48 protein-coding genes (1 of these 48 cut by a window edge) are annotated in these 46,209 nt (G+C 73.2%); 31 read left to right on the top strand and 17 right to left on the bottom strand.

The window, feature by feature from the left end:
* Positions 1–161: 161 nt before the first annotated feature.
* A complete protein-coding gene (locus AB0I29_RS22775) occupies positions 162–1,505 on the bottom strand; it encodes a folylpolyglutamate synthase/dihydrofolate synthase family protein (protein ID WP_357486047.1) in 1,344 nt (447 codons plus the stop codon).
* An 81-nt stretch (positions 1,506–1,586) separates the two neighbouring features.
* Here AB0I29_RS22775 and AB0I29_RS22770 point away from each other — a divergent pair, with 81 nt between their 5' ends.
* The 3 genes from AB0I29_RS22770 to AB0I29_RS22760 all read left to right on the top strand — a co-directional run bounded on the left by AB0I29_RS22770 (position 1,587) and on the right by AB0I29_RS22760 (position 6,180).
* Positions 1,587–3,470 (top strand): hypothetical protein, encoded by a 1,884-nt coding sequence (locus tag AB0I29_RS22770; RefSeq protein WP_357486045.1) that lies wholly within the window; start codon positions 1,587–1,589, stop codon positions 3,468–3,470.
* Positions 3,471–3,532: 62 nt separating this feature from the next.
* Complete coding sequence (locus AB0I29_RS22765) at positions 3,533–4,729, top strand: hypothetical protein (protein ID WP_357486043.1); 1,197 nt, start codon at positions 3,533–3,535, stop codon at positions 4,727–4,729.
* Between the two features lie 200 nt (positions 4,730–4,929).
* Positions 4,930–6,180 (top strand): hypothetical protein, encoded by a 1,251-nt coding sequence (locus tag AB0I29_RS22760; RefSeq protein WP_357486041.1) that lies wholly within the window; start codon positions 4,930–4,932, stop codon positions 6,178–6,180.
* Between the two features lie 39 nt (positions 6,181–6,219).
* Here the strand turns inward: AB0I29_RS22760 and ileS are convergent, their stop codons facing one another.
* Positions 6,220–9,528 (bottom strand): isoleucine--tRNA ligase, encoded by a 3,309-nt coding sequence (gene ileS, locus AB0I29_RS22755; protein WP_357486039.1) that lies wholly within the window; start codon positions 9,526–9,528, stop codon positions 6,220–6,222.
* A gap of 327 nt (positions 9,529–9,855) precedes the next feature.
* On the opposite strand from ileS, the gene AB0I29_RS22750 reads away from it, so the two are divergent.
* From AB0I29_RS22750 to AB0I29_RS22740, 3 genes are all read left to right on the top strand, one after another.
* Entirely contained in the window at positions 9,856–10,470 is a 615-nt protein-coding gene (locus AB0I29_RS22750; RefSeq protein ID WP_285105163.1) for a SigE family RNA polymerase sigma factor, read from the top strand.
* Entirely contained in the window at positions 10,467–11,261 is a 795-nt protein-coding gene (locus AB0I29_RS22745) for a hypothetical protein (RefSeq protein WP_285105164.1), read from the top strand. Before AB0I29_RS22750 ends, AB0I29_RS22745 begins: the two co-directional genes overlap by 4 nt.
* Positions 11,262–11,400: 139 nt before the next feature.
* A complete protein-coding gene (locus AB0I29_RS22740) occupies positions 11,401–12,462 on the top strand; it encodes a type IV toxin-antitoxin system AbiEi family antitoxin domain-containing protein (RefSeq protein WP_357486036.1) in 1,062 nt (353 codons plus the stop codon).
* On the opposite strand, the gene AB0I29_RS22735 is transcribed toward AB0I29_RS22740, so the two are convergent.
* On the bottom strand, positions 12,459–13,868 hold the full coding sequence (locus tag AB0I29_RS22735; RefSeq protein WP_357486034.1) for an MFS transporter: 1,410 nt from the start codon (positions 13,866–13,868) through the stop codon (positions 12,459–12,461). The genes AB0I29_RS22740 and AB0I29_RS22735 overlap by 4 nt on opposite strands.
* Before the next feature lie 225 nt (positions 13,869–14,093).
* Between AB0I29_RS22735 and AB0I29_RS22730 the strand changes: the two genes are divergently transcribed.
* The gene (locus AB0I29_RS22730; RefSeq protein WP_357486032.1) at positions 14,094–14,741 is read left to right on the top strand and encodes an NAD(P)H-dependent oxidoreductase; all 648 of its coding nucleotides are present in this window, start codon (positions 14,094–14,096) and stop codon (positions 14,739–14,741) included.
* Positions 14,742–14,823: 82 nt separating this feature from the next.
* Positions 14,824–15,276 carry a MarR family winged helix-turn-helix transcriptional regulator gene (locus tag AB0I29_RS22725; RefSeq protein WP_285105170.1) on the top strand — a complete coding sequence of 151 codons (453 nt, stop codon included), beginning with the start codon at positions 14,824–14,826 and terminating at the stop codon, positions 15,274–15,276.
* A gap of 3 nt (positions 15,277–15,279) precedes the next feature.
* Here AB0I29_RS22725 and AB0I29_RS22720 read toward each other — a convergent pair whose 3' ends face one another.
* Both AB0I29_RS22720 and AB0I29_RS22715 read right to left on the bottom strand, forming a co-directional pair.
* Positions 15,280–16,881: a molybdopterin-dependent oxidoreductase gene (locus AB0I29_RS22720; protein ID WP_285105172.1), complete on the bottom strand. Its 1,602-nt coding sequence runs from the start codon at positions 16,879–16,881 to the stop codon at positions 15,280–15,282.
* A 104-nt stretch (positions 16,882–16,985) separates the two neighbouring features.
* On the bottom strand, positions 16,986–17,789 hold the full coding sequence (locus tag AB0I29_RS22715; protein WP_357486029.1) for an SDR family oxidoreductase: 804 nt from the start codon (positions 17,787–17,789) through the stop codon (positions 16,986–16,988).
* Positions 17,790–18,083: 294 nt separating this feature from the next.
* Here AB0I29_RS22715 and AB0I29_RS22710 point away from each other — a divergent pair, with 294 nt between their 5' ends.
* The 11 genes from AB0I29_RS22710 to AB0I29_RS22660 all read left to right on the top strand — a co-directional run bounded on the left by AB0I29_RS22710 (position 18,084) and on the right by AB0I29_RS22660 (position 27,296).
* On the top strand, positions 18,084–19,121 hold the full coding sequence (locus AB0I29_RS22710) for a putative F420-0 ABC transporter substrate-binding protein (protein ID WP_357486027.1): 1,038 nt from the start codon (positions 18,084–18,086) through the stop codon (positions 19,119–19,121).
* Positions 19,122–19,177: 56 nt separating this feature from the next.
* Positions 19,178–20,209 carry a putative F420-0 ABC transporter permease subunit gene (locus AB0I29_RS22705; RefSeq protein WP_357486052.1) on the top strand — a complete coding sequence of 344 codons (1,032 nt, stop codon included), beginning with the start codon at positions 19,178–19,180 and terminating at the stop codon, positions 20,207–20,209.
* An 80-nt stretch (positions 20,210–20,289) separates the two neighbouring features.
* Positions 20,290–21,075 (top strand): ATP-binding cassette domain-containing protein, encoded by a 786-nt coding sequence (locus AB0I29_RS22700; protein ID WP_357486050.1) that lies wholly within the window; start codon positions 20,290–20,292, stop codon positions 21,073–21,075.
* 58 nt (positions 21,076–21,133) lie between these two features.
* On the top strand, positions 21,134–21,529 hold the full coding sequence (locus AB0I29_RS22695; RefSeq protein ID WP_285105177.1) for a nitroreductase family deazaflavin-dependent oxidoreductase: 396 nt from the start codon (positions 21,134–21,136) through the stop codon (positions 21,527–21,529).
* Between the two features lie 91 nt (positions 21,530–21,620).
* Positions 21,621–22,103, top strand: coding sequence for a GNAT family N-acetyltransferase (locus AB0I29_RS22690; RefSeq protein ID WP_285105179.1), 483 nt, complete (start codon positions 21,621–21,623; stop codon positions 22,101–22,103).
* A gap of 19 nt (positions 22,104–22,122) precedes the next feature.
* A complete protein-coding gene (locus tag AB0I29_RS22685; RefSeq protein ID WP_285105181.1) occupies positions 22,123–22,611 on the top strand; it encodes a GNAT family N-acetyltransferase in 489 nt (162 codons plus the stop codon).
* A gap of 96 nt (positions 22,612–22,707) precedes the next feature.
* Complete coding sequence (locus tag AB0I29_RS22680) at positions 22,708–23,718, top strand: GNAT family N-acetyltransferase (RefSeq protein WP_357486024.1); 1,011 nt, start codon at positions 22,708–22,710, stop codon at positions 23,716–23,718.
* Positions 23,718–24,239, top strand: coding sequence for an alpha/beta fold hydrolase (locus tag AB0I29_RS22675; RefSeq protein ID WP_285105185.1), 522 nt, complete (start codon positions 23,718–23,720; stop codon positions 24,237–24,239). Before AB0I29_RS22680 ends, AB0I29_RS22675 begins: the two co-directional genes overlap by 1 nt.
* A gap of 117 nt (positions 24,240–24,356) precedes the next feature.
* Positions 24,357–25,961 (top strand): hypothetical protein, encoded by a 1,605-nt coding sequence (locus tag AB0I29_RS22670; protein ID WP_357486022.1) that lies wholly within the window; start codon positions 24,357–24,359, stop codon positions 25,959–25,961.
* Between the two features lie 109 nt (positions 25,962–26,070).
* Positions 26,071–26,712 (top strand): ATP-dependent Clp protease proteolytic subunit, encoded by a 642-nt coding sequence (locus AB0I29_RS22665; protein WP_357486020.1) that lies wholly within the window; start codon positions 26,071–26,073, stop codon positions 26,710–26,712.
* Complete coding sequence (locus AB0I29_RS22660; RefSeq protein WP_285105191.1) at positions 26,709–27,296, top strand: ATP-dependent Clp protease proteolytic subunit; 588 nt, start codon at positions 26,709–26,711, stop codon at positions 27,294–27,296. The genes AB0I29_RS22665 and AB0I29_RS22660 overlap by 4 nt, the downstream gene beginning before the upstream one ends.
* 66 nt (positions 27,297–27,362) lie before the next feature.
* Here the strand turns inward: AB0I29_RS22660 and AB0I29_RS22655 are convergent, their stop codons facing one another.
* A complete protein-coding gene (locus tag AB0I29_RS22655) occupies positions 27,363–27,737 on the bottom strand; it encodes a helix-turn-helix transcriptional regulator (RefSeq protein ID WP_357486017.1) in 375 nt (124 codons plus the stop codon).
* A 99-nt stretch (positions 27,738–27,836) separates the two neighbouring features.
* Here AB0I29_RS22655 and AB0I29_RS22650 point away from each other — a divergent pair, with 99 nt between their 5' ends.
* Positions 27,837–28,424, top strand: coding sequence for an HhH-GPD-type base excision DNA repair protein (locus AB0I29_RS22650; RefSeq protein WP_285105195.1), 588 nt, complete (start codon positions 27,837–27,839; stop codon positions 28,422–28,424).
* Positions 28,425–28,469: 45 nt separating this feature from the next.
* On the opposite strand, the gene AB0I29_RS22645 is transcribed toward AB0I29_RS22650, so the two are convergent.
* A complete protein-coding gene (locus tag AB0I29_RS22645; RefSeq protein ID WP_285105197.1) occupies positions 28,470–29,546 on the bottom strand; it encodes a pentapeptide repeat-containing protein in 1,077 nt (358 codons plus the stop codon).
* Positions 29,547–29,736: 190 nt separating this feature from the next.
* Here AB0I29_RS22645 and AB0I29_RS22640 point away from each other — a divergent pair, with 190 nt between their 5' ends.
* From AB0I29_RS22640 to AB0I29_RS22625, 4 genes are all read left to right on the top strand, one after another.
* Positions 29,737–30,384, top strand: coding sequence for a TetR/AcrR family transcriptional regulator (locus AB0I29_RS22640; RefSeq protein ID WP_285105198.1), 648 nt, complete (start codon positions 29,737–29,739; stop codon positions 30,382–30,384).
* A 32-nt stretch (positions 30,385–30,416) separates the two neighbouring features.
* The gene (locus AB0I29_RS22635) at positions 30,417–31,703 is read left to right on the top strand and encodes a glycosyltransferase (RefSeq protein WP_357486014.1); all 1,287 of its coding nucleotides are present in this window, start codon (positions 30,417–30,419) and stop codon (positions 31,701–31,703) included.
* A gap of 236 nt (positions 31,704–31,939) precedes the next feature.
* Positions 31,940–32,320, top strand: a complete 381-nt coding sequence (locus tag AB0I29_RS22630; protein WP_285105201.1) for a helix-turn-helix domain-containing protein — start codon at positions 31,940–31,942, stop codon at positions 32,318–32,320.
* A 53-nt stretch (positions 32,321–32,373) separates the two neighbouring features.
* Entirely contained in the window at positions 32,374–32,583 is a 210-nt protein-coding gene (locus AB0I29_RS22625) for a hypothetical protein (protein ID WP_357486011.1), read from the top strand.
* Between the two features lie 68 nt (positions 32,584–32,651).
* Here the strand turns inward: AB0I29_RS22625 and AB0I29_RS22620 are convergent, their stop codons facing one another.
* From AB0I29_RS22620 to AB0I29_RS22610, 3 genes are read right to left on the bottom strand one after another with little or no spacing between them, the layout of a single operon-like run.
* The gene (locus tag AB0I29_RS22620; RefSeq protein ID WP_357486009.1) at positions 32,652–33,545 is read right to left on the bottom strand and encodes a putative RNA methyltransferase; all 894 of its coding nucleotides are present in this window, start codon (positions 33,543–33,545) and stop codon (positions 32,652–32,654) included.
* 40 nt (positions 33,546–33,585) lie between these two features.
* Positions 33,586–34,641, bottom strand: coding sequence for a diaminopropionate ammonia-lyase (locus tag AB0I29_RS22615; protein WP_357486007.1), 1,056 nt, complete (start codon positions 34,639–34,641; stop codon positions 33,586–33,588).
* A 41-nt stretch (positions 34,642–34,682) separates the two neighbouring features.
* Positions 34,683–35,138 (bottom strand): anthrone oxygenase family protein, encoded by a 456-nt coding sequence (locus AB0I29_RS22610; protein ID WP_285105208.1) that lies wholly within the window; start codon positions 35,136–35,138, stop codon positions 34,683–34,685.
* A 181-nt stretch (positions 35,139–35,319) separates the two neighbouring features.
* On the opposite strand from AB0I29_RS22610, the gene AB0I29_RS22605 reads away from it, so the two are divergent.
* The 3 genes from AB0I29_RS22605 to AB0I29_RS22595 all read left to right on the top strand — a co-directional run bounded on the left by AB0I29_RS22605 (position 35,320) and on the right by AB0I29_RS22595 (position 37,787).
* A complete protein-coding gene (locus AB0I29_RS22605; protein ID WP_285105210.1) occupies positions 35,320–35,943 on the top strand; it encodes a DUF4126 domain-containing protein in 624 nt (207 codons plus the stop codon).
* The gene (locus tag AB0I29_RS22600) at positions 35,927–37,030 is read left to right on the top strand and encodes a winged helix DNA-binding domain-containing protein (protein ID WP_357486004.1); all 1,104 of its coding nucleotides are present in this window, start codon (positions 35,927–35,929) and stop codon (positions 37,028–37,030) included. Before AB0I29_RS22605 ends, AB0I29_RS22600 begins: the two co-directional genes overlap by 17 nt.
* Before the next feature lie 73 nt (positions 37,031–37,103).
* The gene (locus AB0I29_RS22595) at positions 37,104–37,787 is read left to right on the top strand and encodes an SIMPL domain-containing protein (protein ID WP_357486002.1); all 684 of its coding nucleotides are present in this window, start codon (positions 37,104–37,106) and stop codon (positions 37,785–37,787) included.
* Here AB0I29_RS22595 and AB0I29_RS22590 read toward each other — a convergent pair.
* Positions 37,757–38,857, bottom strand: a complete 1,101-nt coding sequence (locus AB0I29_RS22590) for a P1 family peptidase (RefSeq protein WP_357486000.1) — start codon at positions 38,855–38,857, stop codon at positions 37,757–37,759. The two genes, AB0I29_RS22595 and AB0I29_RS22590, sit on opposite strands and share 31 nt — an antisense overlap.
* Before the next feature lie 178 nt (positions 38,858–39,035).
* Between AB0I29_RS22590 and AB0I29_RS22585 the strand changes: the two genes are divergently transcribed.
* Positions 39,036–39,485 carry a TIGR03668 family PPOX class F420-dependent oxidoreductase gene (locus tag AB0I29_RS22585; RefSeq protein WP_357485998.1) on the top strand — a complete coding sequence of 150 codons (450 nt, stop codon included), beginning with the start codon at positions 39,036–39,038 and terminating at the stop codon, positions 39,483–39,485.
* Between the two features lie 118 nt (positions 39,486–39,603).
* On the opposite strand, the gene AB0I29_RS22580 is transcribed toward AB0I29_RS22585, so the two are convergent.
* Positions 39,604–39,981 carry a VOC family protein gene (locus AB0I29_RS22580; protein ID WP_285105218.1) on the bottom strand — a complete coding sequence of 126 codons (378 nt, stop codon included), beginning with the start codon at positions 39,979–39,981 and terminating at the stop codon, positions 39,604–39,606.
* Positions 39,982–40,073: 92 nt separating this feature from the next.
* On the opposite strand from AB0I29_RS22580, the gene AB0I29_RS22575 reads away from it, so the two are divergent.
* Positions 40,074–40,796: a TetR/AcrR family transcriptional regulator C-terminal domain-containing protein gene (locus AB0I29_RS22575; protein ID WP_357485995.1), complete on the top strand. Its 723-nt coding sequence runs from the start codon at positions 40,074–40,076 to the stop codon at positions 40,794–40,796.
* Positions 40,797–40,848: 52 nt separating this feature from the next.
* Here AB0I29_RS22575 and AB0I29_RS22570 read toward each other — a convergent pair whose 3' ends face one another.
* The 5 genes from AB0I29_RS22570 to AB0I29_RS22550 form a co-directional block, all read right to left on the bottom strand.
* Positions 40,849–41,433: a 1-acyl-sn-glycerol-3-phosphate acyltransferase gene (locus AB0I29_RS22570; RefSeq protein ID WP_357485993.1), complete on the bottom strand. Its 585-nt coding sequence runs from the start codon at positions 41,431–41,433 to the stop codon at positions 40,849–40,851.
* A gap of 115 nt (positions 41,434–41,548) precedes the next feature.
* Positions 41,549–42,805 carry an FAD-dependent monooxygenase gene (locus tag AB0I29_RS22565; protein WP_285105223.1) on the bottom strand — a complete coding sequence of 419 codons (1,257 nt, stop codon included), beginning with the start codon at positions 42,803–42,805 and terminating at the stop codon, positions 41,549–41,551.
* A 51-nt stretch (positions 42,806–42,856) separates the two neighbouring features.
* Positions 42,857–43,207 carry a DUF1232 domain-containing protein gene (locus AB0I29_RS22560; protein ID WP_285105225.1) on the bottom strand — a complete coding sequence of 117 codons (351 nt, stop codon included), beginning with the start codon at positions 43,205–43,207 and terminating at the stop codon, positions 42,857–42,859.
* 80 nt (positions 43,208–43,287) lie between these two features.
* Positions 43,288–43,959, bottom strand: a complete 672-nt coding sequence (locus tag AB0I29_RS22555; RefSeq protein WP_285105227.1) for a YdcF family protein — start codon at positions 43,957–43,959, stop codon at positions 43,288–43,290.
* Between the two features lie 201 nt (positions 43,960–44,160).
* Positions 44,161–44,448, bottom strand: coding sequence for a helix-turn-helix transcriptional regulator (locus tag AB0I29_RS22550; protein ID WP_357485989.1), 288 nt, complete (start codon positions 44,446–44,448; stop codon positions 44,161–44,163).
* Between the two features lie 206 nt (positions 44,449–44,654).
* Between AB0I29_RS22550 and AB0I29_RS22545 the strand changes: the two genes are divergently transcribed.
* Both AB0I29_RS22545 and AB0I29_RS22540 read left to right on the top strand, forming a co-directional pair.
* Positions 44,655–46,172 carry a DUF3375 domain-containing protein gene (locus AB0I29_RS22545; RefSeq protein ID WP_357485987.1) on the top strand — a complete coding sequence of 506 codons (1,518 nt, stop codon included), beginning with the start codon at positions 44,655–44,657 and terminating at the stop codon, positions 46,170–46,172.
* Positions 46,169–46,209, top strand: the 5' end (the start) of a protein-coding gene (locus tag AB0I29_RS22540; protein ID WP_285105232.1) for a DUF4194 domain-containing protein. The gene runs 679 nt beyond the window's last position; the window shows 41 of its 720 coding nt (coding positions 1–41); its start codon is at positions 46,169–46,171; its stop codon lies beyond the right edge, outside the window. The genes AB0I29_RS22545 and AB0I29_RS22540 overlap by 4 nt, the downstream gene beginning before the upstream one ends.

Raw genomic sequence — 46,209 nt, 5'->3', positions numbered from 1 at the left:
GGCCCCGCCACCCCGCCCGTGGGTTTACTTTTACCCCCCCGCGCCCCGGTGTCGAACGGGCCCGGGGGGCCGGGGGGTGTTGCCCCGCGGGTTGCCCCCCCCCCCCGGCACCGGTTCTCGGACGCGGCCGGCGTCCGTGCCGAGGCGCGGCCGCCGCGTGCTCAGACGCGGCCGACCAGCATGCGGGCGTCCGCGACGGTGACCACGGAACCGGTCACGAGCACGCCCGTGCCGGCGGCGGCGCCCGCCCTCTCGTCGGCCTCCGCCAGGTCGGCCGCGACCTGGAGCGCCTCGTCGAGCCGGTCGGCCACGTGCACGCGGTCCTCGCCGAAGACCTCACGGGCCACCTCGGCGAGGTCCTCCGGCTCGGCGGACCGGTCCGAGGAGTTCCGGGTGACCACGATCTCAGCGATCGTCGGCTCCAGGACGGACAGGAAACCCTCCGAGTCCTTGTCCGCCATGACCGCGACGACGGCCACGACCCGCTCCAGGTTGAACGACTCCCCGAGCGCCTCCACCAGGGCCTCGGCGCCGGCGGGGTTGTGCGCGACGTCGACCAGCACCGTGGGGCTGGAGCGCACCAGCTCGAGGCGACCCGGCGCGTCGACGTCGGCGAACGCCGCCTCGACGACCTCCGCGCCGAGCGCCCGACCACCGCTGAGCAGCGCCTCCGTGGCCGCGAGCGCCAGCAGGGCGTTGTGGGCCTGGTGCGCCCCGTGCAGGGGCAGGAAGATCTCGGTGTAGACACCGGCGGGGGTGCGCAGGTCGACGAGCTGGCCGCCGACGGCGATGCGCCGGTCGGCGACGGCGAGGTCGATGCCCTCGCGGATCAGGTGGGCGTTGACGGTCCGGGCGCGCGCCAGGATGGGCTCGAGAGCGGCGTCGGGCTGCTCCGCGATGACGGCGACGGCGTCCTTCTTGATGATGCCCGACTTCTCGGTGGCGATCTCCTCGATCGTGGAGCCGAGCCACCGCTCGTGGTCCATCGCGACGGGCGTGATGACGGCGACCTCGCCGTCGACCACGTTCGTGGAGTCCCAGGTGCCGCCCATGCCGACCTCGATGATCGCGACGTCGACGGGCGCGTCGGCGAACGCGGCGAAGGCCATGACGGTGAGCACCTCGAAGAAGCTCAGGCGCGGCCCGCCCTTCTCCTGGGACTCGCGGTCGGCGACGCCGATGTAGGGCGCGACGTCCTCGAACACCTCGACGAACCGCTCGGGCGTGAGCGGCTCGCCGTCCACGGCGATGCGCTCGGTGACGCTGGTGAGGTGCGGGGACGTGAACCGGCCGGTGCGCAGCCCGTGCTCGCGCACGAGGCGCTCGACCATGCGGGCCGTGGAGGACTTGCCGTTGGTCCCCGTGATGTGGACGGTCCGGTAGGCGCGGTGCGGGTCGCCGAGCAGCTCCAGGACCCGCTCGACGCGGGCCATGGTGGGGTCGATGTCGAATTCAGGGGCTCGTGCCGCGATCTCGCGGCGTACTGCTTCAAAGGCTTCGTCCACGTGACGAGGATAGGGTTCCGGGAACAACGTTGCCGATCTCGTGCGGGGGCTCAGCAGGTGTCGGACGGGCAGCATGGATCGATGGCGGACGACGACCTCACGGCCCGTTGGCTCGGTTTCGAGCAGATCTTCAGCCAGGACCGGTACGAGGGCGGGGTGCCGCCCTGGCCCTCGTCGATCTCGGACAGTGTGTCGGAACCGACACCGGGACTGCTGGAGATCGCGGGGACGACCCGACCGGACGTCGTGGTCACCGCACCGCACGCGACGAACCACGAGCGTGACGGCGCGACGAAGGTGGCCGACCGGGGTACGGGCGGCCTCGCCCTCCTGCTCGCCCAGCTGACGGGCTGCACGGCCCTGGTGGCGCTGAGCACGGCCGGTGACGCGAACTTCGACGAGGAGCATCCGCTCAAGGCGCGGCTGGCCGAGCTGCGGCCGACAGTCGTCATCGACCTGCACGGCATGCGGAGCCGTCCGGCGTCGGAGGTCGACCTCGGGACCGGCACCGGCCTGGCGCCCGCCGACATGGTCGCCGCTCTCATCAGCAGCAGCCTTCGTGTCACGACCAACGAGATCTTCGACGCCATGCGGCCGACCACGGTCACCTCCTTCGCCCAGGCACGGGGCATCGCGTCGGTCCAGGTGGAGATCGGGGCCCACCTGCGCCCGCCGTCCGGTGAGCCGCGGTCACTCGCTCGTCTCGTCGATGCCCTGGTGGGCGCGATCGAACGTCCGGTCCTCCCCGTGAGCTCGGGTCTGGCACCGGTGCCTGTCCGTATCGCGTCCGGGCTGCCAACCGCCGTCGTGCATCCCGACCTCTTGCGCGGAACCGACGGTCCGCTCCCCGTCACGGTCACGGCCGGCGACCGCGTCACGGCCGCGTGGGCGTGGAGCGCGGCGGCGGACGGTGTGCCCGCGGAGGCACGAGACCTCTCCCCCGGTCAGCTCGGTGTGAGCCGCCGACTGGGAGCCGCACTGGGCGGCGCCTCGTCGGTCTCCGTACGGGTCCCACCGGTGACACCGCTCCGAACGGTCGCGGCACTGGTCGACGACATGCCCGGCGTCGACGAGGTACAGGTCAACCGGTCGGACGTCCGCCCCGGCATCTACCTGCTGACGCAGCGAGGAGTCACCGCCTGGGTGCGCGCCGTCGCGCGCGAGCACGTGCAGCCGGGCACAGTCAGGCTCGCGTACCAGCTCCGTCTCCTCACGGCGTCGGACGGCGACGCCACGGACCGAGACGTCCTCCTGGTCGCAGCCGCGCCGGAGGTGATCACCCAGGACCTGCCCGCCGGACGGCTGCGGCGGATCCGTGACGCGGTCGACCGGACCCTGGAATGCCTGTGGCGGGCCCTGTTCCGCGCTCCCGAGTTCTCCGCCCGAGTCGTTCAGGCCCACGCGGGCGACGACGGTGCGTCGATCGTCGCCCTGCACCCGGCGGTGTTCGATCGCATCGGCATCGCATCGGGTCAGCAGGTGCTCGTCCGGTGGGGCGGTCGCGAGGCGGTCGCCCTCGCGGTCACCGACCATGATCCGCCGGTCGCCGGGGCACAGTCGGCATCGATCAGGAGGGTGCAGCGCGTCAACCGACTGTGGCCGGACCTGCCTGACGGAATGTCACCGCACGTGACGATGCGCCTGTCGACCCGTCTGCGGGAGCAGCTCGGTGCCCCGGTGGCCACCGTGGTCACCGTGCGTCGGCGCATGCGGCCGGTGCTGGTGCAGAACCTCAACTCTCTGGTGGTCCCCCTGGCGAGCCTCGTGCTGGCCGGTGCCGCGCTGCCCGATCCCCACTGGCCCACCCTGGGCCTCGGAACGGCTCTGATGTCGGTGTTCGCGTTGGCACGGTTGCGGATACCGGAGCCCCGGAGCCGCGCGCGGGTCGACGAGGGCTGGGTGGAGGAGATGGCCGAGCCGACCGGTCCCGCGGTGGGTCGCGGCGATGAGAGGGTAGGCGAGTGACCGCCCAGCACCTTCCCGGAGACGGCCCTTTCTTCGAGGAGTGGAGGGACAAGGAACCCGGAGTGCGCCGGTCGCTGGACCGCGCGCGGGCCGTCGGCGCGGCGCTGGGCACGTGGGACGGCACGCCGCCCGTGCTCACGGTGGTGGGGTCCAAGGGCAAGGGCACGACGGCGGTACATGCCGCCGCGACGTTGTCCGCCGCGGTCGCGGGAGATCGCCTGGCCCACGTGGGTCTGGTCTCCTCGCCAGGCCTGCGGACCAACCGGGAGCGCATGCGGGTCGACGGCCGGGCCATCTCGCCCGAGGACTACGAGGATCTCGCGCAGGCACTGGCCCGCGCCCGGGACTCGGTCCCGTCGACCCACGACGGGTACCTGTCGCCTACCGGGGCGTTCACGATCGCGGGCGCGGCCTGGGCCGCAGAGCGGGGCTCCGACGTGCTCGTGCTGGAAGAGGGGCTGGGCGGACGGTCCGACGAGGTGAGCCTGTTCGATCCGCACGTGGTCGCGGTGACCAGGGTGTTCTACGAGCACGGCGATCTGCTCGGCCCCACGCTGGGCGACGTGGCGCGTGACCTGCTCGGCGTCGTGGGCCCCGCGACCCGGACGATCGTGACGGTCGCGCAGGACGCCGAGGTGACGGCGATCGTGGAGGAGACCGCCGCGAGATTCGGCACCTCGCTCGTGACGGTGACGGCGGACTCGCTGACGTCCTCCGCCGGGCTGCCGCCGATCACCCGGCTGAACGCTGCCCTCGGGGAGGCTGCGGCGCGCGCCATGGCTGCCGCTCTGGGCTGGCCGGTGGACGACGCGACGGCGGGCGCCGCCCTCGCGAGCGTTCGTGTTCCAGGACGGATGAGCCGGCACGTGCTCGACGGGGTGCAGGTCATGGCCGACGGCGCCATCTCGCCCGAGGGCGTCGCCGCCGCCGTCGCGGACTACCTCGCCTGGCATGGTCGGCTGGACACCGCGGTCGCCAGCTTCCCCGACACGAAGGACGTCGAGGCCTGTTTCGCCGAGCTGCGCGGGTTCGACCGCGTGATCCCGGCCCGGGCCGACGACTACCTGAAGTTCTCTCGGGCCGAGGACCTGCACGGCGAGGTGCTGGACGCGCACACAGCCATCAGGCAGGGGCTGGAGACCGCCCGCACGGGAGCAGGTGGATGCCTGCTGATCGGCACGCAGTCGTACATGGGTCTCGTGCTGGACGCTCTGGACGTCGAGACGGACACCGCGTTCGACACCCCGCGGAGCAGCTGACCGGCTGACCTGCGTTCAGCAGGACGTCCAGGACCGCCTGGGCCTGCGAGACGGTCGCGTGCCGCCTGCTGAACGCAGGTCAGCCCGGCGATCGCACCGGGCGAACCACACGCCTGTGTTGCGGCATTTCACCCTGTCGAGAACGATGACATCGCGGCGTCGGACGTGATGCGCAAGGTTCGTCGAGGGGGAACCACAGCATGGGACGAAAGAGCACGGTGCACCGCACGATCGTCGTCGGGGTCGCGGCAGCGGCGCTCGCCGCGTCGGCGGTGGTCTCGGTTCCGGCGACGGCCGGCGGTCTCGGCCAGGGAGCGGAGCAGGCCGCCCTGGAGCGCGTCGCCCTCGAGTCCGCCGTGGACCACACCGCGCACGCCGCCACGGCGCTGGCCGGCACTCCCGGCTATGCCGGTGTCGCGGTCGACTACGACGCCGCGCGGGTGACCGTCTCGTGGAAGGGCGACGTGCCGACGTCGGTCGGCGCGCTGGAGGAGCAGGTCCCCGCGGGGGTGACCGTCGACGTCGCGCGGGCCGAGCTGAGCGAGGCGGACCTGCACGGCGCGAGCACCCGGCTGCTGGACAGCCAGCGGGCGGCGCACGGCCCGGACGCCGTGGTCGCGGCGATGCCGGCCGGTGACTACGCCGGTCTGGTCGTCGAGGTCAGCCGGGACTCGGCCGCCGCCCGGACGGCCGGCCTGGCCGAGAACCTGGCCGCCGCCGCCGGCGTCCCCGTCCGGGTCGAGCTCGTCGACGACGGCGTCCAGCCCACCGCCGTCAGCCGCCGCAACGACGCCGCGCCGTGGAGCGCCGGCAGCGCGATGGCCACCAGCAGCGGCTCCGACTACTGCACCACCGGCTTCTCGATCGTCACCGCCGCCGGCAACCACAAGATCGTCAGCGCGGCGCACTGCAACGCGGGGATCGGCTCCCTGGTGCGCGACGGCGAGGGCCAGCAGCTGGGCAAGGTCACCAACCGCGCCCTCGAGATCGACGCCGAGCTCATCGACCCGGTCGGCGAGCCCGAGACGTCGGGCTCGGTGTTCGGCGGGCCCTGGAACGCGTCGAGCGTCAACGCGCGCTACAGGTTCCCCGTCGTCGGGGTGCAGCAGCCCGCCGTGGGCCAGAACATCTGCTCCTCGGGGGCTGTCACGGGTGAGCACTGCGGGGCCGAGGTCCGCGCCGTCGACGTCGCGTGGAGCTGCGGCAAGAAGACCTGCCACGGCTTCCGGGCCAGCCGGGACGACGGCGGCGTGGTCGTGGGCGGCGGCGACAGCGGCGGGCCGATGTACGCCGTCATCGACGGCAAGGCGTACGCCCGCGGCATGATCGACGGCGGCTCCAACCGCCGCAGCTGCGGCAGCACCTCGGTGACCACGCAGTGCTTCTCGTACGTCTACGGCATCCCCTTGGTGGACATCCTCGACAAGTGGGACGCCCGCATCGACAGCTGACGCCGCCCGCGGTCCGCGGGCGGCGTCAGACGAGCGGGATCAGGCCTTGGCGACCGCCACCGCGCGCTCCGGCCCGGCGCTCACGGTGAGCGACTCCGCCAGCGTCTCGCGGGAGACCAGGTCGCGGTGCGCCTCGACGGCGGCGACCCACTCGGCGGGGACCGTGAGGCCCAGCGTGATGCGGTCGGCGACCTGCAGGCCCGCGGCCTTGCGCGCGTCCTGCACGTCCCGCACCACGTCGCGGGCGTAACCCTCCGCCAGCAGCGCGTCGTCGAGCTCGAGGTCGAGCACCACGAACCCGCCGCCGACAAGCACGCTCGCCGCCGTGGTGGGCTCGGCTGCGTCGGCCCCGGCGGTGTCGCCGGCGACGACGGTCGTCAGCTCGTACTCGCTCTCGAGCAGCTCGACGTCGCCGTCCGCCGTCGCGACCACCACGGCGCCCGAACCGGACACGGACCAGGCCCCGGACTTCGCCGCCTTGATCACGGCCTGCACGCCCCGGCCCAGGCGCGGCCCGGCCGCGCGCGCGTTGACCGCGAGCCGCTCGGTGACGCCGAACGACGCCGCGACCTCGGGCGAGAACGCGACGAGGCGCACCTCCTTGACGTTCAGCTCCGTCTCCAGCAGCCCGGTGAACGGCGCGACGCCGTCCGGGTCCGCGACGGCGACGACGAGCGACCGCAGCGGCTGCCGCACGCGCAGCTTGTTCGCCTTGCGCAGCGCCAGCGTCTGCGACACCACGGCCCGCGCGGACTCGACGGCGGCGACGAGCGCGTCGTCGGCCACCAGGACCTCGCCCTCGCGCGAGCCGGGCGCCAGCGACGGCCAGTCCGTCAGGTGCACGGAACGCTCGCCGGTCAGGCCGCGCCAGACCTCCTCCGTGAGCAGCGGCGCGAGCGGCGCCATGACCCGGCACAGCACCTCGAGCGCCGTCGACAGGGTGTCGAACGCGTCGGCGTCCTCGGCCCAGAACCGGTCGCGCTGCGTGCGCACGTACCAGTTGGTCAGCGCGTCCAGGTACTGGCGCACCGAGTCGCAGGCACCCGCGATGTCGTACGCGTCGAGCTGCTCGGTCACGTCGGCGAGCAGGCCACGTGTGCGCGCGAGCAGGTAGCGGTCCATGACGGGCAGGCCGGCCACGCGCTCCGGCGTCAGCGGCTGGGCGGAGTAGCCCGCGCCGCCCCGCGCGGCGTTGGCGTACAGCGTGAAGAAGTAGTACGTGCTCCACAGCGGCAGCAGCACCTGGCGGACGGCGTCGCGGATGCCGTCCTCCGTGACGATGAGGTTGCCGCCGCGCAGGATCGGCGAGGCCATGAGGAACCAACGCATCGCGTCGGAGCCGTCGCGGTCGAAGACCTCGTTGACGTCCGGGTAGTTCTTCAGCGACTTGCTCATCTTGCGGCCGTCGGAGCCCAGCACGATGCCGTGCGAGACCGCCGTCTTGAACGCGGGCCGGTCGAACAGCGCCGTGGACAGCACGTGCATCATGTAGAACCAGCCGCGTGTCTGGCCGATGTACTCCACGATGAAGTCGCCAGGGAAGTGGTGCTCGAACCAGTCCGCGTTCTCGAACGGGTAGTGCACCTGGCCGTACGGCATGGAGCCGGAGTCGAACCAGACGTCCAGCACGTCCTCGACGCGGCGCATCGTGGACTGCCCCGTCGGGTCGTCCGGGTTGGGCCGGGTCAGGTCGTCGACGAACGGCCGGTGCAGGTTCGGCTGGCCGTCCTGGTCCAGCGGCAGCCGCCCGAAGTCCTTCTCCAGGTCCTCGAACGACCCGTAGACGTCGATCCGCGGGTACGCCGGGTTGTCCGACTTCCAGACCGGCACGGGCGAGCCCCAGAACCGGTTGCGCGTGATCGACCAGTCGCGGGCGTTCTCCAGCCACTTGCCGAACTGGCCGTCCTTGATGTGGTCGGGCACCCAGGTGATCTCCTGGTTCAGCTCGCCCATGCGGTCCTTGAACTTCGTCACCTCGACGAACCACGAGGACACGCCCATGTAGATCAGCGGGTTGCGGCAGCGCCAGCAGTGCGGGTAGGAGTGCGCGTACTGCTCGCGGCGCAGCAGCACGGTGCCCGGCGTCGTCCGCCCGGCCTCGTCGTCGCCCGCGCCACGCGTGCGCGCCTTGAGGTGGTCGATGATCGGGGCGTTCGCCGCGAAGACCTGCAGGCCCGCGTACTCCTCGACCGGGTAGATGAACGCGCCGTCGGCACCGACGGGGATCACCGGCTCCACGCCCTCGCGGTCGCTGACCTGCTTGTCCTCCTCACCGAACGCGCCGGCGTTGTGCACCAGGCCGGTGCCGTCGGTCGTGGTGACGAAGTCGGCCTCGACCACGCGGTGCGCACCCGGGTGGCCCTCGAAGTAGGCGAACGGCGGCGCGTAGGCCGCGCCCAGCAGGTCGCTCCCCTTGAGGCGCCCGACGACGGTCGGCTCCTCGGCACCTTCGTCCGTGAGCTCCCGGGCGTACGCCGCCACGCGCGCGTCGGCCAGCACGTACCGCTGCGGCGTACCGGTGAACGACGACTCGACGATCGCGTAGTCGACGTCCGGCCCCACCATGACCAGCAGGTTGGACGGCAGGGTCCACGGCGTCGTGGTCCAGATGAGCAGGTGGTCGTCCACGCGCAGCGCGTCCGCGGCGGACGGCACCTCGGTCACGCGGAAGCCGACCGTGACGGCCGGGTCCTGCCGCTGCTGATAGACGTCGTCGTCCATGCGCAGCTCGTGGTTGCTCAGCGGCGTCTGGTCGTTCCAGCAGTAGGGCAGCACGCGGAAGCCCTCGTAGATCAGGCCCTTGTCGAACAGCGACTTGAAGGCCCAGATGACGCTCTCCATGAACGTCGGGTTCAGGGTCTTGTAGTCGTTCTCGAAGTCCACCCAGCGCGCCTGGCGCGTCACGTACGTGCGCCACTCGTCGGTGTACTTGAGCACGCTGGAGCGGCAGGCCTCGTTGAACTTGTCGATGCCCAGCTCGACGATCTCTTCCTTGGTCTTGATACCGAGCTGGCTCATGGCCTCCAGCTCCGCCGGCAGACCGTGCGTGTCCCAGCCGAAGCGGCGCTCGACGCGCTGCCCGCGCATCGTGCGGTAGCGCGGCACGACGTCCTTCGCGTAGCCGGTCAGCAGGTGGCCGTAGTGCGGCAGGCCGTTGGCGAACGGCGGGCCGTCGTAGAAGACGAACTCGTTGCTGCCGTTCTCGCCGGCCGGGCGGGCGTCGACCGACGCGCGGAAGGTGTCGTCCTGCTCCCAGTACGCGAGGATGTCGCGCTCGAGGTCCGGCAGGCTCGGTGATGCGGGGACGGCGCCCTCGGCGTCGCTGGGACGGTGCAGCGGATAGGCCATGATTCTTCTGGCTCCTGGCGGGTACTCGGTTCGGCAGCAGGTGGACTTCTGTGGTGCTCTGCTGCGAGGACGCCGCACCTGGGTGCGCCGCGGTACCACCCCGCTTGCCGTCCGCTGGCGCGGCCGGCCGCTCGTTGACGGCTGTGACGGGCCTACCCGTCCGGTTCTACTGGGGTTCCCCGCTGCCTGACGGCGGTGGGTGACCTGTTCTTCCGGAGGCTCACCGGTGATGGCCGGGTCGATGCCTGTGGGGCAATCGTACCGAACCCCGGCAACCGGAAAGATCCCGCGTGCAACCTGATCGGACCCGGGACACGTCCAGGGGGCATGAGCACAATCAGCGAAGCGACCGGTCCGCCGGTCCGCACGTCCCGGCCGGCCGAGCCGGTGGCGAGCCCGGACGCCACGTCCGGATTCTCGGTGGTCCGCACCGGCGCGTCCGCCGAGGAGCAGTTCCGGCTCTTCGCCGTCGAGCACACCGCGGCGCTGCACCGCATCGCCTACCTGCTGTGCGGTGACGACCACCGCGCGCACGACCTCACCCAGATCGCCTTGGAGCGCACCTACCGCCGCTGGTCCCGGATCGACGGCAACCCGTTCGCCTACGCCCGGAAGGTGCTGGCCACCGCCCGCATCGACGGGTGGCGGCGCACCCGCCGCGAGGTGCTCCAGCCGCCGGAGAACGTGGCCGTCGCGCAGGAGGCCCGGCAGGACGCCGTCGGCGACGGCGGCGCCCAGGTCGCGGAGCGGGAGCGCCTCGTGCGGGCGCTCCGGCAGCTCGGGCCGGGCCAGCGGCGGGTCGTGGTGCTCCGGCACCTGCTCGACCGGTCGGAGGCCGACGTCGCCGAGGAGCTCGGCGTCAGCGTCGGCAACGTGAAGTCCCAGGGCGCACGCGGCCTCGCCCGCCTGCGCGCACTGCTCTCGGAAGGACAGGACGCATGACCAGCAACGACCACACCCCCGAGCCGGCCGACGACGGCTGGCTGGCGCACGTGCGCGAGGTGAGCGGCGGTGTCACGCCGCCGACCCCGGGGAACCCGCACGACATGGCCCGCGTCGCCGTGCGCCGCACGCGCACCCGCCGGGCGGTCCTCGTGACCGGTGGCGGGGTGACGGCGGTGGCGGCCTTCGCGGGCGCCGCGTTCGCCCTCGGCGGCCCGACGACGGCCGGCGTGCTGCTGCCGGGCGCGGCGCCGTCGGCGTCGGCGTCGGCGGACCCGTCGTCCAGCGTCTCGGAGGAGGAGGTCCGGGACGCGGCGAAGGACGCGCTGGGGTCGGCGGCGGACGTGCCGGCCGATTGGCACACGCACGAGCTGGCGGGCCTGACCTACGCCCTGCCGCCCGAGATCGTGACCAGCGGCCCGGTCGTGGACGAGCCCGGCGTGACCTCGGACATGTGGCACAGCAGCGTGGACCCCGACGCCCCGCCGTTCCTCCGGATGGCCTACTACGACGAGGGCTCCTCGACCCCGGCGTGGCCGGGCATCGCCGACCGGACCGGCGGCGAGCCGTTCGACCTGCCGGGGGCAGAGCGCGCCGAGGCGTTCGACGTAGCCGCCGAGGTCTATGGCCTGCCCGCCGGCACCGAGGTCCCCGACGATCAGAAGGGCCCGACGATGCTGGTCCTCGAGCCGGCCACCGGCGAGGGCGCCTACGTCATCACGCTGAACCTCCCCCACGAGACGGCCGAGGCTTTCGTCGGGTCATTCCTCCCGACCCTGTCGCTCGACTGACCCCACCCTCAACCACCCGGTGTTGACCACAGCAGTTGCTGCCAGAGGGAGGGCAAATCTGGCAGCAACTGCTGTGGTCAACACCGGAGCTTGTGGATAGCAACAGTGAGCAATCGGCATCATCAGGTGTAATCGTGGGGTGCCCTCCAAGGAAGCCGTCCCGACGCAGCTTCTCGAGCTCGCGCGGCGGCAGGGCGGGCTCGTGTCCGCCGAGCAGTGCGAGGCCGCCGGCGTCGGGCCGTCGCGGCGACGGAATCTCGTCGCCGGGGGCGCTTGGCGCCGGGTGGCCCGCGGCGTCTTCGACACCGGCACCGTGCTGGCTGACCTGCACCCTTACGACATCGCCCGGTTACGCGCGGTCTGGTCGACGCTCCTGGCCAACCGGCGAGCGATCGCCGTCGGCGCCTGCGCCCTCATGCTGCACGGGGTCCAGGGGCTGCCCCGACACCTCGTCCCCGAGTCGGCGCTGCCGCGCGGCGCGGCAGGCAGGGCACGCGACGGGACCACCCTGCGGCAGTACGTGACCCGGGCCGAGACGGTCCGGATCCACGGTCGCGAGGTGGTCGAGCCGGAGCTCGCCTTGGTCCAGGCACTGCCTACCCTGAGCAGGGACGACGCCGTGGCGAGCCTCGACAGCGCCCTGCACCGGGGCCTGATCGAGCCGACGCAGCTGGTGACGATCCGCCGTCGGCTCCGACGCCGACGGAACTCGCTCAAGGTGATCCCCTGGCTCGCCCTCGCGGACGGCCGCGCCGAGTCACCGCCCGAGAGCCACGCCCGCCTGCGGCTGCACGACGCCGGGATCGCGCCCGACGACCTGCAACGGGACCTCTTCGACGCCGCGGGCCGGTTTCTCGGCAGGGCCGACATGGTCTGGTACCTGGGCGGCGGTCGCTGGCTGATCGTGGAGATCGACTCGCAGGAGTTCCACGGCACGGACCGGCAGGTGGAGCATGACGTGGTGCGCCAGAACGGGCTGCTCGGCGAGGGCCGGAACATCATCCTGCGCTTCTTCCCGACCCACCTGACCACGGGCGACATCGTCGACCGGGTCGCCGAGATCCTGACCCGCGAGACGTGGCGCCCCCACGGCCCCCTCCCGCCCCCGTTGACCACAGCGGTTCCTGCCAGCCGGTCGCCGTTCCTGGCAGCAACTGCTGTGGTCGACGACTTGGCAGGAACTGCTGTGGTCAACGGCTAGATGGCGCGCGGCGTGGCGGGATCGGCGTCAACTGCGGTGGCGGGCGGCGCCTCGCGGTAGCGGCGGCTCAGGAGGCGGTAGTACTTGCTCGACAGCGCGTAGCCCGTCAGGGCGAGGCCGAGCACCGCGACGAGCACGAACACGAGCGCGATCCCCCGGGCGTCGCCCGTGCCGAACCAGTCGCCGATCCAGCGGGCACCCGTGCCACCGTCGCGCATGAACGGGATGAAGAAGAACTGGGTGAGCGGGCTGATCAGGAACGCCGTGAGCGGCGAGGCGGCCTGCTCCACCGACTGCGCGAACCCGAACACCCGGCCCTGCCGCTCGTACGGCACGACCTTCTGCAGCACCGTCTGCTCGGAGGCCTCGACGTACGGCATGGCCATCATGTAGACCGCCAGCCCGGCCACGAGCCAGACCACCGAGGCCTGCATCGGGAAGACGACGGTGACGGCCCACAGGCCCAGGTTGACCAGCAGGATGGTGCGCACCGGGTTGGACCCGAGGCCCGTGCGGGCGATGAGCAGGCCGGCCACGATCATCAGGGCGCTCAGCGCACCCCAGACCAGGCCCCACGCCTGCACGGACATCATCGACAGCCCGTACGCGTCCATGAGCGCCATGAACGCACCGCCCAGCAGGTTGTTCAGCGCGGTGAACGCGATCAGCGCCCACATCCCGGGGATGCGGCCGACCACCCGCATCGTGCCCCGCAGGTCGACCCTCCGGGGCTCGCCCTCCGCCGCGGCGTGCGACAGCGACTCGGGAACCTTGACGAAGTGCAGGTGCACGAGTGCGACCACGAGCACGCCGAGGGCGAGGACCAGGCACGTCCGCATGCCGTCGAGCGCCACGAGCAGGCCGCTGATCACCGACGTGACGAGGAACGAGATGCCCAGGACCGTGCCGACCAGACCGTTCGCGCGGTCCCGGAGGCTGTCGTCGAAGAGGGCCGTGACCACCGTCGGGAGCGCGATGGAGCGCAGGTTGCCCGCGATCACCCCGCACATGAGGAGCACGATCAGCACCCAGAGGCGGACACTGCCCGGGTCGGTCCACTCCTCGGCCGGCGTGAGCAGGTACATGGCCAGGCAGACCGCGTAGAACGCGAACGACACCAGGGCCGAGGCCTGCATCACCAGCTTCTTGCGGTGGTGGTCCACCAGACTGCCGAACCACACGCCGGTGCCGACCATCGCGACGAGGAACAGGCCGGCGATGACGCCCGTCGCGAAGACCGACCGGGTCTCCAGGAACACGAAGAACGTGACGGCGAACCACACCGTGTAGTTGATGACGCCCACGAGCAGCACGTTCACCAGCAGCTGGGCGAAGGTTCGCACGGTCGGGTCGGCCAGCCGAAGGCGCGGGGCGACGTCGGCGGCGGACTGCGGTTCGTGACTCATGGGACAACTCCAGTACCTCAACGAAGGTTGAGGTCAAGACCAGCGCTCGCACCTCATCGTTCTCCTGGTCGACGGCGCGGGCCACCGGAAGTCATCGGCGACCGCACCCGAGGCGCCACGGAGTGATCCAGATCACATGTTCTTCGGAAATACTATGTGGTTCACGAATGATTGATCCTGGAGGCCGCATCGGCCGGACACGACCCCTCCAGGAGGAACCCGACCATGGCAACACTGCTGCACATCGACGCAAGCATCCAGGGCGACAACTCGGTCAGCAGGCAGCTCACCGCACGGGCCGCGAGCGCCTGGCACGCCGCGCACCCGGACGGCACGGTGACCTACCGCGACCTCGGCGCCCACCCGGTGCCGCACTTCGACGCCGCCGCCAACGTCAGCCGCGGCCTGCCGGCCGACCAGCACACCCCCGAGCAGGCCGAGTCGTGGGCCCGCATCTCGGAGCTCGTGGGCGAGGTCGCCGCCGCCGACACGGTGCTGCTCGGCCTGCCGATCTACAACTACGGGGCGCCGAGCACGGTGAAGTCCTGGGTGGACCACCTCATGGCGCCCGGGCTGTCCATCGACCCCGAGACCGGGAAGGGCCTGCTCGGCGGGCGCGACTTCGTCGTGGTGGTCTCCCGTGGCGGCGGGTACGGCGAGGGCGCCCCGCGGCAGGGCTGGGACCACGCGACGGCGTGGCTGCCGCACGGTGTGGCGATGGTGGGGCTGGAGCCGCGCTTCATCACCACCGAGCTGACGCTCGCGGGGACCAACCCCGCGATGGCCGGGCTGGTGCCGCTGGCCGAGGAGAGCCGCCGGCAGGCCGAGGCCGCCATCGACGACCTGTGGGCGCCCGCGGTCGCCACCGCCTGAGCGCCCGCTCACGGCGTAATTCCCCACGTCGCGACCCCGTGCTCCCGTAGAGTTGCGGGGTCGCGACGACGAAGGAGATGCCGTGGAGGAGCCGCCGGTACTGGCGCAGTCGGTACGCCGATCGGGCGCGCTCATCGACTACCTGGCCCGCCACCTGCGCCGGCGCAGCGAGTCCGCGCTCGCGCCCCTCGGCCTGCGCACCCGCCACCTCGTGGCCCTGACGGTGCTCCGCGACCGGGCCGAGATCACGCAGCAGGACCTGGCCGCCGCGCTCGTGCTGGACAGCACGAACATCGTGGGGCTGCTCAACGAGCTGGAGGGCAAGCACCTGGTCGAGCGGCGGCGTTCGCCGCAGGACCGGCGCCGGCACGTGGTCTCCCTGACCGACGACGGCGTGACGCTGCTCTGCCAGGCGGAGGCCGCGCTCGCGGCCGTCGAGGACGAGGTCTTCGAGACCCTCCGGCCGGAGCAGCGCGACCAGCTCCACGGGCTGCTCGTGGCGGCGACGTCGTCGGCGTCGGCGCCGTTCTGCTGACGGTCAGCCCACCGACACCGTCACCGTGTGCCAGCCCGTCGCGCCGTCGGGGGCGGGCGGCGCCTCGGCCTCCGTCTGGACCAGGCCGTCGGCGTCCGTGGCGCGCACCGCCAGCGTGTGGTTGCCCGCGGCCAGGTCGATCGACGCGTGCCACTGGCGCCACGTGTCGGGACCCACCGTCTCGGCGAGCTCGGCGGTGACCCAGTCGCCGTCGTCGGCCCGGACCTCCACCTTGCCGATGCCCGTGTGCTGCGCCCAGGCGACGCCGGCCACGGTCACCGCGCCGGCGGGCGCGGAACCGCGCGGCACGTCGATGCGCGACTCGATCTTGATCGGTCCCAGCGCGGACCAGCCGCGCGGCGTCCAGTAGCCCTGGTCGGCGTCGAAGGTGGTGACCTCCAGCGACGTGACCCACTTGGTGGCCGACACGTACCCGTACAGGCCGGGCACCACGAGCCGCGCGGGGAAGCCGTGCTCCACGGGCAGCGGCTCGCCGTTCATGCCGATCGCGAGCAGGCTGTCGCGGTCGGGGTCCTGCAGCACCTCCAGCGGCGTGCCGGCGGTGAAGCCGTCGGTGCTCCGGGAGAGCACCATGTCGGCGCCCGCCCGCGGCTTGGCGCGCTCCAGCAGCGCGCGGATCGGGTAGCCGAGCCAGAGCGCGTTGCCGATGAGGTCGCCGCCCACGGTGTTGCTCACGCAGGCCAGCGTCACGTGGTGCTCCTCCAGCGGGAGCGCGAGGAGCTCGTCCCAGGTGATCGTGAACGGCTCCTCCACCAGGCCGTGGACCTCCAGCGACCAGTCCTCGGGGTTGACCTGCGGCACGATCAGCGCCGTGTCGATGCGGTAGAAGTCCGGGTTCGGCGTGACGTACGGGGTGAGGCCGTCGAGCTTCAGGTCAGCCCCTGCGGGCACCGGGGGCGCCGTCGTGCGGGCCGTGGGCAGGCGCAGCTTGTCGCGGACGGCGCTCACCGCCGTCGAACCCGCCGAGAGCACGCGCGAACCCACCAGCGCCAGCGCGGCCACGCCCACGGTGATGCCGGAGACGGTCAGGAAGCCGCGGCGGTCCACCCCGCCGTCCGGCGCAGCGCTGCCCGAGCCCCCGCTGCCCGACGCCGCGCGCCGGGACGGCACCGGTCGCAGCCGCGCCACGGCCGCGCGCAGCAGGAGCACCGCCGCACCGAGCCCGACGATGCTGGGCAGCGCCCACAGCGGCGTCGCGTCCGGGCGCAGCACCGCGACCATGGCCCCGACCACGCCGACGGCGCCCATCAGCAGCGCGCCGAACGGCGGCCGGCGCAGCTCCAGCCAGCCCGCGAGCGCCGCGCCCACGGCGAGGACCACGCCCATCGTCCCGAGCAGGACCGCCTTGTCGTTGGTGCCGAACCACTGCACGGCGAAGTCCTTGAGCCATCCGGGCACCGCGTCGACCACGGCGGCGCCGCCCGCGAAGAGCGTGCTCGCGCCGGGTGCGACGACGGCGGCGACGAGCTCAGCGACGGCGAGCCCCGCACCCCCGGCGAGCACGCCCGCCAGCGCGGCCCAGCCCGTGTCTCCCGGGCTGCGGTCGGCCTGCGCGGCGGCCGGGCTCTCGGTTGCCTGAGTCATGAGCTCAGCCTGGCACGGGTTCCTGTGGGGACCGAGCCCTGACGCGGATCATGACGATCCCGTAAGGACTTGCCCGCGCCGGCCAGGGGACGCGGCGGCGGCGTTCAGATCCCGGTGTTGCGCACGATCTTCGAGTTGTGCGCCTGCGCCCGGGGCCGCACCGTGACCAGGTCGATGTTGACGTGGTCGGGGCGGGACAGGGTCCAGGCGATCGTGTCGGCGATGTCGTCGGCCACCAGCGGCGTGTAGCCCTCGTAGACGGCGGCGGCCTTCGCGGCGTCGCCGCCGAACCGGACCAGCGAGAACTCCTCGGTCGCCACGGCGCCGGGGGCCACCTCGATGACGCGCACCGGCTCGCCCGCGATCTCCCAGCGCAGCGTCTGGGACAGCATGTGCTCGGCGTGCTTGGCGCCCGTGTACCCGGCGCCGCCCTCGTAGGCGCCCTGGGCGGCGGTCGAGGTCACGTTCACGACGTCGGCCACGCCCTTCGCGGCGCCCGCCTCGCGCAGGAGGGGCAGCACCGCCTTGGTCACGCGCAGCGTGCCCAGCACGTTGATCTCGTACATCTGCCGCCAGCCGTCGATGTCGGCGGCCTCCACGCGGTCCAGCCCGAGCGCGCCGCCCGCGTTGTTCACGACGGCGTCGAGCCCGCCGGTCGCGGCGAGGTGCTCCGCGAGCGCGGCGACGGCGGCGGCGTCGGTCAGGTCGACGGCGTAGACCTCGCAGCCGGTCTCCGCCGCGAGCGCCTCGAGGCGGTCCGCGCGCCGGGCCGCGGCCACGACGTCCCACCCGTCGGCGCGCAGCCGGCGGGCGGTCGCGGCCCCGATGCCCGACGACGCACCGGTCACCAGGGCACGTCGGGTCGGCTTGGTCTCGGAACCGGTCTGCGGGGCAGTGCTGTCGCTCATGGCCGCACCCTAACGTCGGCGGCCGCTCGCCGTCGGCCGGGTCCGTGTCCGTCCGCGGTGCGGACGCCGTCGGGCCAGGTGGGGCGCCCGACGGCGGTTCGACGCCGAGAGCGAAAGCGCCCGGAACGCGCAGATCGGCCGGTGTAATGTGGCGGCCGGGTCGCGGGCCACGCTTTGGCCCGCCGATGCGGCTCTCGTCGTGAGCCGCTTCCCCGCCCGGACGCGAGATGGCGCGTCGCTGCTCACCCATGGCTTCCTGGCCGTGGGCTGTTCGTCGACCCTTGGAGCCATCGCGTGAACCCCCGCCCTGCCCGTGCGCCTCGTGCGTCCCGCCCGTCCGCACGGACCGTCGCCCTGCCCGCCCTCGCCGCCGCCGCGGCGGCCCTCGCCCTCGCCGCCTGCTCGACCACCACGTCCGGCGCGGCGGACGCCGAGGGCGCGTCCCCGGCGTCGGCCGGGTTTCCGGTCACGCTCGACAACTGCGGGTTCGAGACCGAGGTCACCGCGCCGCCCGAGCGGGTGGTGACCATCAAGTCGTCGACCACGGAGATGCTGCTGGCGCTCGGCCTCGGCGACCGGATCGTCGGCTCGGCGTTCCTCGACGGGCCGGTGCCGGACTCGCTGGAGACCGTCCCCGCCGTGGACGAGCCGTTCGCCGACGAGGCCCCCGGCTCCGAGGCCACCCTGGAGCTGGAACCCGACCTGGTCTACGCCGGCTGGGAGTCCAACCTGACGGCGGAGACCGCGGGCGACCGCGAGACCCTCGCCAGGCTCGGCGTCGCCACGTACGTCTCCCCCGCCGCCTGCAAGGAGGACGGGTACATGCCGGACCCGCTCACGTTCGACACGGTGTTCGCGGAGATCGAGGAGGTCGGCTCCCTGTTCGACGCCGGCGACGCCGCGGCCGCGCTCGTCGAGGAGCAGCGGGCGGCGCTGGACGCGATCGAGCCCGACGGCCGCGGCCTGACGGCGCTGTGGTGGTCCTCGGGCGACGACACCCCGTACGTCGGCGCGGGCATCGGCGCACCCCAGATGATCATGGAGGCCGCCGGACTGACCAACGTCGCGGCCGACGTCCACGACACGTGGACGTCGCTCGGCTGGGAGAACGTGGTCGAGGCCGACCCCGACGTGATCGTGCTGGTCGACGCCGCGTGGAACCCGGCGGACGCCAAGATCGAGGCGCTGGAGTCGAACCCCGCCACCCGCGAGATGTCGGCGGTCAAGGAGGAGCGGTACGTCGTGCTGCCCTTCCCGGCGACCGAGGCCGGCGTGCGGAACGTCGACGCCGTCGCCTCGGTGGTGGACCAGCTGGCGGATCTCGACCGGTGAGCGGTTCCGTGCCGGGCGTGACCGGCCGGTCGAGCGCGCCGAGCGCCCGGCCGGGCGTGCCGGGCGTCTCCTCGCGGTCCGCAGGCTGGCTGGCGCTGCCCGTCGCGGCGCTCGTCCTCGTGCTGAGCATCGGCGTGGCGGTGACGATCGGGCCGGCGGACCTGGCCCTGTCCGAGGTGGGCCGGTCGCTCGCCACGCATCTCGGGCTCGGCGGGCCGCTCGGGCTGGAGCCGCTCTCCGCGCTGCGCGACGGCATGGTGTGGCAGCTGCGGATGCCCCGCATCCTCACCGCGGCGGCCGTCGGCGCGGGCCTGGCGGTCTGCGGCGCGGTGATGCAGTCGCTCACGCGCAACCCCCTTGCCGACCCGTACCTGCTCGGGCTCTCCTCGGGCGCGTCCCTGGGCGCCGTCCTGGTGCTGCTCGCGGGCGTCCCGCTGCTGCTCCCGGTCGCGGCGTTCGCCGGGGCGGTCGGCGCGCTCGCCCTGGCGCTCACGCTGGCCGGTGCGCTCGGCACGATCACACCGACACGCACGGTGCTGGCGGGGCTGGCGATCAGCCAGCTCTGCGCGGCGGCCGTGTCGTTCGTGATCTTCTGGTCGGCCAAGGGCGACGCGTTCCGCGAGGTGCTGTCGTGGCTGATGGGCTCGGTCGCGTCCGCGACCTGGACGTCGGTGGCGATCGCCGGCGGCGCCGTCCTGGTGCTCGGCACGCTGCTCGCGCTGACCGGGTCCGTGCTGGACGCGTTCACGTTCGGCGACACCGCGGCCGCCGCCCTGGGCGTGCCCGTGAACCGGGCCCGGTGGATCCTGCTGATCGGCGTGGCGCTGCTGACCGGGGCCCTCGTGTCGCAGAGCGGGTCCATCGGGTTCGTCGGGCTCGTCCTGCCGCACGCGGTGCGGCTGTTCACGGGCGCGCGGCACCGCCTGCTGCTGCCCCTGTCCGCGCTGGCCGGGGCGTCGTTCCTGGTCTGGGCCGACACGCTGGCCCGCACGGTGTTCGAGCCGCGCGAGCTGCCGGTCGGCATCGTCACCGCGGCGATCGGCGCCCCGGTCTTCGCGTTCCTCCTGTGGAAGGGAAACCAGCGGTGAGTGCCGGACAGCTGTGGGTCTCCAGCGCCTCCGACCACCACATACCCGACACCCGACGGTCGGGGCTTGCGGCCGAGCGGGTGTTCTGGGAGATCTCGTCGCGGGCGATCCTGGACGACGTCGGGGTGGTCGCCCCGGCGGGCGCCGTCACCGGGCTGCTCGGCCCGAACGGGTCCGGCAAGTCGACCCTGCTGCGGGTGCTGGCCGGGGTGCAGCAGGCGGGGCGGGCGCCGTCGTCCGCGACCCGGGACGAGGCCGGACCGGCCACCACGTTCGACGGCGCCGACCTGGCCGCGCTGCCCCGGCGCGAGCGCGCCCGCGTGCTCGCCCTCGTGGAGCAGGACGCGACGACCGACCTGCCGCTGACCGTGCTGGACGCCGTGCTGCTGGGCCGCATCCCCCACCGCTCGCTGCTGGCGGGCGACTCCGACGCGGACCGTGCGGCCGCACGGTCGGCCCTCGACGCCGCGGGCGCCAAGGAGCTCGCGGACCGCGAGGTCGGCACGCTGTCGGGCGGCGAGCGCCAGCGGGTGCACATGGCCCGCGCCCTGGCGCAGCAGCCCCGCCTGCTGCTGCTCGACGAGCCGACCAACCATCTGGACATCTCCGCGCAGCTGCACGCCATGCGGGTGCTGCGCGACCTCGCGGCGGACGGCGTGACCGTCGTCGCCGCGCTGCACGACCTGAACCTCGCCGCCGCGACCTGCGACCACCTGGTGGTGCTCGACCACGGCCGCGTGGTCGCGGCGGGCCCCGTCGGCGAGGTGCTGGTCCCGGAGGTGCTGGAGCCGGTCTACGGCGTCCGCGTGGACGTGCTGCGCCACCCCCGGACGGGCCGGCCGGTGCTCTCCTTCGAGCGCGGCTGACGCATCGGGCGGCGTCCTGGGGCTGACGGATGCGCGGACCTGTTCCATGATGGGAGCCATGGCCGCACCAGAGTTCGTCGTCCAGGCAGGCAAGGTTCTCAACCCGTGGGTGCTCCGCGTCGCCGGACGCATCCCGCCGTGGGTGGTGCTGCACCACGTGGGCCGCCGGTCCGGGGTGGAGTACCGCACTCCCCTGGTCGCGTTCGCGGCCCGGCCCGAGGAGGAGGTCCTGGCGGTGCTGCCGCTGCCGTGGGGTTCGGGCACGGACTGGGCCCGCAACACGATGAGCGCGGGCAACGTGCGACTGACGCGCGGCGGGGCCGACTTCGTGGTCAAGGACGTGCGGCTCGTGCCCGCGTACGAGGCCGTCGGCTGGCTCGGGGCGGTGCCGTCGCGGCTCCTGTCGGCTGTCGGCATCGAGGAGTGCCTTGTGGGGACCCTGCACAAGGGCTGACGCCCAGGTCAGGCCCGGTTTCCGGTCGGGGAACGGCCGGGTGGTGACCGCGTGTCGTCGGGCACCCCGGCGCGGGAGTATGTTTCGCGTCGTGATCTTGCGCACAGCCACGCTGTCCGACGCCGCCGCGGTCGCCCAGGTGCACCACACCACCTGGGTCACGACCTACGGGGCGATCCTCCCGCCCGAGTTCTGGGCCACGGCCACGCTCGAGCGCCGCATCACGACGTGGGAGCGGTGGCTGTCGAACGGCGCGGCACCCGTGGTCGCCGATGCCGACGGCGAGGTGGTCGGCATCGCGATGGCCGGCGACGCCGTCGAGCAGGAGGACGTGCTGCCCGTGCGCGCCCGGCAGCTCTACCTGCTCTACGTCCTGGCGGCGTACCACGGGACCGGCGTCGGGCAGGCGCTGCTGGACGCCGTGGTGCCGCCCGGGACCCCCGCCCAGCTCTGGGTCGCGGAGGACAACCCGCGGGCGCGCCGCTTCTACGAGCGCAACGGCTTTGCCATGGAGGGTGCCCGGGTGGTCGACACGAGCACCGCTGACCTGGCCGAGGTCCGGATGGTCAGGTAGTCGGGTTACCGTTCCCCCCATGTCAGACTTCCACGTCCGCGCCTCGACCCCCGACGACGCCGTCGGCATCGCCGCCGTGCACTGGACCACCCGGCGCGCCATGTTCGAGGACCTCCTGCCGCCCGAGCACTGGAAGACCGAGACCCTCGGCACCCGCACCGAGGGCTGGATGCGGATCCTCGCCGCCGGCAACAAGGCCCTCGTCGCCGAGGTGGGCGACAAGATCGTCGGCTTCGCGATGAAGAACCCGTCCGGCCCGCACCTCGGGCAGCCGCCGGCCAAGCCGATCGAGCTGCACGAGCTGTACGTGGACCCGGCCTTCCACGGCACCAACGTGGGCCACGCGCTGCTGGAGAACATCCTCCCGCCCGGCACGTCGGCCCAGGTCTGGACGTTCGCCTCCAACCCGCGGGCGCGCAAGTTCCTGCAGCGGGCCGGCTTCCTGCCCGACGGCGTCACGGCGACGGACCCGGACACGGACCTGCTGGAGGTCCGGCTGGTCCGCTGACCCGCGGCGGCTGGTGTGGTCGGCAGCTCGTGGGGTGGTCGGCCCGGGCGGCGGAATGTGCTCGATCCGGGGCGGGCCGCGTGTCAGGATTCCCGGATGACCAGCGCCTACAGCGTCGAGCTGTTCGATGATCCGGCGACCGTCCTGGACGTCGCGGGCGACCTGCTGGCCGCCCAGCCCGTGGTCTGGAGCGTCGTCGCGTCGGTGACGCGTCAGGCCGCCCGGTCGTTCACCCCCGGCGGGCCGCCCCCGGAGCACCCGATGTGGTGGGCGGCCGTGCGGGAGCACGACGCCGTCGTCGGCGTGTCGATGCGCACCATGCCGCACCCGCCGCACACCGTCTGGGTGCCCGACCTGCCCGAGGATGCCGCGCGGCTGCTCGCCCGCGCCGCCCTGGACCGGACCGCCCGCGCCGGCGATGCCCCGCTGACCTCGGCGAACGGCCCCGTGACCGCCGTCCGCGCGTTCACCGACGAGGTGCGGCGGACCACGGGCGGCACCGTGCGCGCGGACCGGCCGGAGCGGCTGTGGGAGGCGTCGCGGATCGTCCGGCCCACCCCGCCGCCGTCGGGCCGCGCCCGGCTCGCCACGCTCGCCGACCTGGACGTGGTCACCGCGTGGTTCGACGTGTTCCACACGGAGGCCGACGCCCAGGCGGGTCGAGCGCCCGACGAGGACGCGGAGCCGCTGCGGATCGGCGGCGCCCGGGAGCGGATCGAGGAGGGCGCCGTCTGGCTCTGGGACGTCGGCGGCGAGGTGGTCCAGCTGACCGGCGCCCGGCCGCCGTCGTTCGGCGTGGTGCGGATCGGACCGGTCTACACCCCGCGCGAGCACCGGGGGCGCGGCTATGCCCGGGCGCTCGTGGCCGACGTCGCGCAGCGCGTGCTCGACGACGGCCACCGGGTCTGCCTCTACACCGACAAGGGCAACCCTGTGTCCAACCGCGTGTACGCGGCGATCGGCTTCGAGCCGGTGCTCGACCAGGTCAACCTCGTCGTGGACCCGGTCGTGCGGCCGGGCCGAGCGGTAGCGTCCGTGCCGGAGACCACGCCGGACACCACGCCGGAACGGACGCCGCCGTCCGTTCCCGCGACGAAGGAGAGCTGATGGGACGCAGGGCGATCATCTTCCACGGGACCAACGCCGACCCGGCGTGGATCTGGTACCCGTGGCTCGCGGACCGGCTGCGGCAGCGCGGGTACGACGTCGAGACGCCGCACCACCCCGGCACCAACGTCGAGCCGGTCGCGACGTTCCTGCCCACGGTGCTGGCCGCGCACACGTTCGACGAGGACACCGTGCTCGTGGGGCACTCCGGCGGGGCCGCCCTGCTCTTGGCGCTGCTGGAGCACCTCGACGTGACCGTGGCTCAGGCGGTGCTGGTGGGCGGCTACTCGACCAACCCGAACCCCGGCCCGGAGCCGGTGCTGCAGGAGTCCTACGACTGGGACGCGATCCGCGCGCACGCCCGGGACCTGGTGTTCCTCAACTCCGTGACCGACGAGTTCGGCTGCGACGCCGAGCAGGGCCGCGCGATGTTCGACAAGCTCGGCGGCACGCTCGTGGTGCGCGACGACGGCCACTTCACGGAGGACACGCTGGAGATCGTGGACCGGCTGATCCCCTGACCGGGACGTGTGAGAGCGTGGGCGCCGCCCGACCGACCGCCTGAACCAAGCGCCGACCCGAGCACTGGCCCGAACACTCACCGACCGCTCACCGACGAGGACGAGGTACCCGCGACGATGCGACCTGCCCGGCTCACTCCCGAGGCCCGTGACCTGACCGCGCGCTCCCTGGACTGGATGGAAGGGCAGTGGGACCCGGAGGCCGGGCTGCTCCGCGCGCCCGAGGAGCCGGGCGGCGCGGGCGGCGCGCCTGTGGGGCACATGGTGCGCGAGACCGGCTGGTACGCCGTAGGCCTGCTCGTGCGGAACCTGCCCGCCCGGCACGACGCGGAGGCCGATGCCGACCGCGCCCGGCACGCCCTGGGGCGCGTGCTGGACCACCAGCTCGACGCCCCGGGGATGCCGTTCCACGGCACGTGGCTCCGCAGCCCGCACGAGGCGCGCCCGACGGCGCAGTCCGTCGCGTGGCGCGACTACGACCCGAACTGGCGGGAGTTCATCGGCACGACCCTGGTGATCGTGGCCAACGAGTTCCCCGAGGCCCTGGCGGGTGACCTGGGCCCGCGGGTGGAGGCCGCGCTGCGGCGCGCCGTCGAGGGGTCGCTCGCGCGCGGCGTCGGCGCGCACTACACGAACATCGCGCTGCTGGCGGCGTTCCTGCTGCAGGACGCCGCCGTCCGGCTGGGCGAACCCGCCTGGGAGGCCCCGGCCCTGCGGCTCGCCGAGCAGGTACTGGCCCGGTTCCGGGTGGACGGGACGTTCGACGAGTACAACTCGCCCACGTACTACGGCATCGACCTGTATGCGCTGGCGCTGTGGCGCCGGTACGCGCACCAGCCCCTGCTTCGGACCGCGGGCGCCGAGATGGAGGCGGGCCTGTGGCAGGACACCGCGCGGCACTATCACGCGGGGCTGCGCAACCTCGCGGGCCCGTACGACCGCAGCTACGGCATGGACCTGCGGCACTACGCCTCCGGTGTCGGGCTGTGGATCTGGCTGGCGGTCGGCCGCGACCTGGCCCCCTTCCCGGAGACGGACCGGCCGTTCCGGCACGCGTGGGACCTCGCGCTCGGGCCCGTGGTCGCGGTCCTGGGTGCCGAGGTGCCCGACGACGCCCTGGCGCACCTGACCGGGTTCCGCGGCGAGCGGCAGGTGGACCAGGTGATCGCGCGCGACCCGTTCCGGGTCGCCACGTCGTGGGTCGGCGAGCGCCTGCTGGTGGGGGCCGAGGACGTCGCGGGCGAGCGCGGCGACCTGGCCGACCAGTTCCACCCGGCGACGGTGCACTGGCTGGTCGACGGCGGGAGCGGGGACGGCGCGGACGTGGGGGTGCACGACGGCGCCGACGTCGGCTGGATCCGGCTGGTCAGCGACCTGGCCGTCGACGCCCGGGCCGAGGGGCCGTCGCTGGCGCTGAGCTGCTCCCGGCACGACGGCGGCGACCTGGCGTTCGCGTTCCACGTCAGGGTGCCGGACGTCGACCCGGCCGCCGGACGCACGGGGCCCGAGGACGCCGCCGGCGACGTCCCTTTCGCCGATCTGACGACCGAGCGCTGGTCGCTGCCCGGCCTGGAGGTCTCGCTGGACACGGCCGCCGAGCTGGTCGCCGTCGAGCCCGACGCCACCGACGGCACCTGGTGGCTGCGCTACGTGGCTCGCGAGGTCCCCGCCGGCAGCCCGGTCCGGTTCGGGATCGACCTGCGCGTCGCCGGGCCTCGCTGACCGGACGGGGCCGCCTGGGCCGGGGCGCCGACAGCCTCGCTGCTCAGAGCAGTGCTGCTGACGGCAGATCCGCCTCCCCGGGCCCCTCCCCGGGAGGCACGGTGAGGTCATGACCGAATCACCGCAGCCCCCGCAGTTCGGCGAGCGCTCCCGGCGCGACCTGTTCGAGCGGCGTGTCCTGGTCCTGGACGGACCGCTCGACGACGACAACGGCACGCTCCTGATGACGCAGCTCATCACGCTGGCGACGGAGGATCCGTCGTCGGACATCGACCTCTGGATCCACTCGCCGGGCGGATCGGTGCCGGCGATGCTCGCCATCCGCGACATCATGCGCACCATCCCCAACGACGTCTCCACGCTCGTGCTGGGCATCGCCTACAGCGCGGGCCAGTTCCTGCTCTCGGCGGGTGCGCCCGGCAAGCGGCGCGCGCTGCCCAACGCCCGGGTGCTGATGCACCAGGGGTCCGCGGGGATCGCGGGTACCGCCGTCGACATCGAGCTGCAGGCCGACGACCTGCGGCACACCCGCGACACCGTGCTGCGGCTGATCTCGGAGGACACCGGGCAACCGGTCGAGCGGATCTTCGACGACTCGCTGCACGACCACTGGTACACGGCGCTGGAGGCCCGCGAGTTCGGGTTCATCGACACGATCGTGGGCGGCTTCGACGGCATCCGGCCGCGGGAGCGCGCACGGACGGGATTCGCCGCGACCGCAGGGACAAGCGCCGAGGGGGACGCCCGATGAGCACCTACACCATCCCGAACGTCATCGCGGCGCACCCGCGGGGCGAGCGGATCATGGACGTCTACTCGCAGCTCCTCAGCGAGCGGATCATCTACCTGGGCACGGCGATCGACGCCGGCGTGGCCAACGCGCTGATCGCCCAGCTCATCCACCTGGAGTCGAGCAGCCCGGACAGCGACATCCAGCTCTACATCAACTGCGAGGGCGGGGACCCGAGCGCCGGCATGGCCATCTACGACACCATGCGCTACATCCGCCCTCAGGTGTCGACGACCGTCGTGGGGCAGGCCGTCGCCGTCGGTGCCGTGCTGCTCGCGGCCGGGGCCGAGGGCAAGCGGGCCGCGCTGCCGCACGCCCGCGTCATCCTGCACCAGCCCGCGGCGCAGGGCCGCGGGGCGATCCCGGACCTGATCCTCCAGGCCGACGAGGTGGTCCGGATCCGTGCCGACATGGAGGAGGCGCTCTCCCGGCACACCGGGCGGGGCGTCGACACGCTGCGCGCCGACACCGACCGGGACCGCATCTTCACGGCCGGCGCCGCGCTGGAGTACGGGCTGCTGGACCACGTGATCGAGCAGCGCTGACCTCGCCGCGGTCCGGGCCTGGTCGCGGTGGCGATCGGGCCCGGCCGCCGACCCGGCTGGCGGAGCCTACGCCGCCAGCGCGAAGGCCGCCCGGCAGGTCGGTCCCCGCAGGGTGGCCCGCACGGTGACCAGGCGGTCGGCGACGGCGCTGACCAGGTCGACCAGCGTGACGTCCAGCGCGCCCGTGATCGCCGCGATCATCTCGCTCGACGGCTCCTTGACCCCACGCTCGATCTCCGAGAGGTACTGCGGCGAGATCCCGGCCCGGCGCGCGGTCTGGTCGAGGGTCTCGCCGCGCACGTGCCGCAGGTGCCGCAGTCGTTCGCCGAGCATGTGCCGCCACAGCGGCTCGCGTCCCGTCCGGGTCGACGGCGGCGGGGTGCCGGCGTCCTGGGGCGTCTCGTCGCGCGCCGGGGGCGGAGGCGGTGGGGTGTCGGCCATGCGTCCGAGGGTAGGGCCGACGACGTGACCGGGTCGGGCGTTCTGCTGAGAGCAGCGGCCGACCGGGACGTCGCATGCACCATCGGGCACTATGGAGGCATGGCTACCGAGCTCTGGATCACCGGCGACCCCGACACCGACCGGCTGCTGAGCGACGACCCGTTCGCGCTGCTGGTCGGGATGCTGCTGGATCAGCAGTTCCCGATGGAGCACGCGTTCGCCGGCCCCGGCAAGATCCGCGACCGCATGGGCTCGTTCGACGTCCGCGCCATCGCCGAGGCGGACCCGGACGAGTTCGTGACGATGGCGACCACTCCCCCGGCCATCCACCGCTACGGGCGGTCGATGGCGGGCCGCGTGCTGGAGCTCGCCCACACCGTCGTCGACGAGTACGACGGCGACGCCGCCCGCATCTGGACCGCGCCCGGCGCCGACGGCGGCGCCCCGACCGGCCGCGAGGTGCTCAAGCGGCTCAACGCCCTGCCGGGCTACGGCGAGCGCAAGGCCAAGATCTTCCTCGCCCTGCTCGGCAAGCAGCGCGGCGTCCGGCCGGAGGGCTGGCGCGAGGCCGCGGGCGAGTTCGGCGAGGACGGCTCGCGCCGCTCGATCGCCGATGTGACCAGCGCGGAGACGCTGCAGGAGGTCCGCGCGTTCAAGAAGGCGCAGAAGGCGGCGGCCAAGGCCTGACCCCACGCACCGCGGCCCGGGCCACGCCCGGGCCGCGGTGCGCCGTCACAGGCTCTCGGCCGCGGCGATGTCCTCGCGCGTCCAGTCGGGCAGCAGGTCGTCGTAGAACTCGGCGACCTCCTGAGCCGGGGTGTCCTCCGGCGTCTTCCCCGAGAACCCGGACTCGCACCCGGGGGCCGGCATCTTCCAGACACCTCCTGCCACGAGCTGCGCGCCCACCTGCGGGAACCGGTCGAAGTCGCACCGCTGCCCGTAGTCCCCGCACTGGACGCGGCCGCCGTCGCCCAGCTCGGCGTACGACGCCACCTGCTGCACGTCTCCGCCCCGGCGCGCCTGGGCGAAACCCGACGCGCAGTCGATCGACGTCCAGCCGTCGGTGGACTCCTCGCCGGCGGCACCGGTCCGCAGGCCCGTCATCGACACCCCGGCCAGGGCGAACGTCGCCCGCGCCTCCTGGCCGGGCTCGACCTGGACGCCGTCGAGGCTGGTGTCCTCGAACGACGAGCTGCCCGACGGCGACCGGAACACCGACCCGAACAGCACCGCCCCGTCGAAGTCCGAACCGTCGAGGTTTCCGCCGATCTCGGCCGACGGCGCGAAGAGGTTGAGGGCCGAGACGTCCGCCAGCGACCCGTCGACCAGCAGGGCGCCCGTGAGGTTCGCGCCGTCCAGCCGCGCGCCGGTGAGGTCCGCCCCCGTGAAATCGGCGCAGGTCTCCACCCGGTCCCTCGTCCAGCCACCGGCGGCGTCGTAGTGGACCGGGCACCCGAGGTCCATCCCGGAGAGGTCGGCACCCCGCAGGTTCATCCCGCGGAACGGCTTGACCCCCTCGGGTGCGTCCCGGATCGTCTCGCGGATGAACGTCACGTTGGCCAGCACCTGGTCCCGTTCGGCGCGCTCGGCCTCGACCGCCTGCGTCCGGCTCTCCCGCTCGTCGTCGATCCACGCCTGGTAGCCGGCCAGCAGCACGCCCACCACGAGGCTGGAGACGACGCCGATCGCCACGTCGATCAGCCACCGGCGGTCAGGTCGTTCCCGGGTCTGCGGGGTGTCCGACGGCGGTTCGGCCGGACCGGGCGAGGGCTCTGGCCGCGGCGGAGCCTCCTCGAGAAGTGCGTTCATTGCGCGTGCAGTCTCCAGTCAATTCGAACAAAGCGGACACAGCATGCCGAAGGGTCTGGGCCTGCGCAAGGTAAGTCGGACGCGTCGGGGTGCGGCGCGATCCACCGTCAGGACGGCGCTTGACTCCTGCACGTACGGCGTAAACACTGTGACAGATATCGTCACAGTGTCGCAGCCTCAGGGAGAAGCAATGGTCGACAGCACCAGGCGCCAGGACGCGCTCCTCGACGCCGCCGTCGGGCTGCTCCTCAGCCGGGGCTACGACAAGCTGACCATGGTCGACGTCGCCGAGGCGGCCGACCTCAGCCGGACCATCGTGTACCGGCACTTCGCCTCGAAGCGGGAGCTGGTGGACGCGGTGGCGGAACGCGCCCTGTCCGACTACGCCGTCCGCTGGCGCCGGGGTCTGCACGACGAGCCGAGGCCGGGAACGCCCGCGAGCATCTACCGGGCAGGGTTCCGCGTGGTGGCCCGCGACCCGTTGCTCACCGCGATCGCCACCCGTGACCGCGACGTCTTCGGCCGGTACCTGCGCGACCCCCAGGCGACCATGCCCGGCCCGGCGGGTCCGGGGTTCCTCGGCGACTTCCTCGCCCTGCAGCAGCGGGCCGGCGTGATCCGCGACGGCGTGGACCTCGCGTCCGTCGCCATCGTCCTGGAGGCCCTCACGGCCGCGATCATGACCGCGATCCAGGAGCACCAGGACCGGCCGGAGAGCCCGTCACCCGAGGCGTTGATCGACACGGTCACCGAGATGATCGACCGGATGCTGACGCCGGACGAGCCGGACACCGCGGCCGCCATGGCACTTCTCGACGGCCTGCTGAACCAGCGCTAGCTCGTCATATCCACCTTCGACGAAGGGCGAACATGCAGATCACGATCCTCACCGCCGGCTCGCGCGGCGACGTCGAGCCGTTGCTCGGCCTGGCGGTGGCACTCCGCGACCAGGGCCACCACCCGACCGTCGTCGGCTCGCCGGACTTCGCGGAGCTCGCCGCGTCCTACGGCACCGACTTCGAGCCGTTCGGCCCGGTCCTGCCCACGTACGCGGACAACCCGGAGCTCGTCGAGCTGGTCGAGTCGGGCAACATGGTGCGCTTCATGGCCTACGGCGCCAAGACGCGCAAGCAGATGCTGCCGCAGATCATCGACGACATCTGGCGCGCCACGAAGCACAGCGAGGCCATGCTCTACAAGGGACCGACCACGCTGTACGGGTACAGCGTGGCGGAGAAGCTCGGCATCCCGTGCGCCGACCTGCAGTTCTTCCCGGTCACCCCCACCCGTGAGTTCCCGACGTTCTTTCTCGGCGACGGCCGCAGCCACGGCGCCCTCCTGGACCGGGCGGGCTGGTGGGGCACCGACCAGATGATCTGGCGCACGATGCAGCAGCCCGGGGTGAACCGGCAGCGGCGCGAGGTGCTCGGCCTGCCGCCGCTGCGCACCAACGCGCGCGTGCTCCAGGACCGGCAGGGTATGCCGCTCTACTACGCGTACAGCCCGCTCGTCCTGCCCCGCCCGGCCGACTGGCACCCCCGGATCCACGTCACCGGGTACCTGCCCACCAGTGCCCCGGCCGGCTGGGAGCCGCCCCCGGACCTCGCCCGGTTCCTCGACGCGGGCGACCCGCCGGTGTCGTTCGGCCTCGGCAGCGTGCCGACGGCGCAGCCCGGCCGGCTGGTCGACGCGTTCCTGGAGGCCCTCGACCGCACCGGGCGCCGAGGCATCCTCATCGGCGGCTGGGCGGACCTCGGCCGGGACCGCGAGCTCCCGGACCATGTGCTGCGTATCGAGTCCGCCCCGTACGACTGGCTGTTCCCGCGCCTCGCGGCGGCGATCCACCACGGGGGCGCCGGCACGACGGCGGCGGGCCTGCGCGCCGGGATCCCCACGATCCTGACGCCGGTGGCGGTGGACCAGTTCAGCTGGGGCCGCCGCGTGGCCGAGCTCGGCGTCGGCCCGGAGCCCGTCCCGGTCAAGGTGCTCGACGCCGACCGCCTCACCGCCGCCCTGACCCAGGCGACGTCCGACGAGGGGATGCGCGAGCGGGCCGCCCGCCTGGGCGAACGGCTGCGCCAGGAGGACGGCGTCGGGCGGACGGCGGAGCTGTTCACGGACTACCTGCGCACCGCCAAGGCCCCGGCGGCCCACTGAACCCACCTACCGGATCCGCTGCGGCGCTCACCGAGGTGTCGGCGTCCTCGAACCCGGGCTGGTACGCAGGGTCGTCGTCCTCGAACGTCGCGGCGGGGCGCAGCTGGTACTTCGCGCTGAGGCAGACCCAGCCCCGCTCGGCCAGGCGACGAGGCACCCCGCTTCGGTCGGTACCGGACGGCGTGGCGCGATACAGTTGGGGCAGATGCGTCAGTTGGAGCAGATAGGAGCAGGTGATGAGCGACCTTCTCGCGCGTGACACCGCAGCGCTGCACCACGCCCTGGAACAGGGCGGGGACAACGTCCGCGTGCTCATGTCCCGGTCGACGGCCGAGCTCCTGGCCCAGCTCATGGACGCGCGCGCTCAGGGCCGCCTCGTCATCGCCCAGACCAAGAGCGAGGTGACGCCTGCTCAGGCCGCCACCATGCTCGGAATGTCCCGCTCGCACATCCGCCGGCTGATGGACCAGGGCGCACTCGAGTTCCGCATGGTCGGCGCCCACCACCGCATCTCGATCGCTTCGATCGACGCGTTCCGAGCCGCGGAGCGCACGCGCCGGGGCCCGGCCCTGGCCGAGCTGGCCGACCTCCAGAACGAACTGGGCCTGACCGAGTGAGTCACGGTGAGTTCGCGACGCGTCCGATCCGGATCGTCCTCGCCGATGCGAACGTGCTTTGCTCGCGAGTCCTTCGCGACTACCTGCTGTACGCGGCGGACCTGGAACTGCTCTCCGTCACCAACGGGATGCGCGCTGTCCACGGCACCGCGGTCGCTCGCCTGCCCGGCGCAACCGACGCGTCGACCCTCGCCGCGCTACGACGAGCCGGAGCACCTGCCACCGCCGAGCTCATGTCGCGGCTCCTCGAACCCGGCGCCTGACCGAGCCTGTCTCTCTCCAAGGGGTCGCAACCACCAGATCCCAGTGGCGATATCGGGCGCTACCGGAGTCAGCGGCGGCGGTAGGCCGTGGCCAGGACCGAGACCGTGACCTCCGACGGCAGGGTGTCCTCGTCGTTCAGGTCCGCCTCCGTCACGTGGCGCGCGCTCGGCGTCATGAGCACCAGGTCGACCGCCTCCTGCCGGGTCAGGGGCGTCGTGTACTCGACGTGCTCCGTGCGCGCGGCCTCGAAGTACGGGTCCAGCGCCTGGTGCAGGCGCTCCTCCTTGGCCGGGTCGACGGACACCATCCCGGCGACCTGACGGCGCAGCTCGGCCAGGTGCCCGCCGAACGGCCGCACCACGACCAGCACCCCGCCCGGCCGCAGCACGCGGTGGAACTCGGCCGGGTTGCGCGGGGCGAACACGTCCAGCACCACGTCCACCTGCTCCGACCCGATCGGGAACGGCCGGAAGACGTCCCAGGTCGCGGCCGCCGCGCGGTCGTGCGCCCTGGCCGCCGTCCGCAGGGCGTGCGCGGAGGTGTCCAGGCCCAGGCCGACGGAGCCGGGCAGCGCGTCCAGCACGCCCGCGAGGTAGTAGCCGGTGCCGCACCCGACGTCGACGACGGTGGCGGGCCGCCCCGTTCCGGCCGCGGCGTCGGCCCCGCTACCGGCGCGGGCGCCGAGGTCCGCCTCGCCCGCCAGGTCCGCGACGGCGTCGCGGACGGCCGCGTAGCGGCCCGCGGCGAGGAAGTCGCGGCGGGCACGCGCCATCGGTCCGTCGTCGCCGCTGGTCGCCCGCGTGCCGGTCAGCAGGCTGACGTAGCCGTGCCGGGCGACGTCGAAGCTGTGCCGGTGCGGGCAGCGCAGCGCACCGGGCACGGGCGCGAGCTCCGCGCCGCACGACGGGCAGCGCAGCAGCGGGAGGATCGGGTCGAGGGCGACGGGGACGGCAACGGGCACGAGCGGGCTCCTGGCAGTGATGAGGGTGGGCGGTGCCGCGTCAGACGCGGTCCTCCGGGACCGGGTTCGCCGCCCGGCCCTCGGTCGACAGGAGCAGCACGACGGCGTCCGGCCGCAGCCCGATCGCCTCCCGCCACCCCGGCTGACCCAGCACGAGGCGTGCGGCGGCGAGCGTCGCGGCGCCGCACGGTCCCGCGTCGACGCCGAAGCGCGCCAGGTCGTCGACGGCGGCGGCCGCCTGGTCGTCGGAGACGGTCACGGCGCCGTCGAGCCCGTCCCGCAGGACGGGCCACGCGAGCGCGGACACGGTGGGGCAGCAGAGTCCGGTCATGATCGTGTCCCCCACCGGCACGGTGACGGGCCGGCCGGCGCGCAGGGACGCGACCAGCCCCGCGGCACGGTCGGGCTCGACGGCGAGCAGCGTCCCGCCGTCGGCCCCCGGGGCGCGGTAGTGGCTCACCACGGCCTGCGCGAACGAGCCGACGCCGACCGGCACGACCACCAGGTCCGGCCGCGCGACGCCCAGGGCCGCGAGCTGCTCGTCCGCCTCGAGGCACAGCGTGGCGTAGCCGTCGACGATCCACTGCGGGACGTCCGTGTACCCGGGCCAGGAGGTGTCCTGCACCAGGACCGCCGTCGGGTCGGCGGCGGCGTCGGCCGCGGCGCGGGCCACGACGTCGTCGTAGTCGCCCTCGGACTCGACCGTCCGCGCGCCCTCGGCCGCGATCGCCTTCTTGGCGGCCCGCGTGATGCCGGGCGGGTAGTAGATCGTCGCGGCGGCGCCGATCAGGGCGGCCACGTGGGCGACGGCGCGGCCGTGGTTCCCGTCGGTGGCGGCGTACAGGCGGACGCCGGTGCCGCGGACGGCGTCGCGCACCGCGTCCAGCGAGGTGGTCGCCAGGCCGAACCGCTCCCCCAGCGCGCGGGCGATCGCGTACGACGCGCCGAGCACCTTGAAGGCCGGCAGGCCGAGCCGGCTCGACTCCTCCTTGACCACCACCCGGCCGACCCCGAGCTCCGCGGCGAGCCGCGGCACGTCGCGCAACGGCGTGGGCGCGTATCCGGGCAGGGTGCGATGGAAGTCGATGGCGGGCACGCTGACGATTGTCCCCGACACCCGGCCGGGAGACCGACCCGTCAGAGCAGCCCGACCGCCGCGAGCGCCGTCGCCGCGACCCCCGCGAGCGTGCGCACGTGGTTCCACGCGGTCCAGGGCCGCCAGTAGGCGCGCCAGCCTGCGGCCTTGTCGTGGGCGGCCAGTAGCCGGTTGTTGAGCGGCACGTTCAGGGCCATCGTCACGCCGAAGGTGCCGACCAGGTAGACCGCGGCGGCCGCGAGGATCCAGACGCCGCCGTCGTGCCCGTCGACGAGGCCCCAGATGCCGGTGGCCGCCGGGACGAGGAGCGCGCCGAAGAAGACGCTCATGAACGCGGGCAGCGGCGCGGTCTCGTTGATGCCGTTCATCGCCGCCCCGGCGGCCTCGTCGGAGGCGCGGGCGAGGCCGCTCATGACGAACGACGAGAACCCGAAGAACACGCCGGCCGACAGGCCGAGCAGGACCACCGATGCGACGGCGAAGATCGTCCAGATCATCCGGGCCTCCAGGTCAGCGCAGCGGTGCGGCGGTCTGCGACAACTCTTCCACGAAGGGGCCCGCGCGTTCCAGGCCTTCGCCGAGAGAAGAAACGGCGCCGATGACACTCGGGTAACAGATCGGGCACACCGGACACGTTTCGCCCACGGAGTGTCGGTGTGCCGTGGAACACTTCGAGTCATGCTCGAAATTGCCACCGGTAGCGGGCTCGCCTTGTCGGCGGGTCTCAACGCATGGATCCCGCTCATCTTCCTCGGCGCGCTCTCGCGCTTCACGGACCTCGTGGAGCTGCCGAGCACGTGGGCGTGGCTGGAGAACGGCTGGGTGATGGCGATCCTGGTCGTGCTGCTGGTGCTCGAGTTCGCCGCGGACAAGATCCCGGTGCTCGACTCGATCAACGACGTGGTGCAGACCGTCATCCGGCCCACCGCGGGTGGCATCGCATTCGGCGCCGGCTCGATGTCGGAGACGGCGACGGTCACGGACCCGGGTGCGTTCGTGCAGTCGGGCCAGTGGATCCCGATCGTCGCGGGCGTGGTCCTCGCCCTCGGCACGCACGCGGCGAAGGCCGGCGGGCGCGTGGTCGCCAACACGGTCTCGGGCGGCACGGCGGCGCCCGTGGTCAGCGCAGCGGAGGACGCGACGAGCATCGGTGTCTCGTTCCTGGCCGTCCTGGCCCCGCTCGCGATCATCCCGGTGCTGATCCTGTTCGTGGTCGGGGTGATCATGCTGATCCGGAGCCTGGCCAAGCACCGACGCGCCCGAGCGGCGGGACACGGCGGCGGGGATGCCTACTACGTCTGACGTCCAGGAGATCCAGCGGGCCCGGCTCACCTCGGTCGGCCTGGGCACGCCGGACCCCACGCTGTCCGCCGACGACGGCGCGGTGGCCCGCGTCGTCGCCCGGCTCGGCGCCGTCCAGTCGCAGGAGCTGCACTCCTCCGCGTGGGGCGTGGCGCAGCGGCTGGCCGCGCCGGCCACGCTGGAACAGGTGCAGGCCGCCCTCGCCGACGGGTCGATCCTTCGCACCCACATCCTGCGGCCCACCTGGCACTACGTGGTCCCCGAGCACCTGGCGCCGCTCATGGCGGCCACAGCACCACGGGTCCGCAGGGTGATGGCCTCCACGGAGCGGTCCTACGAGTTCGACCACTCACTGCTCCCCCGCCGGCACGCCGTCGTCGCCGACGCGCTGGCGGACGGCCCGCTCACGCGCAAGGAGCTCGGCGTCGCGCTCGCCGAGGACGAGGGCGCCCCGCTGGACGCCTGGCACCTGGGCCAGGTCATGATGCACGCGGAGCTGGACCTGATCGTGGCGAGCGGCCCGATGCGGGGCAAGCAGGCCACCTACCGGCTGCTGCCGGAGCAGAGGAGCTGGGACGAGGACGAGGCCCGCGTCCACCTGGCGCGCGCGTACGTGCGGGGGCACGGCCCGTGCCGCGCGGAGGACGTCGCCTGGTGGGGCACCCTGACCAGGACCGCGGCCCGCGCCGCGGTGGCCGACGCCGGGCTGACCCGCCACGAGGTGGCCGGCCTGACCCTCTGGACCGACGGCGACCTGCCCGACCCGGCCCCGGTGGGAACCGCCCGGCTGCTCTCGGTGTACGACGAGTTCTTCTGCCACGACTTCAAGAGCTGGCCGTCCCTGACCAGCGACGGCATGCCGAGTCGCTGGCTGTACACCGGGCTGGTGGCCGTGGACGGGCTGATCGCGGGCGGGTGGTCACGGGTCCTCAAGGCCCAGACCGTGGAGATCACCGTCGAGCTCACGGACGAGCCCTCCGCGTCGGTCTGGGCGGCCATCGAGGCCGAGGCCGCGCGCTACGGGGCGTTCTGCGGCCTCGAACCGACGCTGGTCCGCGGCACGGTGGGCAAGGGCACGATCGGCTGACGTCTCGCCGGGCAGCACGCCGCCCGGCGCGGCGGGGTGGCGTGGTCCGCGGCATCGTGGGCAGACTCCGCACATGACTCGCATCGCCGTCGAAGGCCAGGCCAAGCGCACTCATCCCGCCGAGCGCGGGACCGTCAACCTGCACGTCGCGTTCTCGGGCACCCTCCGGAACGACGTCGTGGAGCGGGTGGCCCGCACCCACACGATCCTCGTGGACCAGGCCAAGGCGCACGTCGCGGCAGGCGCGGCCGAGAAGTGGGACTCCGCCTCGGTGCACTCGTACGTCTACGACGACCGGGTCAAGAACTCGGAGACGGGCGGCAAGCAGCGGATCCGGCGGTTCCGGGCCTCGGCGCGCCTGTCGGTCACGTTCCGCGACTTCGAGGTCCTGTCCACCTGGCTCGCCGACATCATGGACGTCGAGGGCGTCGAGATCGACTGGCTGAACTGGACCCTGACCGACGAGACCCGCAAGGCGCTGCAGGCCGAGGCCCGTGTCGAGGCCGCCGGGGAGACCGTGGTACGGGCCCAGTCGTACGCCGACGCCCTGGGCCTCGGCCCGGTCGCCCCCGTCGCGATCTACGAGGCGGGCCTGCGGGGCGGCAACGACGGTGGTGGCACCCCGATGTACGCGATGCGGGCCGGGGCGATGGCCGCCCCCGGCGGGGGCGCGCAGGTCGAGCTGCAGCCGCGGGACATCGACGTCGAGATCACGCTGTCCGCCGACTACGAGACGGGCCCCGTCGTCGAGGGCTGAGGCAGTACGCCGGCGGCGCGCAGCCGGTCGAGCACCAGGGCGTGGGGCACCGCGGTCGCCGTACCGCGGTGCCCGACGGTCGTGGTCGCCATGAACAGCGAGTTGAGCAGAGCCTCCTCGACCGCGTCCATCGTCGCGGCGAAGACCGGGTCCAGGTCGGCGTCGTCCACGCTGCCCGACGCCGAGGCTCCCGGCGTGCTGAACGCCAGGGCGTAGTCGCCGCTGCCGCCCGCGAAGTCGGAGCCCACGCGTGCCATCGCGAACACGGCCCGCCGCGCGACGCGGCCGAGCTGCCGCGCGTCGAGCGGCGCGTCGGTGGCGACCACGATCATGCAGGAGTTGCCCTCGGGCTGGAGCGCGGCAACGTCGGGGGCGCCGGGGGCGGGCGGTGCTGCCGCAGCCGGCGCTCCGCCGTCGTCCGCCCTGATCGGGACGCCCCGCACCGTGAGCGTGCCCGAGAAGTTGGACTGCACCAGCACGCCCACCGTCCAGCCGCCGACCACCCGCGACGACGTGCCGATCCCGCCCTTGAACCCGAGCGCCATGGTGCCCGCGCCGGCGCCGACGCAGCCCTCGCCGGGCAGGTCGGACGTCGCGCCGTCGAGGGCGGCGAGCACGTGCGCCTCGGTGATCGGCCGGGCCCGGATGTCGCTGAGCCGGCCGTCGTTGGTCTCGCCCACCACCGGGTTGAGCGTGCGCGTCTCCTCGTGGCCCGGTCCGGCGAGCACGTGCGTGACCAGGGCGTCCGCGGCGCGGAACGCGCTGAGGGTGGCGGTCAGCAGGATCGGCGTCTCGACGGCGCCCAGCTCGGCGACCTGGGTGGCACCGATCAGCTTGCCGAACCCGTTGCCCACGAACAGCCCGCACGGCAGGCTGCTCCGGCCCTGCTCCAGGGCGTCCGGGACGATCGCCGTGACGCCGGTGTGGAGACGCGGCGGGTCCACGATGGTGGTGTGCCCCACCCGCACGCCGGGCACGTCGGTGATCGCGTTCAGCGGCCCGGTGCTCAGCGGCCCGACCACGATCCCGAGGTCGCGCACCCGCCGGGGCTGCCGGCTGTGGTTCGTCATGCCCACAGCGTCTCTCGCCAGCGCTTGGCACGGCACATCGGCGACCTCCCTCTCAAGGGTGAGGGAAGGCTGTCAGCCCTGGTGAGCGCTCGCGGGCCGTGCCGGCATTCGTTGCGCATACGCAACAGCCCGGCGGGCAGGACCGGAGCCGGCTCCCGCGGCGGGGCAGAATGACGACGTGCGCCTCGATGCCGACGCCTGCCGCTCCCGGTTCGCCGCGGCCCGGCACGCCTACCTCGCCACGGCCGACACCCACGGCGTGCCGCAGCTCGTGCCGATCACGTTCGCCCTGGTCAGCGCAGCGCACGGTCCGGCGGCAGAAGCGCCGGCCCACGAGATCGTCGTCGCCGTCGACCACAAACCGAAGACCACACGCGACCTGAAGCGCCTGCGCAACATCACGGAGAACCCGAAGGTCGCCGTGCTCGCGGACCGGTACGACGACGACTGGACCCACCTCTGGTGGGTGCGGGCCGACGGCGAGGCCGTGGTGGAGCACGACGGCGAACCCCGCGCGGCGGCGCTGGACGCGCTCGCCGCGCGGTACCCGCAGTACCGCGAGCGCCGGCCGGACGGGCCGGTGATCCGGGTGCGAGTGACCCGCTGGTCGGGCTGGGCGCACGGCTGAACCGGCGCCCGGACCCGACCGACCCGCTTCGAGGCCCGGCTTTTCTTCGCTTTGACGCTGCTCAAAGCGAAGAAAAGTCGGGCCTCGAAGGGATGGGCAGTTACCGGTCAGGCCAGACTCAGACCCACTGGACGAGCTGCCACACGATCCCGTTGGGGTCGGCGAACTGGCAGTACCGCTCGCCCCAGGGCTCGGTCTCGGGCGGCGTGACGACCTCCGCCCCGGCGGCGGAGATGCGTGCGAACTCGGTGTCGAGGTCGTCCACGACGAACGCGATCAGCAGACCCTGGCCCGCGGGGCCGGCGATCCGCTCGGGCTTGAACGTGCCGAGGCCGACACGCAGGAACACGATGTTGACGCCGGCAGAGTCGTGCTGCAGGGACACGAAGCCGTCGTCCGACATGGCCTCGGTGAAGCCGAGGTGTCGCTTCGCGAACTCGGCCGACGCGGCGACGTCGGGCACGTTGAGGGACAGGGCTGTACCGGTGATCTTCAAGCTGACTCCTCGCATCTCATAACCTTGTACGGCGTACAACGTAAGATGGTTGCAGAATGTTCCCGGCCCGTCACCCCGATCCTGGAGACCCGATGCCCCGCGAGCTGATCGACCTGCTCTGGCGCGATCACCCGGCCGCGCCGCAGGGCGGCGCGCGGGGGCCGCGGGCCGCCGTCACGACGGGCGCGGTGGTCGACGCCGCGGCCACGGTGGCGGACGCCGAGGGCCTCGCCGCCGTCACCGTCCGACGACTCGGCGACGTGCTGGGCGTCTCGGCCATGTCGATCTACACGCACGTCAACAGCCGCGACGACCTGCTGGTGCTGATGGCCGACGCCGCGTTCGCGCGCATGCCGCGGCCCGGGTACGGGACGGCGGGCTGGCGCACCCGGGTGCGGCGGGTCGCCGAGGCGAACCTCGCGCTCCTGAACGAGCACCCGTGGCTGCTGGAGATCGACGACGACCGCACGGCGTTCGGACCGGGCACCATCGCCAAGTACGACCACGAGCTGCACGCGCTGGACCCGCTGCCGCTGGACGACGTCGGCCGGGACGCCGCGCTCACGTTCGTGCTCGACTTCGTCCGCGCGGCCGCCCGTGCCCAGCGGCCCGACCCCCGGGCCGACGAGATGCCGGCGCTCTGGGGGCGGTGGTCCGGACGGCTCGCGGAGTACCTCGGCGACGCCCACCAGCTCGCCCAGCGGGTCGGGAGCGCGGCGGGCGAGGCGATGAACGCCCCGTCCAGCCCGTCCCACGCCTGGAGCTACGGCCTGGAGCGGATCCTGGACTCACTCACCCCGCCCGGCGATCGTTGAGCGCTTCGCGGCCGGATCAGCGCACAAAGCCGGCACTCAACGGGTCCGGGGGTCAGGCCGTGTCCTCCGAGCGGAGGCGGGGTTCCGTGCGGTTGGCGGGCTTGACGCCCGACTTGTCCTTGTAGAACGCACGGATCACGTCCATGTCCGCACTCACGTCGCCCGTCAGCTCGATGCTCGGCCCGAGGCCGGCGACCTTGGCGACGCTGTCGACGTAGCCGAGCGTGACCGGGAAGCCCGCCTTGAGCGCGATGCGGTAGAACCCCGACTTCCAGTAGCCCGACCCGGCGCCGCGCGTGCCCTCCGGCGTCACGACCAGGTGGAACTCCTCGCCCCGCCCGACGGCGGCCAGGATCTCGTCGACGATGCTGGCCGGGTCCTTGCGGTCCACGGGGATGCCGCCGAGCGACCGCATGATGCCGGCCAGCGGCCCCTTGAACCAGGAGTCCTTGATGAGGAACCGGATCTTGAGGTCCATGTCGAACGCGATGGCCAGCATGAGGAAGAAGTCCGTGTTGGACGTGTGCGGCGCGCCGATGAAGACGGTCGGCCTGGTCGGGGCGGGTTCCGAACGCATCCGGTAGCCGGTGCCGGCCCAGATCAGTCGTGCAACGGCCCGGCGGATGGTGCGTGACATCGTCGTCCTCGAGTCAGGGTGGATCGGATGGAACCTCAGACGGCGCTGGGTCTCAGGGGTCTGAAGTCTGACAGACCTACCGCAAACCCAACGATCGCGACCGCCCGACCGTTCCTCACCGCCGCAGCAGCGGCCGCACGCTGTGCGCCGCCAGGCGCAGCAGGCCCCGGGACCCCGCCGACTGCTCGTCGAACAGCATGAGCGCCACGTGCGCCATGGCCTCGTCGGACGCCGCCACGGCGCGCGTCGCGATCCCCGCCCACGTCTTCGAGCGCATGAGCTGCTGTGCCAGGTAGCACTCGCGGTAGTGCCGCCCGAACCTGCGCCGGTGCGCCTGCTCGAACCCCGCCAGGGCACGCGGCAGGCCGGCCCCGGTCCAGGCCACCCCGGAACGGTCCAGCCCGCCGAGGTGCTCCGCGAGCTGCACGCCCGCGGCCATCCCGTAGAAGATCCCCTCGCCGCTGAGCGGGTTGATCGTCGCGGCGGCGTCCCCGACCAGCACCGCGGCCCGCCCCCGAGCGGTCATCGGCGTGCGGGCGGCGGCGTGCGGGAGCTGGTGCGTGGCGACCCGCTCCAGCCCGGACACGGAGAATCCCCGCCGCTCCAGGTCCTCGACGTACAGGTCGAAGAGGTCGCGCAGCTTGCGGCCGTGGCGCGCGGTCTGTCGCTTGAGGTGGTTCACGGGGAGGCCGACGCCGATGTTCGCGCCGTCGTCGGGCAACGGGAAGACCCAGCCGTAGACCGGCAGGAGGGACTCCAGGAAGTCGAACCGGAGCGTGTCGCTCACGGGCTTGTCCGGGTGGGTGACCCGGCCGTAGGCGCGCATCGCGATGTGGGTGTGCCGCATCGACGGGCGCTCGACGCCGAGGGCGCGCCGCACCGTGGAGTAGGCCCCGTCCGCGCCGACGACCAGGTCGAACGTCTCCTCGGCGGTGGACAGGGTGACGCGCTCGCGCGTCCCGGCCGGCGTCATCCCCTCGACCGCGACGCCCTCGCGCACCTCGGCGCCGGCGTCGCGCGCCGCGTTCAGCAGCAGGTCGTCCAGGACGAGCCGCGGTGTGACGTGTCCGGCGAGGTCCCTGCCCTCCATGAGCGGGCCGCGCGCGAGCGCCTCGACGCCGCCCGGGCCGCTGATCGCCACCGACATCGGCATGTGGAACGGCTCGAGCAGCTCCGTCAGGCCCAGCCCGTCCAGCACCCGGCGGGCGCCCGGACCCAGCCCGTCGCCGCAGGTCTTGTCGCGCGGGAACGTCGCCTTGTCGACCAGGGTGACGTGCGCGTCGGGCACCTCGCGGCGCAGCGCGATCGCGGTGGCGGCACCTGCGGGGCCGCCCCCGACGACGAGGACCTTGAGTGCGTGGTCGCCGGTCACGCCGTCGACACTAGACCCGCCCGTGCGCAGGGGCCAGAGCGGGCGAACCGGTCAGCGGTGCTGCTTGCGGTTCGGCGTCACGTCCTCGGCGGTCCCCGGCACGGTCTTGCCGTGAGGCGCAGGGCCCGGCGTTGTGCCGGCCTGCGCGGGACCGCCCGGCGTCGCGTCCCCGGTCGTGCCCGGCACCGTGCGGTGCTGGCGGAACCGCCGGATGGCCTTGTAGAGGGTGACGCCCGCGATGACGATCGCTATCGCGTCGTCGCCGAGGCCGAGCGGCCCCAGCACGCCCTCGGACAGGAGGTCGATCGGGCTGGCCACGTACCCGGCGCCCGCGACGAACGTGAGGATCTCCTGCCAGGTGAACTTCCTGGGATCCTTGCCCCGCTTGTTTTCCTCGCGCATCCTCGGAACGTAACGGAGAACCGGACGACTCGCCAGGGATGTCCCGGAAGCCCGGTTTGTGACATCGCCCTCGGCCGCGGTCACACGTCGATCGGACGGCGGTCCTCCACCAGCCGCGACGTGTACCCGGCCGCCACGAGCCGGTCGAAGGCGCCCATCACGTCGGCGGGCACGTCCTCCTCGTGGGAGATGAACCCGAGCTCGGCGTAGAGCGTGAGGCGCTGCGTCTCGCCCACGAGCATGTCGACGACCCGGTCGGCGTCGCCGATCGTGCGCACGTACGCGTCGAGCGACATCGGCCGGGACACGCACAGCACGTCGACGTCCGGCCAGACCATCTGGGCCGTCGCGAACGCGCGTCGCTGCTGGTAGGGGTGCGAGACGAGCAGCACGGAGGTCGGCTCGACCTGGTTCTCCGCGAGCAGCTTGCGGCTGTACTCCAGGTTCTCGCTCGTGTTGGTGGCGGCGGGCTCCACCAACATCGCCTCGGCAGGTACGCCCTCCGCGAGCGCGCGGTCGCGGTAGCCGAGTGCCTCGCCCTGAGGGAACGCGTCGACGGTGGTGGGCGCGTTCGCACCCGTGAAGACGATCTGCGGGAACAGGCCCGCGTGGTAGAGCTCGGCGGTGTAGACGGCCACGCCGAGGTCATGACCACCCAGTCCGATGCCGACGTCGACCGGCCGCGGCTCGTGCTGCAGGTCGTGGAACACCCACAGTGTCTCTACGTCCTCCCGCACTTCGGCGGGGATCATGACGTTCGGCATATGACGACCATATTGCTCGGAGGAATGAGGGGCACAACCTGAGTGAGAGTGCACGCCCGGTTTCCACTGGAATTGCGTGCAATGTCACATTCATCGGGAACGCACCGCCGACGTCGCCCCTCCGTGTCCCCGGGCCCCCCGCACCGACATCCCATACGGAGACAAGGTAGCGGAACGGATGAAACCGCCCTAGCGCGAGGGATCGTCGTCGTCCTCCCCCTCGCCGGCCGGCTCGGCGGCGACCGGCACCACGTCGTCCTCGAGCTTGCCCGAGAACAGGTCGAGGTACTGCAGGTGGAGGTGGTAGCCGGCCCCCAGCGCGATCCGCCGGATCATTCCGAGCGTCGGTTCGACCTGACCGGACTCGATACGACTGATCGTCGACGTGGGCACGCCCGCGAGCACCGCCAGGGAACTCATGCTGAGCTCTCGCTCGGCGCGGATCCGGGCGATGATCTGGGCTGCGTTCGTGAGCAAGGTGCCCTCCCGTCGACGCTCTGCCATCGAAACGTGCCATGACGCACGACAGGGCCTGCCGGAAAGTAGAGATCTGTTTTCCGGCAAGCCCTGTGAGACCTGACTCTATACGTCTATGGCCGTCGCGGCGCAGCGACGAAGCATGTGTCGCCATGTTTCCCCCGGGGGTGCCGCACCGACACGTTGGCCTACTACTCTCAGCCCCCATGGGTACTGCGAGCTCACCGGGCGACGCCGCGCCCCGGCCGGCCGCCGGGCACGGGGCAGGTCGCCGCGGCCAGGCGGCGCGCGCCGTGCGCGCCCTTCTCCAGGAACACCCCGGGTGGGTGCTGCTGCGGTCGAGGAACGCCGCGGCCGCCGTCGTGCTGCTCGACCGCAACCTCGGGGCGTCCCGCCGCCGGCTGCCCGTGGAGCAGCTCGCCGACCGGATCGACGACGACGTGCCCGAGCTGCGCCGCGCCGGGTTCGAGCTGCCCTACTCGGGCTACTTCTACGTCTCCGAGTGGATCGACGAGGGCGTGCTGGTGCGCCGGCGCGCCGCCCCGCAGGCCGGGGGCGAGCCCGGCGCCGAGACGGTCGAGCTGTCGGACGGCGCCCTGCTCGCCATCCGCTTCGTCTCCCGCCTGAGCAGGCCGCACCCCGCGGTGACGCCGTCGCGCCTCGGCGCGGTGCTCGACGGCCTGCACCGGCTGGCCGACGAGGCCGACCCCGACCCGGAGGCCCGGCTCGCCGCGCTCCTGGAGCAGCGTGCCGCCCTCGACGCCCGGATCGAGCGCGCCCGGCGCGGCGACTCCGAGGCCGTCCCGGCGGACGTCGCGGCCGAGCGGGCCCGCGAGATCCTGGCCCTGGCGGGCGACATCCCCGCGGACCTGGCCCGGGTACGCACCGAGCTGGAGCGCACGGACCGCGAGCTGCGCCGCCGGCTCCTGGAGTCCGACGGCTCCCGCGACACGTTTCTCGACGACATCTACCGCGGCGTGGACCACCTCGCCGAGTCCGAGGCGGGCCGCGGCCTGGTCGGGTTCCGCGAGCTGCTGCGGCAGTCGGAGCACACCGCGCAGGACGACCTCGGCCGCGTGCTCGACTCCGTCCACCTGACGCCCGGTGAGGCCTCCGCGCTGCGTCGCCTGCTGCCCACCCTGCAGGACGCCGCCGACGAGCTCACCGACACCATGGGAGTGCTCCGCCGCGCGCTGCAGCGGACGGTGCGCTCCGGCGAGCTGCCCGCCGAGCGCGCGCTGCGGCGCCTGATCGGCGAGGCGCAGGACGCCGCCCTCGCCGCGGCGCCCGACGTCGCCCCCGGCACCGAGCTGCGCCTGACCCTGCCGCTGGGCGCCGTGGCCCCCCGGTCCGTGGGCGGCCTCGCGCCGCACAACCCCGGTGGGGAGGACGCCGAGGCGCCGCCCGCCGCCCCGGCCCTGCCGCCGCGGCCGGTCTCGCTCACGGCGCTGCGCGCCATGGCCCGCGACTCGGAGATCGACGTGGACGAGCTGCGCGGGCACGTCAACGACGTGGTCGACCGGGCCGGCCGGGCCACCGTCGGCTCCGTGCTCGGCGCGCACCCCGCCACCCAGGGCGCCGCGAGCGTCGTCGGCCTGCTGACGCTCGCCGAGCAGCACGGCACCCCCACCGGCGACCGCGAGGACGTCAGCTGGCGGTCCTCGCGCGGCGTCGCGCGCCGGGCCGCACTACCCCAGCACCAGTTCGAGGAGCATGTCCCGTGACAGAACCCGGCGTACCCGGATCCGGCCCGGCGCGGCC

Origin of the sequence: Promicromonospora sp. NPDC050262 (assembly GCF_040655935.1) — a bacterium.
GTDB lineage: Bacteria > Actinomycetota > Actinomycetes > Actinomycetales > Cellulomonadaceae > Promicromonospora.
Note: the sequence above shows the minus strand (reverse complement) of the source record. Positions and strands in the feature narration are given on the sequence as shown.

Excerpts from the sequence above, each read along its gene's own strand:
- AB0I29_RS22610 (WP_285105208.1), bottom strand. The coding sequence starts at position 35,138 with ATGATCTGGACGATCTTCGCCGTCGCATCGGTGGTCCTGCTCGGCCTG.
- AB0I29_RS22650 (WP_285105195.1), top strand. The coding sequence starts at position 27,837 with ATGGCTACCGAGCTCTGGATCACCGGCGACCCCGACACCGACCGGCTG.
- AB0I29_RS22640 (WP_285105198.1), top strand. The coding sequence starts at position 29,737 with ATGGTCGACAGCACCAGGCGCCAGGACGCGCTCCTCGACGCCGCCGTC.
- AB0I29_RS22595 (WP_357486002.1), top strand. The coding sequence starts at position 37,104 with ATGACTCGCATCGCCGTCGAAGGCCAGGCCAAGCGCACTCATCCCGCC.
- AB0I29_RS22545 (WP_357485987.1), top strand. The coding sequence starts at position 44,655 with ATGGGTACTGCGAGCTCACCGGGCGACGCCGCGCCCCGGCCGGCCGCC.
- AB0I29_RS22605 (WP_285105210.1), top strand. The coding sequence starts at position 35,320 with ATGCTCGAAATTGCCACCGGTAGCGGGCTCGCCTTGTCGGCGGGTCTC.
- AB0I29_RS22720 (WP_285105172.1), bottom strand. The coding sequence starts at position 16,881 with ATGACTCAGGCAACCGAGAGCCCGGCCGCCGCGCAGGCCGACCGCAGC.
- AB0I29_RS22665 (WP_357486020.1), top strand. The coding sequence starts at position 26,071 with ATGACCGAATCACCGCAGCCCCCGCAGTTCGGCGAGCGCTCCCGGCGC.
- AB0I29_RS22680 (WP_357486024.1), top strand. The coding sequence starts at position 22,708 with ATGACCAGCGCCTACAGCGTCGAGCTGTTCGATGATCCGGCGACCGTC.
- AB0I29_RS22645 (WP_285105197.1), bottom strand. The coding sequence starts at position 29,546 with ATGAACGCACTTCTCGAGGAGGCTCCGCCGCGGCCAGAGCCCTCGCCC.
- AB0I29_RS22770 (WP_357486045.1), top strand. The coding sequence starts at position 1,587 with ATGGCGGACGACGACCTCACGGCCCGTTGGCTCGGTTTCGAGCAGATC.
- AB0I29_RS22600 (WP_357486004.1), top strand. The coding sequence starts at position 35,927 with ATGCCTACTACGTCTGACGTCCAGGAGATCCAGCGGGCCCGGCTCACC.
- AB0I29_RS22570 (WP_357485993.1), bottom strand. The coding sequence starts at position 41,433 with ATGTCACGCACCATCCGCCGGGCCGTTGCACGACTGATCTGGGCCGGC.
- AB0I29_RS22560 (WP_285105225.1), bottom strand. The coding sequence starts at position 43,207 with ATGCGCGAGGAAAACAAGCGGGGCAAGGATCCCAGGAAGTTCACCTGG.
- AB0I29_RS22715 (WP_357486029.1), bottom strand. The coding sequence starts at position 17,789 with ATGAGCGACAGCACTGCCCCGCAGACCGGTTCCGAGACCAAGCCGACC.
- AB0I29_RS22735 (WP_357486034.1), bottom strand. The coding sequence starts at position 13,868 with ATGAGTCACGAACCGCAGTCCGCCGCCGACGTCGCCCCGCGCCTTCGG.
- AB0I29_RS22750 (WP_285105163.1), top strand. The coding sequence starts at position 9,856 with ATGAGCACAATCAGCGAAGCGACCGGTCCGCCGGTCCGCACGTCCCGG.
- AB0I29_RS22685 (WP_285105181.1), top strand. The coding sequence starts at position 22,123 with ATGTCAGACTTCCACGTCCGCGCCTCGACCCCCGACGACGCCGTCGGC.
- AB0I29_RS22555 (WP_285105227.1), bottom strand. The coding sequence starts at position 43,959 with ATGATCCCCGCCGAAGTGCGGGAGGACGTAGAGACACTGTGGGTGTTC.
- AB0I29_RS22675 (WP_285105185.1), top strand. The coding sequence starts at position 23,718 with ATGGGACGCAGGGCGATCATCTTCCACGGGACCAACGCCGACCCGGCG.
- AB0I29_RS22660 (WP_285105191.1), top strand. The coding sequence starts at position 26,709 with ATGAGCACCTACACCATCCCGAACGTCATCGCGGCGCACCCGCGGGGC.
- AB0I29_RS22670 (WP_357486022.1), top strand. The coding sequence starts at position 24,357 with ATGCGACCTGCCCGGCTCACTCCCGAGGCCCGTGACCTGACCGCGCGC.
- AB0I29_RS22760 (WP_357486041.1), top strand. The coding sequence starts at position 4,930 with ATGGGACGAAAGAGCACGGTGCACCGCACGATCGTCGTCGGGGTCGCG.
- AB0I29_RS22575 (WP_357485995.1), top strand. The coding sequence starts at position 40,074 with ATGCCCCGCGAGCTGATCGACCTGCTCTGGCGCGATCACCCGGCCGCG.
- ileS (WP_357486039.1), bottom strand. The coding sequence starts at position 9,528 with ATGGCCTATCCGCTGCACCGTCCCAGCGACGCCGAGGGCGCCGTCCCC.
- AB0I29_RS22745 (WP_285105164.1), top strand. The coding sequence starts at position 10,467 with ATGACCAGCAACGACCACACCCCCGAGCCGGCCGACGACGGCTGGCTG.
- AB0I29_RS22655 (WP_357486017.1), bottom strand. The coding sequence starts at position 27,737 with ATGGCCGACACCCCACCGCCTCCGCCCCCGGCGCGCGACGAGACGCCC.
- AB0I29_RS22630 (WP_285105201.1), top strand. The coding sequence starts at position 31,940 with ATGAGCGACCTTCTCGCGCGTGACACCGCAGCGCTGCACCACGCCCTG.
- AB0I29_RS22695 (WP_285105177.1), top strand. The coding sequence starts at position 21,134 with ATGGCCGCACCAGAGTTCGTCGTCCAGGCAGGCAAGGTTCTCAACCCG.
- AB0I29_RS22635 (WP_357486014.1), top strand. The coding sequence starts at position 30,417 with ATGCAGATCACGATCCTCACCGCCGGCTCGCGCGGCGACGTCGAGCCG.
- AB0I29_RS22590 (WP_357486000.1), bottom strand. The coding sequence starts at position 38,857 with ATGACGAACCACAGCCGGCAGCCCCGGCGGGTGCGCGACCTCGGGATC.
- AB0I29_RS22730 (WP_357486032.1), top strand. The coding sequence starts at position 14,094 with ATGGCAACACTGCTGCACATCGACGCAAGCATCCAGGGCGACAACTCG.